We start from the raw sequence: 52488 nt of genomic DNA on the forward strand, positions 1-52488 counted from the left end.
CATTGTTGGCATCTGTATTGAATTCTTCAACTTCAATTGACAAAAAGCCTCCAGTACTGTCAGACACGAGAATTCTTCCTGGGTATCCTTTGCCTCCACCTAAATATAGGTCATCAAAACCGTCACCATTAATATCTGCATTTGCCAGAGCTGGCCCCGTTTGAGACAGCTTGTGTGGCAATAGTTGCTGTAAATTATAATCATTAAAAGAAGATTCAATGTGTTTAAAAGGGCTTTCAATCTTAGTGAAAAGAGTATTATTTTTGGGCTTGGAGTTTTGGAATTGACTAGTTTTTGTTGCATTATCATAATTTAATTCTAGTAATTGATTGGGTTTTATTTTTTTGAATTCCTGGGTTTTCCCATCTGGCCACGAGACATGAAGCGACAAAATGTCTTCCTTCGTTTCCAAACCAAAATGTAGTTTAGACGTTACGCTTGAAAGAAAACCCCGAGTGGTAATGAGTTGACGGGTTTGTACTTCACCATTTCCCACAAAGAGCTTAACGGTAGTTCCTATACCACCAATATTATGTGCAGGGCCATTTATTTTTATTTGCAGAAAATTACCTTTACCCTGCTCTCTAGCATTGTTTTTAAGAATAGTAGCGGGTTCATTGATATTGCTTACTATAATCTCTAAATCACCGTCATTATCAAGGTCTGCATACGTGGCTCCATTAGAAAACGTAGGGCTACTCTTGACCCACTTTTTCGTAACATTTTCAAAAGTCAAATCTTTTTTATTTCGGTAAATGTAGTTATCCAACTTTTGTTGAGGCAATGTCTTTGTAAAACGAAGAAAATCTTCATTAGAAGGTTTTGTGCCATGCCTTTTCAAATCCTGTAGTATATCGTTATTTACATCTCGGTCTATAACATCTCTGAAAACCCCGTTTGAAACATAAATGTCATTATAACCATCCAAATCAAAATCTGCAAATAAACAGGACCAGCTCCAATCCGTATTTGCAACACCAGACATATTCGCAATCTCACTGAAAGTGCCATCGCCGTTGTTGAGCTGCAGCATGTTATGCATATACTGGTAATGGTAATTTTTATCCACCATGAGTTCAAACTGATATTGTGAAGTAACACCCATAGTGGTTTTAGCTCTTACATAATCTTCAGGGTTCATATCCAAAGTGAATAGATCCATAAAGCCATCATTGTTTATATCTCCAATATCTGCACCCATGCTGTTAAACGACATGTGCTGAAGGTTCTCGCTCCGACGATCTTTAAAGGTACCATCCTGTTGATTGATATAAACGAAATCGGGTATTCTGAAATCATTACAAACATAAATATCCGGCCAGCCGTCATTGTTGAGATCTCCTACTTGCGGACTTAGGCCAAAGCCTATATCGGGTGAGATACCAGCCTCCGTAGAAACATCCTTAAAAAAATTTTCACCGTTATTTTGATAGAGCTTATCGCTCCCCATTTGAGCAACGGTTTTAGGATCCACTTTGACTTTTTCTAAATCCAGAATTACGTTCCCTTTATCTTCAAAATCTGGGGTGTTGCTTATATAGACATCCAAGTCCCCATCTTTGTCGTAATCAAAAAAGGAAGCAGCTACCCCTCGGTTTATATCATTCAGGCCATATTCAGCGGCCTTTTCAGTAAAGGTAATTTGCTTCGAGCCAGTTTTTACACCATTATTAATGTACAGCATATTGGCGAAGGCATCATTCTCAGGCTTCCATCCACCCCTGGTGATATAAATATCCAGCCATCCGTCATTGTTAATGTCTACTATGGCCGCACCTACGTCAAATCCGGGTCTTTTTATAATACCAGCTTTTTCTGAAATATCCACAAATTCAAAATTTCCATTATTTAAATAAAGCTTGTTATCATAAGAATTAGATACAAAAAACAAATCTTCAAGACCATCATTATTGAAATCGGCTGCGGCAACTCCACCCCCAATGTAAGTGTACATATATTGAAAGTAATTAGCATCAATGGTTTCATCAATACGGTTTTCAAAGAGTACATGGGTAGTTTCTTGATCCAGTTTTTCGAAAATGTGCTGCGAAGAGTCACATCCATATACTGTAAAAAGAAGAACAACAAGGGTATTCAGGATTCTCTTATTCATAAAATATAGCTATTACCAAGTTTCAGAAGTGAAATAAAACAAAATCAAACGACAGGTTAATGAACCTATCGTTTGATTTAATAAATTTCTGTTGTTAACCCTATTTAAGATTAGGGTTGAGCTCTACTTCATTTTGAGGGAGAGGGGCAAAATAATTATCTGTGCCTAAAGAGCCAATAATGGCATTGGGTTCTTTAAGTAACTCACCATTAGAATTTTTAGATACTCTTGGGTTCCTATTACTTAAGGCCTCTTGTACACGTTCCATTCTTACCAGATCTGGCCACCTTAGGTATTCACCAGCAAATTCCCATTTTCTTTCTAGGTATGCCATTTCAGCAATATCTCCTGAGGTAACATCTACGTCTGAATTTGGTTGACCATAGGGTAAACCTTCAGCTCTTCTTTTTATTTTATTAAGAGCTTCCCATGCCTCAGGAGTCACGTTTCCTGATCTTCCTGATGCTTCAGCATAGATTAGTAAAACTTCCGCATACCTCATTAGATAGTCATTTCTATCCGAATTGAAATCTTGCAACGGGATATCATCTTTAGGCCCAACAATTTTTTTAAATACAGGATTTGCTTGATCTGTAAAGTTTTCCCAGTCATATTCTGTACGATATGTTGCTTCTTTTCTGGCTTGTTCAGGAAAATCTTCATAGTATCTAATTTCAGCAAAAGTTTCCTGCCACCCTAATAAATCTGTCGGATGACCTAATTTTCCAAACTTTCGGTTTGCTAGGCCATTTGCTACTGAGTACGCTATAGTAAAAATACTTTCATCGTTAAACCTTTTGCCAACAGTCCAAAGGCTTTCTAAATCTTGAACTAAAGCAAAACCATAGCTAGAAGCATTATCCATTACCTCTTTTGCGGTTTTTGCTGCTAAAGTATATTTTGATTGATCTTTAACAGGAAAACCTGCCCAATCTAGATATAATCTGGCAAGAAAAGCTTTGGCAGATCCTTTATTAGGTCTTGGAGCCCCCTTTTGCACACCAGGGTAGATTGTAGGTAAAAGAGATTCGGCAGTTTTAAAATCAGATTCAATTTGGCTGTAAACTTCAACTTGAGAGGATTTGGGTAAATCTACTTGCGGATTAATATCTAAATGCAATGGTATTTCTCCGAAAATTCTGGTCAGATGGAAAAAGGCTACAGCTCTGATAAAATAGGCCTCTCCCAGAAGTCGGTCTTGGACGTTTTTAAGAGGTAGAACCAGCCCTTCGGAATTGGCAATTACACTATTGGCTGCTCTAATGGCAGAATAAATATTTTTCCAGTTTGTAGCTGACCTTGCATTTAAAGCAGAGACAGCTCGTTGGTCATATTCTCTGAAGTCGGCCTTATTGCTTACTCTATGCGTGGTAATATCATCACCACCCCAGCCAGAAACCATAAAAGTGGTCATGGAGGCCATATTTGCCATTTGGCTATAAAGACCAGTAACACCCAGCTCCAGCTCTGACTGATTAGAGTAAGAGCCAGGGGCTGGTCTTGAAGTACTCGGGTCTTCGGTTAGGTCTACACAGCTTGTACATGTTAGCAGAATTAACCCAATTGAAAGAGGGTTAGAGTGTTTGAATAAATATTTATATATATTAATGTTTTTCATTATTATCTAATTAGTTGATGTTCTTATAAACCAAATTTAGCCCCAAACGTAATTGATCTAGGATTAGGGTATGCACCTCCATTTACCCCAGCAGCAGAGTCATTTGTACCACCCGAATTACTTTCAGGATCGTATCCAGTGAACTTGGTAAGAAGAAGTACATTCTGCCCGCTGATATATATTTTGACAGATTTAAACCTAGGAAGAGTCGTAATATTATAGCTAATACTCAAATTACTCAATCTAGCAAAGTCGCCCTTCTCAAGGTATCTGGAAGAGGCAACTCTATTTTGTCCTCCGATCGGAATATCTGTTTCGTTCTGAGGAGTCCAGTAGTTTAGTTGAGTAGGAGAAAGCCATGAACGCTGCTCTCCTGTACTTCCTACTAATAATCCATCCAAGGCATTCATTATTTGATAGCCACCTAATCCTGTGAAGAAAACGTTGGCGTCAAAGTTTTTGTACGAGAAAGTGTTATTGAAACCCCAACTAAACTTCGGTGTTCCATTTCCTATGTTTCCAACTACGATATCTCCATTGGCGTCTCTTAGATATCTGGCGTCTCCAGGTTTTAGACCGTATGCTGCTGCCTGATCTGCCTCTGAACTTTTCCATGTTCCTAAAAAGGTTTCGCCGTAAAATTGGCTAAGCGGTTTACCTACTTGGATGATATTTAATGGCCTTCCGCTACCATCAGGAGCATTATAGTTTCCTTGGATTTCTTGAGGACCTCCTAAACTTACCACCCTGTTTTTAAGTAAGGAAGCGGTAATGTTGGCTTCCCATTTAAAATTATTATTATTTGCTATCGCTCCACCAATATTAAAGTCTATACCAGAGTTTTTGACTTCTCCTACATTTCTAGGAACAGAACCGCCCCCTGCAAAATTAGGAACAGGAACAAGCAATAAAAGATCTGTAGTACGCTTTTCATACGCATCTATAGAAAGGTTGAAACGTTGATTAAGCAATCCAAAATCAAAACCCAAGTTAGTCTGAGAAGTAGTTTCCCATGTTAGTTCAGCATTTCCGTAACCAGCCGGCGAAGAGCCAGGAGATAAGGTGGCACCGTCAAAAAGATATTTACTGTTTATATTAATACTAGGAAATGTTGAGTAAGGGGCAATGTTTTGATTACCAACTTGACCCCAACCGGCCCTCAATTTTAAGGTAGAAACGAAGTTGTTATTCTGAATAAAACCCAAATCTGTTAAACTATATGCTAAAGCTAAGGAGGGGAAGATACCTGTATCGTAACCTGGTCTAAACCTAGAAGATCGGTCTCTTCTCACTGTTCCAGTTACAAATAAATTTTCTTTCAAGATATATTCAGCTCTTGCCATTAAAGATTCAATGCCTGACTTATTGTAATCATTGTTAATAGACGATGCTTGATTTAGTTCGGCAACATAGAAGCCGCCAGGTACGGTGATATCGTTTGCATTATAACCATTCCCACGATAGTTGTTTTGCTGGAATTCATAAAGACCAGTTAGTTTAATGTCATGATCACCTGCTTTTTTCTCGTATGATAAAATGTTACTGACTTGTAGACCTTGGCTGAGGTTGCTACTATAACTTGCATCAGGAAACGGAGGCACCGTATAATAGCCTTGGAAAGTACCATTAGTCGTTTTTAAACCTCCTACTATTGTATAATTTAAGCCATCTAGAAGGTCATAAGATAAATTAAGATTGGCATTTATTCTGTCGGTAAAGTTCGTCGCAGAACGGGTATTTAACTCCGCTACTGGATTATAACCAAGGTGAGCTAGTCCTCTGTTGGAATAGTCAATATATTGACCATTGTCATCTCTGATAGGTGTAGTGGGGTCGTAAGTCAGAGCCACTAAAACTTGGCGTCCTTCATTATTAAGTCTGTTTTCGTCTGTCGCGTAGAGATTCATGCCCACAGTAAGTTTATCAGTTATTTCAGATGTTAAATTCACCCTACCACTAATTCTTCTGTATTTAGTATTAATCATAATTCCATCCTGTTCTGCGTAAGCTCCAGACATGAAATATGAGATTTTGCCTGACTTACCACTGGTAGAAAGTAAAATATTCTGTGACAGACCTGTTTTGAAAATTGCCCTTTGATAGTCAGTTCCACCACTCGCTCGAAGACTTTGAATCTCAGAGTCAGGGAAAATAGCACTACCACCTGAACTAACTCTTCTGAAGTTTTCAAGCGTTGCAAAATCGGCAGCATTTAAGGTTTCAATGAATTTGGGAATTTTAGAAGCCGTAGTAAAATATTCCAGATTTAAAGTTGGTTTGCTTGTACCTTTTTTGGTAGTCACCATTATTACACCATTGGAACCTCTGGAGCCATAAATGGCAGTTGCAGAGGCATCCTTAAGTACATCCATCGTTTCGATGTCGTTGGGATTAAGAGAAGTTAAATCTCCTCCAATTATTCCATCAATTACCACTAAAGGGTCATTTGTCCCTGTAATAGAGTTAATTCCACGAACTCTCACCTTAATTGGGCTTCCAGGACTTCCAGATGCTCTAGTCACCGTGACACCTGATGCTCGTCCTTGAAGAGCATCTTCCATTCTGACAACGGGCTGTTCTTTGTAATCTTTGGAGCTAATTTGCGAGATCGAGCCAGTCAGATCAGACTTTTTTCTAGTTCCATAACCAACGACTACAACCTCAGACAATAGGTTCTGGGAGAAACCAAGAGTTACATCTATGATAGATTGCGATCCGACTATAATTTCTTGTGATTCAAATCCTGTGTAGGAAAAGACTAATGTGGAGGTTTTGGATGATACACTGATAGAGTATGCTCCGTTCACGTCTGTAATTATTCCGTTTGTAGAACCTTTTTCCACCACGGAGACACCGATTAGTGGGCTGTTGTCGCTTGCGTCTTTTATAACGCCTTTAATAGTACTTTGAGAAAAGCTGGAGAGCGTTCCAGCAACAAAAAATAATTGTACCAAGTACCATCGATTACAATTGGTAAGGATTTTTCTTTTCATAAGGTTTATTGTTTTTATTTAAGTTTGTTACGCCGATAGAAACACGTTTCCAATTGATGCTTAATCGATTAAGCAGTTCGATAAAAAAATATCAAAAGTATCGGAGAGGTATAGCTCGACGCATTTACTTCTTGCCAAATGTATGCTTAACCGATTAAACAATCCAAACTTATTGTAACTTTTATTATAAAAAATGTAAAAAAAGCAACAAGGGTTTTTGGCGTGTGCTCCGTTTGGAAACTAGAGATTTTAATTGAATTTTAGTAATTGCAAAAGTAAAAGTGGACTAATAATCCGAAAATAGATATACAGATTCTATCTTAAATGAGCATACAGTTATTATGATTTGAGGATCAAACTAAACGCGGTTCTCTTACCAATTAGCACGTCGCAACAGAGGCTTAATTATTAAGAAATGTCATGAACTAGAAAACTTGGGTACGCTATTTCGAAGGCTAATTCTTTATTTTTCAGTTGGATTTCATTGTATAAAATTCCCTCTCTGCACAGTAAAACATAACTATTCTTATTTTATTTGTAAATAAAAGTTAATTTTATTTTGCAAGTTTAATCGATTAAGCATAGTTTTGAATTGTCGTTTAGGAATAGGCTTCCCTTATCATTGTCGTGGAAAGATGAATAAGGGAAGCTATTTATCCACCCATCTTTATAAAAGAAATATTTAATCAAAGGATATTTTTTTGAGCATGTGCTTAATCGATTAAGCATGTGGTTTTGATAAAGGATATCTGTTTGGTTCCGTTTAGTTAAACTATCTAAAATTTCAAACCTATGAAGAAAAAACTATTTTTAAATTTAGCAATTATGTTTCTGCTAACAGGCTCAGTAGCCTTGGCACAAAACATAGCGGTATCTGGGACCGTCTCAGGAGAGACAGGTGCCCTGCCAGGAGTAAGTGTCATTTTAGAAGGCAGTACCCAAGGTACTATGACAGATGTGAATGGGAAATATTCCATTAATGTTCCCTCAAGTGGAACTTTGAAATTTTCCTTTATTGGTTATTTAACTCAGGCTGTAAAAGTTAATAACACCTCCATTATTAATGTAAATCTGGAAGAAGAGCAAACTAGTCTTTCAGAAGTGGTGGTAACTGCGTTGGGAATAAAAAGGGAAGCTAAGACGCTTGGTTATGCTACGGCTACTTTAAATTCAGACCAAATATCCATCAACCGTCAGCCGAATGTTATGTCTGGCTTGCAGGGTAAAATGGCAGGGGTGAATATTACAACTATGGGTACAGGCCCTGGAGGAACTGCAAAAATCAGGATTCGTGGCCAGTCTTCTTTTAGTGGTCAAAATAATCCTCTGATTATTGTCAATGGCGTTCCTATGGACAACTCTAACTATTCTTTAGGCGGAGATTTTGGTTCTAGGTCTTCTAATAGTTCAGATGGAGGTGATGGTCTTTCGAGCATAAACCCAGACGATATAGAAAGTATGACCGTATTAAAAGGAGCGACGGCGGCGGCTTTATATGGTTCACGTGCTAAAGATGGTGTAGTGATGATCACAACGAAATCGGGTGGTAGAAATAAAGGTTTTGGTGTAGATTATAACATCAATTTTACGACAGACACTCCACTTGATTTTACGGACTATCAATATGAATATGGTCAAGGTGAAGGAGGTAAAAGACCTACAACTGCTAACCCTACTTCTGGCGTGTGGAGTTTTGGTGAAAAATTCGAGCCAGGAATGACTCAAACTCTTTTTGATAATAAAACCTACCCATATGAGCCGGTTTACAATCGTATCCGTCAGTTTTATGATGTAGGTACTAATCTTAACAATACAGTAACGGTGTCAAATAGTGGTGCCACTGGTGGTTTTAGCTTATCATTATCTAATGCAGCTAATAAAGGGATAATGCCTAACAATAAATTTGATCGTAAGGTTATTAATTTAGGATTCAATCAAAACATAACCAGTAAACTGGTAGCCAGTGGAAATGTGAACTATTCCTTAGAAAAGAACACCAATCCACCTCAAGTTAATACGCAAGATGTAGCTGTGGCAACTGTCATTGGTACTTTGGCCAATTCAATGCCCTTTGATGCCCTGCGTGATAACCAGACGCTTCCCAATGGGGATGAATTTGTATTTGCCCGTTTCTTGGTGCGTAATAATCCTTATTATTCCATGTCTCATAAATATGAAAATGTAAATAGGAACAGGATATTTGGAAATATTGCTCTTAAATATAATTTCACCGATTGGCTTTATGTACAGGGTAGAATTGCAGAAGACTTTTATGTCCGTAATCAGGAATACAATATACCAAACGGATATGCACCTATAGCCAAAGCTCCAGTTGGATTTGTAAATGGCTCTTATACCCAAGACATTCGCCAAAATTTAGAGCGTAACGTCGATTTAATTATTGGTGCCGATCGCACCTTTGGTAAAATTGGTGTTGATCTTACTTTGGGTGGTAATCAGCGATATGCTAGGAATGATTATAATTCAGTAGCAGTACAGGATTTTGTTTTGCCTGGTCTTTACACGGTTATGAATGGGCGTATAAAAGACCCACTTTATAATCTTTCAGAGAAAAAAATCAATTCAGTTTTTGGTGCAGCAACCATTTCATATAACGAGTTTTTATACCTAAATGTAACGGCACGAAATGATTGGTTTTCTACTTTGGCTCCAGCAAATAGAAGTATTCTTTATCCTTCTGCCACCAGTAGTTTTGTGTTCTCTCAAGCCTTTGATAATATACCTGCTTGGTTAAATTTTGGTAAATTCAGAGCTGCATATGCTCAAGTGGGTTCTGATAACGTAAACCCTTATTCCAATGCCCTATTCTATGCTGTTGAAAACAATCCGTTTCCAAATCCTTCAGGGCTATCTGTACCAGTTGGGGGCATAAATACAGGTGTGGTTCCAAATACTAATCTTCAACCATTACGTATTAAGGAAGCTGAAGTAGGCTTAGAATTAAAGATTTTCAATAAAGTTGGTTTAGATTTTGCCTACTATCACAAGATTACGGAAGACCAAATTCTGGCGGCTCAAATTTCTAATGCAACATCTTATAATAGTAAGCTTATAAATGTTGGACGTAGTAAAAATGAAGGTATTGAGATGGCTTTTACCTTCTCACCGGTAGCTAAGGGAGATTTCCGTTGGGATATAAATGCGAATATGGCCTATAATACCTCGAAAGTTTTAAAACTAGGCTTAACAGATTCGGATACCATTATAACGGTGGCTTCTGGTGGTGGTCGTAACCTAGCTCAAGTAGTGGGTAAACCAATTGGTCAGTTGTATACGTTTATGTATCTCCGTGATGACCAAGGGAACCAAGTTTTTGATTCAAAAAGTGGACTTCCCCTGCGAAACAATGAGTTACAAAACGTAGGTAGTGCATTACCAAAATATGTAGGAGGTATCACGAATACGTTCTCCTATAAAAACGTTTCGTTATCCACCTTAGTCGACTTTAAATTAGGTCACACTATGATTGCCGGTCGTAATACAAACTTCCAAAGGCATGGTCTTTCAAAACGTACCTTGCCTGGTCGTGATGTAGGATATGTGATAGGAGAGGGTGTAAACCAAAATGGAGAAGTAAATAAAACGCAAGTGGCTGTACAACCTTACTATGAGGCTATCAACCCACTTGGGATCAATGAGGACTGGGTTTCAAATGCCGGATTCTGGAAGCTTCGTCAGCTTACTTTAAGCTATGATGCCACCAAACTTTTCAGCGAAAGCGGTTTTGTGAAAGGTTTACGTTTAAGTGCCATTGCTAACAATGTTTTGGTAATCAAAAAATGGACAGAGAATATGGATCCTGAAGAAGCTTTAGTTTCATCAGATAATGCTGTAGGGCTTGATTTTTGGCCAGGATTGCCGCCTACTCGTAGCATTGGATTCAATTTAAATTTCAAATTCTAAATATTATTACAATGAAAATATACATTAAATACATTTTAGGCACCTTGCTAGCCATGTCTGCAGTATCCTGCGACAAAGGTTTCGACGAGGTAAATACAAATAGAATAAACCCAACGTCGCTTACCTCTTCAGCTATATTAAATAAAGCTATAATTTCAACTACTTACCTCGATGGCTTTAGTACGTTGGGTATGCTAAGCTATAATTTTGGTATAGTTCAGCAAATTATTACGCCTTACGGTAGCTCATTATCTGGTGCCAACTATAATCAGCTAAATAATGGAAATGCGACTGCCGTATGGAATAACTTCTATCAAAATGTTTTGAAACAAGTGGTGGCCGCTGTAGAGCAAACCAAGGACAAACCATTAGAAGTAAATACCTACCAATCAGCAAGGATTTGGAAAGCATACTCTTTTATGATTTTGACCGATAACTATGGAGATATTCCATATTTTGAAGCTGGGAAAGGATATATTGACCAAGTGGTCGCTCCTAAATATGATGCCCAGCAGGTGATTTACAAGGACATCCTCAAAGAATTAGAGGAAGCAACGGCAGGCCTTAAAGTTAGTGAACCAGCGGTTATTACCGATATTTTGTATGGCGGGAATGTACCTAGATGGAAAAAGTTGGGTTACTCATTAATGCTTCGAGCTGCTATGCGTTTGAGTAAAGTAGATCCAGCCACAGCTCAAGCTTATGTAAAAAAGGCCGTAGCGGGTGGATTGATTGAGTCTAACGCTGACAACTCAATTATCAGACATACCTCTAATTGGAACAATTATATTGCAAATCATTTGGCTGCACGTGAAAAAACAAATTATTACCTAGCCGAACCTTTTGTAGATTATTTAAAGAAGAATAATGATCCAAGATTAGGTGTTTTTGCAGTGAGACATGTAGGAGCCAAGGGTGGTCAAGAGCAAAACGCTTCTAAGGCTAATTATTCCCCAGAAGTTCAAATTGGCATGCCAATGGGCTATAATGATGTTTCTATTTCGTCCACATTTGCTGCCAAAGGAGTGGCAAGTTTATGGGATTATAGTCAGCCAAACCTAACAACAGTACTCAAACTGGATGCACCAGAGTTTCATGTTACCTATTCTCAAACGCAACTACTGTTGGCAGAAGCGGCATTGAGAGGCTGGGTTTCTGGAGATGCAGGCACCTATTATAACAATGGAATTAGAGCTAACTTGGAGCAGATGGCCTTATATGATACTAAAGCCGCCATACCTGAGGCAGCTATAAAAGCATATATCGATTCGCAAGCTTTTGACCCTGCTAAAGGTTATGAGCAGATAAATAATCAGTATTGGGTTGCCACATTTCTAGATGGAAATGAGAGTGTAGCCAATTTCAAAAGAAGTGGGTTTCCAACATTGAAAAGTAATCCTTATCCGGGTTCTGAGTTAAAAACTGAAGGTTTTATCAGAAGACTTCCTTATCCTGATGGTGAAATTGTGGTAAACTCTGCAAACATGAATGAAGCCATAGCACGCCAAGGACCTAATAATCTTGAAACTCGCATTTGGTGGGATAAAAAATAGATTTTAATCAAATTGAAAGACCAAGTGCTTAAACAATAAAGATTTGTAACCTATTAACTAAAAGACGAATGAAGGATTTGAATGTAAATGAAAGTAGAAGAGATACGATAAAGAAACTAGGGTTGAGTTCGGCAGGAATCTTGGGGCTCTTTGGTGGAGCCTCAAGAGCCGAAGCTAGAGAAACCACACCAAGCTACGCAAAGGGAATGGGCAAAGTGACTATTACCAAAGTGAGGGCAATAGCCACGGCACCCCAAGGGTCCAACCTGATAGTAGTTAAAGTGGAAACATCTGAACCTGGTCTTTATGGTTTAGGATGTGCCACGTTTACCCAGCGAGCAGTGGCTGTTGTGGCAGCTATTGATAGCTATCTAGATGATTTCTGTAGAGGCAAAGACGTAGATAATATAGAAGACATGTGGCAGTCTGCCTATGTTAGTTCTTACTGGAGAAACGGCCCTGTTTTAAATAATGCCTTGAGTGGTTTAGATCAAGCTCTTTGGGATATTAAGGGTAAAAGGGCTGGTATGCCAGTTTATCAATTATTGGGTGGTAAATCTAGGTTTGCGATTCCTTGTTATACCCATGCTAATGGAAGAACTCCAGAGGAGATGGTGGAAAGCGTTAAAAAATATCAAGAACAAGGTTTTAAGCATATAAGAATTCAGCAAGGTGGTTATGGGGCAGTAGGTGCTATACAGCAAACACCGGATTTTAAGGCGGCAGGTTTTGGTGGTGAGGGAGATAATTACATGAATACCCAGTATTACTTAAAATCTGTGCCTAAGATGTTTGAGGCTGTTAGGAAAGGCTGCGGCGAAGAAGTAGAATTGCTGCATGACATACATGAGCGTGTGCAGCCTATGGATGCCATAAACATGATAAAGAAGCTGGAAGAGTTTAGGCCTTTCTTTATTGAAGATCCTTTTTCTCCAGAAAATATGAAATGGTTTAAGCAGCTTAGGGCCAGCACATCTGTACCGCTAGCGATGGGTGAGCTTTTTAATAATATCAATGAATTTGTGGAACCAATGGTAAATCAATGGTTTGATTTTATCAGGATTCACGTATCACAGATTGGTGGGATTACACCCGCCATGAAAGTGGCAAGGTTAGGTGAATGGTTTAATATAAGAACAGCGTGGCATGGACCGGGGGATGTTTCCCCGGTTGGCCATTCTGCTCATGCACACATTGATATGGCCGTTTGGAATTTTGGAATACAGGAGGCGGTATCGTTTAGCGACAAAATGCAAGATGTTTTCACCGGTTGTCCTACCATGAAAAATGGCTACATGTCTGTAAATGATGTGCCAGGGCTAGGGGTAGATCTCAATGAGAAAGAAGCCGCCAAATATCCTATTGGGACGAAGTCAAACTGGCAGGTTCGTAAAGATGACGGAACTATCTTAAGACCATAATTGGACTTAAATGTGGGGTATTTAATCGATTAAATTAACTTTTCGTGATTTATAGTTTTTTTACTTAAGATCAATTTTTAAGTTTACTCCATGAGTGGAAAAAAGGTTTCAATGAAAGATATCGCAAAAGAAGCTGGGGTTTCAACAGCCTTAGTTTCTTATGTGATAAATGGAAATGAGAAAGAGAAAAGGGTTGGAAAGGAGATTGCAATAAAGATTAGGGAGATAGCTAAGAAACTTAACTATCAACCTAATCAAGTTGCAAAAAGTCTTAGGAGTGGAAAAACGTTTACCATAGGCTTAGTGATAGCAGATATTTCCAATCCCTTCTTTGCCAATATTGCTAGAGTGGTAGAAGATGAAGCAAGACGAAAAGGTTATACGGTAATCATAGGAAGCTGCGATGAAAATGCAGAAAAGGCTTGGGATTTAATAAAGGTATTAATGAACAGACAGGTGGATGGTTTTATCATAGTAGCTTCTGAACACTCAGAAGATCAAATAAGGCATTTGCGGGAAAAGAAGATTCCATTTGTTCTCTTGGACAGACATTTTCCTGAGCTTAATACAGATTTTGTTGCTACAGATAACTTTACGGCTTCTTATGATGGGTGTGAGCATTTGATAAAAATGGGTTATGACAAGATAGGTTTGATAGCCTATAAACTAGATATGCATCATATGCATGAAAGGATAAAAGGTTATCAGTCTGCCTTGATGGAGAATAATATTGAAAGGAAAGATGAATGGTTGGTTGAGGTGGAGTTTGAAACCTTGGAAGATGAGGTTAAACGTGCCATCGACGGTTTTTTAAAGATGGAAAACAGACCAGAGGCTTTGATGTTTGCCACTTATGGCTTAGCCATTAACGGATTGAGATACATCAATGAATTGAAACTAAAAGTCCCAGATGATTTCGGGATTGTAAGTTTTGGACAGGCAGAGATTTTTGAGCTGTATTACTGCCCCATTACCTATTTATTACAGCCTTTGGAAGACTTGGGAGTTAAGGCAGTAGATGTGTTAATGGGAAAAATTAATGATAAAGAAATGCCACTGACTCAGGTTTTAATGAAAGCTAAATTAATACAGCAAGAGTCTTCTAAGAAGAAAATTAAACAGTTATAAGATACAAAGTCAACCCTAAAAGAAATGGAAAGAAGATCGTTTTTGAAAAACACAATTTTGGGAACAGGTGTACTGCTAGGTGGTTTGAAATTTACCAGCGGTTTTGCGGCCACGTCGTCACTTAAAATCACTAAAATCAGATATTACTCGGCACCCGGCTATAACAAACCTTTATTTAATCAAGCAAGAGGAATAGTAGAGATAGAAACCGATGGAGGGATAGTAGGAATAGGAGAGGGTGGAAGTAAAGATATGATAGAGCAATGTGCTCAAATGATCATAGGTGAAGATCCTTTTAGAATTGAGCATCTTTGGCAGTTCATGTATAGAACCATGTTTTATCCCCCAGGAAGAGAGAAATTGCATGCTTTGGGTGCCATAGAAATGGCACTTTGGGACATCAAAGGTAAGGCATTAAATGTACCAGTTTATGAACTCATGGGTGGAGCCACCAGAGATTATATAGAATGTTACGCCACAGGATTTAGAGCTTCTAAAGCTACTACCCCAGAGGGTCAAGCTGAAGACTGTTTGAAGGCTGGATTACGTTGTTTCAGAATAGGGCCAACTGGCGGAAGTGACTTTAATGTGCCTTATGATTTTTACCAGAACGTTCAAAAAACCATTGACTTCTGTAAGAGCATTGATAATGCGGTTGGCGGTCAAGGAAACTGGGCTATTGACCTACATACTAGATTTGACTTAATAGATGGCATAAAGGTTTGCACAGCCTTGGAAGATTTGCAACCATATTTCGTAGAAGATATTGTTAGGAGTGAAAACCAAGCTGTTTATAAGCAAGTGAGGGCCATGACTAAAGTGCCAATTGCCGTAGGCGAACAGTATGGCGACAAATGGGATGTTAACGAACTGATAGAAGGGAGGTTGTTGGACTATGCTCGAGTTACACTTCCAAATACAGGAGGTTTAACAGAACTAAAGAAGATAGCAGCACTTTCCGAAACACATTATACAGGTATGATTCCCCACTTTACAGGGCCATTATCTACCGCTTCTTTGGTACATGTATTAGGTTCTAGTAGTCCATCCAGATGTATGATGGAGTTGGGTGGCGGTGCCCCAGAAAGACCAGCTTATTTTAATGAGGATTACATCCTTTTCAAAGACGGTAAACTTTATCTGAATCCTGCACCGGGTTTAGGAGTGAAATTTAACCCTAAGAAGGCAGATTTTGTGATGGAGGTTTCTGAAAGAACAAAATTTCCTCACCCATATCTGAAAAGCCCAGATGGAGCTATTCATGGCTGGTAAGTTAAAACAGTTTTGATTTAATAGATAAACCCTATTTGAAATTTAGTATGAGAATATTTTTCGCAATAATGTTTGTTGCCGTGAATTGCTTTGGCCAAAAATATCCAAAGGCAGAAATATCCAATGGTCTAATCACCGCTAAAATACTCTTACCTAAAGAAGGAAAAGGGTATTATCAAGGGACGAGATTTGACTGGGCGGGTGTGGTTTCCGAATTAGAATATGGTGGTCATAGTTTCTTTGGCGTTTGGAATCCCAAATTTGAAGCGGGTCTGCATGATGCCATTATGGGGCCTGTAGAAGAGTTTACAGTAATTGGGTATGATGAAGCTCAAGAGGGCGAAACTTTTTTGAAAATAGGCGTAGGTGAGTTGGAGAAACCAAAAGAGGAAGCTTACTCTAGGTTTAAGACTTATCAAATTAAAAATCAGGGAAAAAGAAAAGTTGTGGTAGGCGAAGACGAAATTCAGTTTACTCAAAATCTTAAAATGAAAAATGGCTATGCTTATCATTATTCCAAAAAAATGGAATTGGAGAATGCCCATTTGATTTTAAGCCATAGTTTGAAAAATACGGGGGACAAAACCATTCAAACCAGCGTTTACAATCACAACTTTTTCATGATTGACAATGAACCTTCTAATGCTAATATAAAGACGTCTTTTGTTTTTAATGTGAAGCCAGAAGGCGTGGTTAAAGGTTTTGGTACTACCGCTAAAATAGAAGATAAATCCATTGTTTTTAATAGAGCAGTTGCGACAAGCGAAAGCGTTTTTTCAAGTGAGATGACAGGTTTTGGAAGTACGTCAAAAGATTACGATATCCTTATTGAAAACCTAAGAACGAAGGCAGGAGTACGTATCACCAGCGATCGACCTATTAATAATATGGTCTATTGGGCGTGTGCTACCACATCTTGTCCAGAGCCTTATACTAAAGTAGAAGTATTGCCAGGGGAGACTTTCACATGGACTATTAATTATGAATTTTTAATTGATAAGCCATGAAGAAGACTATAATAATCATTTATTGCCAGAGCTTATTGTTTCTATTGGCTTCATGTGGCTCTTCAGGTGAATCTAAAAATGTAGACTGGAGATATTACGGAGGAGATAGTGGAGGAACACGGTATTCTGAGTTGACTCAAATTAACACCGAAAGCGTAAAGTCATTAAAGGTGGCTTGGGAGTATGATACCGGAGAAGAGGTGAATTCAGAAAAGCCTTTGGCCAATCAATGTCAACCTATTGTGGTAAAAGGAGTGCTTTACGGAACCACCTCAAAACAAAAGCTTTTTGCAATTAACGCTGCAACGGGTCAGGAGTTATGGAAGTTTGATCCTTATAATTTACCAGAATTCAAAAAGAGTTTTCATGCCATACGAGGAGTGGTTTATTGGGAAGAAAACGAAGATAAGCGTATACTTTACACGGTAGGTTCTTTTTTGTTGGCTGTAAATGCTACTACAGGAGAGCTGGTAGAAAGTTTTGGTGAAAAAGGTCTGGTGGATTTGCATCAAGGTTTGGGAGACGAGTCTGTAAGGGGTTTTGATGTGAATGAATATAGCATTCGCTCTACTTCTCCCGGTGTAATTTATATGAATACATTTATAATTGGTTCTACGGTTTCAGAAGGAGGCAGTGCATTGCCAGGAAATATTAGAGCCTTTGATGTTAAGACAGGAAAACTGACATGGGTTTTCAATACCATACCGCTTCCTGGCGAATATGGTTATGAAACCTGGGCTAAAGAATCATACAAAAAAATAGGCGGGGCTAACAGCTGGGCAGGAATGGTGGTAGACGAAAAGAGAGGAATGGTGTTTTTGGGCACCGGTTCGCCTTCGGTAGATTTTTATGGAGCAGAACGGCCAGGTCAAAATCTCTTTGCCAACTGCGTGATTGCTCTTGATGCTAAAACGGGAAAACGCGTATGGCATTTTCAAACGGTGCATCATGATTTATGGGACAAAGACATCCCATGTCCACCTACACTTATTACCGTAAAGCATCAAGGAAAAAAAATAGAGGCTGTGGCTCAGGTTACCAAAGACGGCTTTGTCTTCATTTTTGATAGAGATACTGGTAAACCACTTTTTGATGTCGAAGAAATAGAAGTTCCTGTGTCTCCGGCATTGCCAGGAGAAAAACCATGGTCTACACAACCTATTCCCACCAAGCCAAAACCTTTCGTTAATCAGGTTCTGAAAGAAGATGATATCACAGATAGGACACCAGAGTCTCATGCTTTTGTACTGGATAGATTTAGAAATAGTGTATCTGGAAACAAGTATATGCCGCCAAGTGAAAAAGGTTCTTTAATCTATCATATAGGCGGTGGAGCAGAATGGGGTGGTGCAGCGGCAGACCCGAAGGGTGTGATGTATGTCAATGGCAATAACATGCTGTGGTGGATTCAAATGCGGAAAATGTCTGAAGGATCAGATACCAATAAGCGATCTAGAGGAGAGCACCTTTTCAATCAAAACTGTAGTGCCTGCCATGGAATGGATAAAAGTGGTCCTGTAAGTCAGGCATTTCCAAATCTGGATAACATTGGTGCACGTTTAAAGGAGTCTGAAATTTTAAACATACTGGAATCTGGAAGGAGTAGGATGCCCTCTTTTCAACACTTAAAAAAGGAGGACAGGCAGGCTATCGTCGATTTCCTTTTGGCCAAGGAAAATCCAAGTTTTGATGTACATAAAGTAGAACGCATTAAAACGGAAGAAGGGAAGGTATTCCCTTATAATCCGCTCTATTTAAGTAATGGTAATAATCAGTTTTTAGACTTGGATGGCTATCCCGCTATCAAGCCACTTTGGGGCAACTTGAATGCCATTGATATGAATTCAGGTGAGTTTTTATGGCAGGTTCCTTTAGGTGAGTTTCCTGAATTGATGAAAAAAGGTTTGCCTGCTACCGGTACAGAAAATCATGGAGGACCTGTAGTAACGGCAGGAGGTCTCTTATTTATAGGAGCTACATATGATGAGAAATTAAGAGCAATAGATACTAAAACAGGAAAGACTGTTTGGGAATATCAGCTACCGGCTGGCGGCTATTCTACTCCCGCTACATATATGGTTAATGGTAAACAATATGTTGTAATAGCCGCCGGTGGAGCTAGATATGGATTAAAAGGAGGGTCAAAATTTATGGCCTTTGCAATAGAGTAAGACGACTACAAATAGGGTTGGGAAAACACTAAAGGAGCACATTATAAAATGGAACATATAAAAAACTTAATTATTGGTTGTGATTGGGGAACGAGTTTTTTCCGATTAAGGCTTATTGACAGCTCTACAAACTCTGTTTTGACTGAGATAACAAGTGCAGATGGGATAGCTAAAACCAATAGAATGATAGAGAAGGAGTCTGATCGTTTCGGCTTATTCTGCGAAGTGGTATCCGAGAATCTGGCTTTATTGAAAAGTAAGGTCGCTTTCGATATTGATAGTCTGAGTATTGTGGTGTCAGGAATGGCGTCATCATCTATAGGAATGAAAGAGCTTCCTTATGGCTTTTTGCCATTTGCTATACAAGACGCTTCTGGTTTAGATGTTGAAATATTTGAGGGAAATACATCCTTTGTAAACCCGCTTATTTTAATTTCTGGCTTGCGAGATAAATATGATGTCATGCGTGGAGAGGAGGTTCAGCTTTTGGGTTTGGCTCATTTAATGGAATTCAATAAAGAGGAAGAAACCATCATTATACTTCCTGGAACACATTCTAAACACTGCTTTGTCAAAAACGGTATATTAAACCATTTTCAAACTTACCTCACTGGGGAGCTATATGAAATACTTTCGGAATACAGCATTTTAAGTAATTCAGTTATGAAAGAGACCCTTAAAGCGTGGACGCCAAAGGCAATGGAGGCTTTCTCAAAAGGGGTATTGGATGCTAAAGAAAGCAATATGCTGGTCAATTTATTTAAGGTCAGAACCAACTTCCTTTTTAAAGAAATGGATAAGTCGGAAAATGCCTTGTATTTGAGTGGTTTGCTGATTGGTGAGGAGCTTGGTAATATCAGTGGGTCGTCCGATACCAGACCTATTATTCTTTGTGGTGGAGAAAACATGAATGTGCTGTATAAGAAAGCAGTGGAAGTCTTAGGAATAGAAAAAAGAACGCAGTTTGTAGCGGATGACATTCTTATAAAATCAACGATTGCTGGTCAGTCCGAAGTATTCAAAATTCATAACAAAATTCTACATGACTAATAAAACGTTTTCTTGGGAATTATTTGAGAAAGTACCTATCGTAGGCATTCTTAGAAACATAGCTTTCGATGACTTTAAAGAGGTTTTTGAGGTTTGTAAGCAAGTAGGTCTTACTAATCTAGAAATAACCATGAACACACCAAGGGTAGAAGAAATGATTTCTTATGCTTTTGAAAACAGTGATGGTCTAATGAATGTTGGGGCAGGAACGGTCTGTTCGGAGTCAGACCTAGAAAGAGCTCTGAAGGCAGGTTCACAGTTTGTTGTGACACCAATAATCTCGAAGGCGGTTATTGAAAAATGTGTGTCACTAGGCGTGCCTATTTTTCCTGGAGCTTACACCCCCACAGAAATTTACACCGCATGGACTTGGGGAGCAAAAGTCGTCAAGGTTTTTCCGGCCACTGCTCTAGGGCCGTCATTTATTAAAGACTTGAAAGGCCCTTTAGACCAAATCAAACTTTTGCCTACAGGTGGAGTGAGTTTAGATAATATCCAAGATTTTAAGGCGGCAGGTGCAGCAGGATATGGCATAGGAAGTCAGCTTTTTAATAAGAAATTAATTGACGATAAAAACTGGAAAGGATTACAAGAACATATTGAACAATACATTCTGAAAACTCAAAATTAATACCCTAATGAAAATTAAAAATTATAGATGGATAATAGTAGCATTGCTGTTTTTTGCAACCACTATTAACTATTTGGATCGACAAATTATAGGTTTATTAAAACCCGTTTTAGAGCTAGAGTTTGAGTGGACAGAAACAGACTTTGCTCGGATAGTGATGGCGTTTACGGCAGCCTATGCTATAGGTTTGTTGTTTTTCGGGTGGCTAATTGACAAAGTAGGTACAAGAAAGGGATATTCCTTTACCGTAGTATTTTGGAGTATAGCAGGGATGTTACATGCTGTAGCCCGAAGTGCATTTGGTTTTGGTGTAGCACGTGTGGGACTGGGTCTAGGAGAAGCAGGAAATTATCCTGCGGCAGCTAAAACGGTGGCAGAGTGGTTTCCTAAGAAAGAAAGAGCATTGGCTACAGGGATATTTAACGCTGGTACTAGTGTAGGAGTAGTGATAGCCTTGGTTTTAGTACCACCTATTCTAGCAAATTATGGCTGGCATGAGGTTTTCTGGTTTACAGGTGCCTTGGGTTTTGTCTGGTTAATTTTTTGGCTCTGGTTATATCAGGTTCCGTCAAAGCAAGAGAAACTAACCGCAGAAGAGTATGAGTACATTGTGTCTGGGCAAGAAGAAACGGAGACTGAAGAAGGTAAAAACCCCGTAAAATGGTCTAAACTGTTTTCTTATCCGCAAACATGGGCATACATAACGGGTAAAGGATTAATTGACCCCATATACTGGTTCTTTCTGTTTTGGTTGCCTTCTTATTTTGCATCCACTTTTGATTTAGATCTTAAGAAGTTTAGTGTTGAGTTAATGATAATTTATACGGCCACCACAGTAGGAAGTATTGGTGGAGGTTACTTGTCCTCTTATTTGATAAAAAGAGGGATGGAAACCATAAAGGCTCGTAAGACAGTATTGTTTGTCTTTGCCGTTTTGGAGCTTTCCGTCATCTTTATCCAGTTTGCAGGAAATGTATGGGTGGCTGTAGGTTTAATCAGTTTTGCAGTAGCTCTTCATCAGGCATGGGCTACCAATGTTTTCACACTGCCTTCTGACATGTTTCCCAAGCAAGCCGTAAGCTCCGTTGTGGGTATTGGTGGAATGGCTGGAGCATTCGGAGGTATTCTTTTTCCCATGCTTATCGGTGGACTTTTAGATAAGTATAAAGCTTTGGGAAACATAGAAGCGGGCTATAATATTTTATTCACTATCTGCGGATTTACCTACTTAGTGGCATGGTTAATCATCCATTTATTGACCAAAAGGGGCCGCAAAGTGTCTTTAGAAGAATTGAGTTGAAATTAAATTTTAATATATAAATACACCCTACAAAAATGACGAACGACGATTTGAACGAAAAGAAAAACGGAATGTCAAGAAGAAAGGTTTTGTCTTCATTAGGATTGGCCGGAGCAATGGCTATTCCAGGAACAAGCTTTGCCAGACCAGAACCTAAGGTTTACAAAGAAGACAGAACTATGGTTAAAATAACCAAGCTGGAGACTTTTTTGATAAAGCCAAGATGGGTCTTTTTAAAGATTCATACAGATGCTGGTGTAGTAGGTTTAGGAGAGCCTTTATTAGAGGGCAGAGCCCAAACTATTCAGGCAGCCATTAAAGAGATAGAGCCTTACCTTATAGGAAAAGACCCAAGAGCTGTAACGCACCATTGGCAAGCTATTTATAGACATAGTTTTTATAAAGGCGGACCTATTCTTACCAGTGCTTTGAGTGGGATTGACCATGCCTTATGGGATATAAAAGGTAAACTTTTGAATGTTCCTGTATATGAATTATTAGGTGGACCTACGAGAGATAGAGTACGTATTTACGGAAGAGCAAGTACTCCGGAGCAAATGAAGCAAAGAAAGGCAGAAGGATATACGATTATCAAAACTGGCGTAGCGAAAGATCGCCCTGCCAGAGCCGTCGAGAACCCTGCATTTATCAAACACGCCATCGAAAACTTTGCAGCCTTAAGAGAGGCTGGAGGTGATGGAATGGATATAGGGATTGACTTTCATGGTAGCATTCCTCCGCAAACGTCCAAAATACTAATCAAGGAATTAGAGCAGTATCAGCCTATGTTCATTGAAGAGCCATGTCAACCACAAAACATAGATGTATTGGCAGACATTGCTAGGAGTACGTATTTGCCGATAGCTACAGGTGAGAGAATATTTACCAAATGGGGCTTTAGAGAGATTTTGGAAAAAGGTGCTGCCAGTATTCTTCAGCCAGATATGTGCCATGCAGGTGGAATTTCGGAGGTTAAGATTATTGCAGGTATGGCAGAAGCCTATTATGCCCAAATAGCTCCTCATAATCCAATGGGGCCTATCTCTTTAGCTACAGGTCTTCAGTTAGCAGCTAGTATTCCTAATTTCTTGGTGCAAGAGCAAGTTTCTTTAGGAGAGGGATATTTGAAAACACCATTTAAGTTAGAAAAAGATGGTCATGTGATGATTCCAACTGGCCCTGGCTTAGGCGTAGAATTAGATGAAGATAAAATTTCTGATAAATTAGATCATGATTGGAAAAATCCAGAAACTTATGATTCATTTGATGGCTCTGTAGTAGATTGGTGAGAAATGAGTATCTTAACAAATTGAAATAATAAATTGAGAATGTTAAAAAATGTATGGATTTTCGCTCTTGTCGGAGTCATAATGGCCTGCGGCGAGGGAAACAGTAATACAGATAAAAGTATGACGGAAGCAGAAGAGGTAGATGCCATAGTAGATTCACTGCTCTACTTTAGGAACAATAAAATCAAGACAGATTTTTTGTCGCGTAAATTTCCTGACCTTGAAAGAGAAAAGGCTGTGGAGCTTCAGCTAGCATCACTAAAGAAAGAACTATCTGGCGGCGGACAGTTGGCTGGATGGAAAATGGGAGGAACCGTTGGTGATAGTGCTAGCTTTGACCCTATAATGGGTTATATGCTTAAAGCCAATCAGAATTTTTCTGGAGATAAAATATCCATTAAAAAGTTTCCCGCTAGCGAAGTGATGATAGAAGGAGAAGTTGGTTTTGTTTTCAAACAAGATTTTCCTAACGGCGTAAAGTCTATTGAAGAATTGAAAAATGGTATTGACTATGCAGTAGCAGCGGTAGAGTTTGCTCAGTCAAACGCCATCGGAATCAACAATAACCCTGAGACGGTAAAGACTAATCATGTGCTGGCTTTTGATACCGGACAGTGTGGTTTTATGCTAGGAAATAAGAAAATTGACTTTGCAGATTTTAATGTATCAGACGAGTCAGTGGAATGCTTTGTTGATGGAAAAGTGGCAGCCTCTGGCGTTTCTAGCAGAATATATGGCGGCCATTTAAATGCCCTCAATGCCTTGGCTAATCTGCTTCCTAAATTTGGATTGATGATTAAAAAAGGAGATGTGGTTATTACCGGATCCATGTATGTGAACCCAACAGTAACAGGTTCTGCTAAAGTGAACCTTCAGTTCAGCAGCTTAGGTGAAATAGAAATGGAAATTACGGAATAGGAATATTCATAAATACCTGGTTCTAGTAGGCTTTGTTGATAGAAATACAACAAAGCCTACTTTTTTTATGATTTTTTGACCAGTACTTTACCACTTCAAAGATTTATTCAGGCATCAAAATCGAAATGATGTAATTTGCATATATACTAAGTTTATAAAAAAATCAGTACGTGACATTGGGTTTAGTGAACCTAAAGGTTAATATCACGATACTGTTTCATAGGATTTTTTAAAGATGATGGAGGGTAGAGGAAATTATATAGGCTGCGATTGGGGTACCAGTTCTTTCAGATTAAGGCTTATTGATTCGGAGTATAATTCTGTTTTAGCAGAGGTAGAAAGCAAAGAAGGGATTGCTTTTGTCAATAGTCAATTGACAGATAGCGAAAGTAGATTTGATTTTTTCAGTAATTTTTTAGGTCTGAAAATGGCCTTGCTTCAACAGAAAGTAAGCTTTGATATTTCCGATCTCACTTTGGTTTTATCAGGAATGGCTTCTTCTTCTATTGGAATGGAAGAATTAGAGTATGGTAGTTTACCTTTTCATTTAGGAAAACCGAAAAGTCTTTTTTCTAAATCCATTGTTCCCAACTCAAAATGGTCTAATCCAGTGATATTGGTTTCTGGTTTAAGAGACACGCACGATGTTATGCGTGGCGAGGAAATTCAGTTGTTGGGATTAGCAGAATTAATGAATTTTGGGGAAAATGATGATTCTATTGTCATACTACCAGGAACGCATTCCAAACATTGTTTTATAGAGAATGGAGCCTTAACCCATTTTCAAACCTATTTAACAGGTGAGCTCTTTCAGATTTTGTCGGAACATAGTATTTTAAGTAATTCGGTACACTCTGAAAAAGTGTTAGCATTGAATGCTGAGGCTGCTACAGCATTTGAAAAAGGTGTGTTAGATGCTAAGGAGACCAACTTGCTAACAAACCTCTTTAGAGTCAGGTCCAATGTACTCTTCGAAACTTTCGATAAAAAATCGAATGCTTTTTATTTAAGTGGGCTTCTTCTAGGCGAAGAGTTGTCTAATATAGCAAAACCGTCAGACGAGAGACCCATTGTTTTATGCGGAGCCGAAGGATTAAATATACTTTATCAAAAAGCCATAAAGGTTTTAAAATTAGAGCATAGGACAGAGCTAGTTGCGAATGATATTTTATTAAAAGCCACCTTGACAGGTCAATCAATGGTTTTTAAGGAACATGCCTTAATAGCAGCAGAAGCTTAAGCTAATGGTTTTGTTCCCTTAGTTCTTTTTCGAGTTTATCTATCGTTATAGTGGCATGCTCACGCATTAATAGCTCCGCTTTTTCTGCATTCCCAGCTCTGATGGCCTCTATAATACTGATATGCTCAGGTAAAGTTTCTTGCGGTGTTCTTACTAAACCATAAGTGAAAGTCATTTGTAAGTAATTGGCTAAGGCGTCCATTTTTTGTAAGACGGCATTATTGCTTAATTCGCAAATGGCATTATGAAAGTCTTGGTCAGCCTTGCGGTATTTTTCGTCATCAATATCGGTTTCATTAAGGTAAGGTTTGAAGTATGAGGCTAGCTTTTCTGCTATTTTTTCGTGGTTTACGTTTTTCGCTAGCTTCCTAGCCGCTAATCCTTCTAATACTTCTCGGCATTCAAAAGCATCTATCTTGTCTTTTATATGATGTTCTTTCACGATGTAACCTTTTCTAGGAACAGATTCAATCAAGAACTCACTTTCTAGCATTTGAAAAGCTTTATGCAAGGGCATCCGACTAATGCCCAATTCTACTGCAATTTTTTCCTGAACCAATTTTTGACCCTTTTCCAGTTGACCTTTTAGGATTCTGGTTTTTAGCTCATGGTAGGCTAGCTTGCTTAAGTCGGAATGCTTTATCATGTATACTGTATTTTGTATACAAAAGTATTAGAAAATCACTAGATTTGTTAGGATTGATAAAATTCTAGTTCAATTTATGAATCTATGATTTTATTAAATATCGATCTATGAGCGACTTATGCATTATTTAAGTCTCTTATTTTTATGAATTCTAATCTGGAGCGAACAACAAATAACGAACAATTTTTAATGAGGGAATTTCAACCATTCAGTCGTATTATTTACATTTTAGGTATTTTTTTTCTTGTGGGTTGTATTAAACCTAAAACGGAAAACTGGCAATGGAGTACATTAGCTGTGGAGGGAGAACCGGTGGCTCGTCATGAAGCAGGCTTAGTGGCTCATGATTCAAAAATATATTTATTGGGTGGCAGAAGAATAAATGAAACTTCTCAATTTGACCCATCAACAAACTCATGGGCTTCGAAGTCTGAAACGCCCATAGAATTACATCATTTTCAGCCAGTAAGTTATGGTGATGCCATTTATATAGTAGGTGCCATGACCGGAAAGTGGCCAACCGAACAGCCATTGGATAAAGTGATTATTTATCACCCAGATGAAGACCGATACGAATTTGGACATTCTATTCCAAAAGATAGGAGGAGAGGAGGTGCCGGAGCCGTGGTTTATAACGATAAAATTTATATTGTAGGAGGAATTACCAATGGCCATATGGATGGCTCAAAGTCTTGGTTAGATGTTTACGATCCTAAAGCAGGAGAATGGGAAGTTTTAGAAGATGCCCCTAGTGCTAGAGACCATTTTCAGGCAGTAGCTGTTAACGACAAGTTATATGCATTTGGTGGACGAAATAGCTCTAGGAGAACAGGAGAAGACATGTCTAGAACTATTCAGCATGGAAATATTTATAATTTCAAAACTCAGAAATGGCAGCCGGTAACTAATAATTTAGCCATACCTACCCAAAGGGCAGGAAGTTTTGCTTTTGCCCATAACAATTTGGTGATAATAGGAGGAGGAGAACAGGCAGGAATGGCCCTTGCTCAGAATGAAGCGGAAGCCTTTAACACCGCGACAGAAACTTGGGAGAAATGGCCTTCTTTTAATACAGGAAGACATGGTACTGGCTTTGCCGTGGTTGGAGATTATGTCTATATCGCCTCAGGTTGTGGGAAGCCTGGTGGAGAGCCTGAACTTAAATCGGTAGAGCGTTTACGTTTGCCTAAGGAATCTTCTTTTGCGTCAAGTAAAGGAGTTATAAAGACCCCGGTTTATACCAAGTTTAACACAGTTACGCTTTCTTTCGAAGGACCAGAAACTTCTGAGAATGCTACTGATAATCCATTTTTAAATTATAGGCTTTTAGTGGAGTTTAAGCATAAAGAAAGTAATCAAACCATTAGAGGTTTTTACGCTGCCGATGGAAATGCGGGAGAGACCAGTGCAGCTGCAGGAGCCATTTGGAATGTTAGGTTTTCACCAGATAAAGTGGGTGATTGGAGCTATGCGGCAACCTTGCAAAAAGGAGAAAATATTGCTCTAAATAATGAGGCTAGTGCAGAAAAGGCTATTCCTATCACCAATGCTAAAGGCCATTTTATAGTAGTTCCTTCTGATAAAGATGAGGCAGACTTTCGTGGCAAAGGCCGTTTAGTGGCTAGTGAAGGTTATTTCAAATTTCAGGATACGGATAAGCACTGGATAAAAATGGGGACCAATAGCCCTGAGAACCTTTTAGCATATGGCGATTTTGACGGGACATTTAGGATTTCTTCTGAAGCCAGCGAAGGAGAGGCTACAGCTTCTGATGAGCTGCATAAATATGCAAACCATGAAAAAGATTGGAAATTAGGAGATCCTACTTGGCAAAATGGAAAAGGGAAGTCTATCATTGGTTCCATGAATTACCTGTCTTCCAAAGGGATGAACACGGTATATTTCTTAACCATGAATATTCTGGGAGATGGGAAAGATGTGTGGCCTTATATTAATGAAAGTGATTTTACGAGATTTGATGTGAGCAAGCTGGATCAATGGCAAATTCTATTCGATCATATGCAGTCCAAGGGACTTCTTCTGCATTTGGTTATTCAGGAGACAGAAAACGAAACCATGCTTGATGGCGGTGACACAGGCCCTATGAGGAAGCTTTACTTCAATGAACTCATAGCAAGATTTGGTCATAACTTAGGATTAGTTTGGAATTTAGGAGAAGAAAATGGTCCCGCCAGTTGGTCGCCGTTGGGTCAAAACGATGCTCAAAGAAAAGCTATGGCGAAATATTTGAAAGAAAACGATCCTTATAATCACCCAGTTTTATTACATACGCATTCCGAAGACCCTTTAAGATCTGATATTTTAAAAGATATAGTGGGTTATAAATATGTGGATGGACTATCTCTTCAGCAGGCAGAACGTACAGAAACAAGTGAAGTGATAGAACATTGGCGAGCAAAAGCTAAGGAAAAGAATCATGAGTGGTTAATTACCATGGATGAGATAGGGAAATGGCACACAGGAGCTGTAATGGATGAAGAAAATCCAGGTCATGATTCGCTTCGTCATTTTGTGCTTTGGGGTTCGTTGATGTCTGGTGCGGCAGGTGTGGAGTGGTATTTTGGAGCGAAGCATCCTCAAAACGACCTTACCTCTGAAGACTGGAGAAAAAGAGATCAATTATGGGAGCTTTCTAACCACGCCAGAGTCTTTTTCGAAAACTATATTCCGTACTGGGATATGACTCCAAACCATCATTTAATAAATCAGGAAGATGGTTATTGTTTCAGCAAGAAAAATGAAGTTTATGCTTTTTATCTACCTAAAAAAGGCAACGCCAAAATTGACCTGAGGGAAGCTGAAGGAGATTTCAGCATACAGTGGTATAACCCTATAAAAGGAGGAGAATTACTAGAGGGCAGTTTAAAGGCTGTGAAAGGTGGTTTACTTCAAAGTTTAGGTACCCCACCTAATAATACAGAGCAAGATTGGGTTGTATTAATTAAGAAGGCAAATAATTAATATTTTCATCTACGGATAATGCTGCATTCTGATGCTTTATAAGACACTTGTGGAAATTCACTTGTTTAAATCGTCAGAATGCAGTTTCTTGTTGAATCCATTAATATTCCCTTTAAATGAAAAAACTCGTAGTCTTCCTTTTTTGTCTTGTTCAAATGAGTTGTGTAGCTCAAAAAGCAAATTCTTCTAAAGAAAATTGGCTGCAATTATTTAATGGTAAGAACCTAGACGGCTGGGATATTAAAATCCGAGGGTACGAGTTAAATGATAATTATAACGAGACATTCCAGGTTAAGAATGGGAACATTGTGGTTAATTATGATGCATACGACGATTTTAACAAACAGTATGGTCACCTATTTTATAATGGTGATTTTAGTTATTACAAAATAGCTACGGAGTATAGGTTTATTGGCGATCAAGCTCCTGAAGGAGAGGGTTGGGCTTTTAGAAACAGTGGTATAATGGTTCACGGTCAGCCAGCAGAAAGCATGGGTCTGGAACAAGATTTTCCGATATCTATAGAGGTACAGCTTTTAGGAGGTTATGATGATAAAAAGCCGAGAACAAATTGTAATTTATGTACGCCAGGCACAACGGTGTGGTATGAAGGTAAATTTGACGAGCGGCACTGCATAAGCTCAAGTATACAGGCTGCCCCATTAAACGAATGGGTAAAAGTGGAGGTTGAGGTATATGGAGATTCATTGATTCGTCATTGGGTAAATGGTGAGGTGGCCATGGAATATACAAAACCAGCTTTTGGCGGAGGTGTGGTAAGTGGTTTTGACCCAAAGTTTAAACCAGACGGAAGCCGTCTAAGTCATGGTTCTATTTCTTTACAAAGTGAAAGTCACCCAATTGAATTTAGAAAAGTAGAGCTACTAAACTTAAAAGGGTGTATGAACCCTAAAGCAAAGAACTACAAGTCGTATTACGTTAAAGACGATACGGCATCTTGTAAGTTTTAAGGTCGGAGTTTTTATAGGGTAATACTTTTTAGATCTCCCTCCCTGTTGCCAATAAATCACGTTGGCCTAAACAGTTCTTACCATTTCATGATAGGTATTACTAGAGCTGCTATGGTTTAGGTGGATGATGCCAATCTTGGATAATGGGATAAAAAGAATCTTGTTGTTCATCCATACTCGGGTTTAAAAAGTTAAATACTGATAACTCTATTTAGGCTTAATATAGGCAGAACCAAAGAATGTATCACTGCTAGCGTATATGCTTCCAAGTTTTTTTCTCTCAGCTCAAAAAGATGGAATTGTTATCTAGACTTGATGAATCATTGTCTTATCAGGTTATGCTGTATTTGCTTATTAGGAATGATGGAGCTGTTTTAAGCCTTTTTTTTGACAGAAAAAACGACCGACTTAGGTCTCACAGGCAGCTTATTTACAGCAATCTTTTATAGAGAGATTTCTGTTACAATTACTTAATTGTGAAATTTGACAAAAAAAATGGATTTTATTTAGGGGTTTCTAGACTTAGTGGTACTATTAGGCAAAAGAATCTCAACCCTTACAAACCATGACTCAGAATGAATTGGAAGATATAGAACTCGTTGCTCTCTTAAAAAGTGGGAGTAAAAAGGCTTTTGAATCTATTTACAACAAATACTGGGAGCATTTATATGGATTTATTTATCGGAATTTGGGTTCAAACGAAGAAACTGAAGAGGTGCTTCATGAAATAATGCTCGCTCTTTGGAAAAACAGAAATTCGGCAAACATTGAGAGCTTAGGCGTTTACCTTTTTATTGCTGCTAGAAACCAGATTAATAAATTTATTAGAAGAGAAATTAACCTTCGCAAGTATAGAGAATTTCAAATTATGCATCAGATGGGTGAGATAACCCATATTGAAGAAAAAATGGACGAGTCTCTATTAAAACTTAAATTGGAAACGGTGTTGTCTAGGATGCCTGAAAAAACAGCTTTGATTTTTAAGATGAGCAAGTTGGAAGAAATGCCTGTTAAGAAAATTGCTCATAAGTTAGACCTCTCAGAAAAGGCTATTGAATATCACATTACAAAATCGATGAAAATTATAAGAGAGAATTTTAAAGGCTCTTTTTCAGAGAATTAAGAAAGGAAAAATGAAAGAAAAAGAAATAGATAATTTAATAAATAGGTATGAAAAAGGGCTTTGTACTTCAGAAGAAGAGAGTTTTCTGAAACAATTGGCAAAGCATAATCTTTCAGGCGATGGGTCTTTGGGGATATTCCAAGATGAAAAGGATAAAAATGAGGCTCAGGAACGGGGAATTCGGGCACTGAGAAGGGAAATTAATCCATTTCTATTTTGGTTGTTTCCTGTCAAAAAAACACTCAAATCAAAGCCAGTCTTATGGGCAGCAGCGGCTTTATTTCTTGTCGCTTTGTCTTTCTTGCCATTTTTCGTTGGAAATGATTCTGTCGCTAGTGATTATCGTCTTTTTGCTAAGAATGAAATTATAAATTCAGAAAAGAAAATTCAATTACCAGACGGAAGTGTGGTCACTTTAAAAGGAGAGTCTGAGCTGTTTATACATGAGGAATTCAATGAGAATTTACGTGAAATCAAATTTGAAGGGAAAGCCTTTTTTGATATTGCCAGAAATGAGCATAAACCTTTTATTATTAAATCTGGGGGATTGGTAACGAGTGTATTAGGCACCAGTTTTGAAATTAATGCTAAGAAAGATAATAGAGAGGTGGAAGTGGAGGTGTTTACAGGAAAGGTTTCTGTTCATCTTGAAAAAAACTTAGTCAAAACCAAAAAGGAGGAATTGATACTTACGCCAAATTTAAAGGCTGTTTTTGACAAGAAAACCAAGTTGATTCGCGAAACTATTGTGGACAATCCCGCGGAAATTAAAGGGAATTCTAGGAATAGAGCAGGTATATTTAAATACGAGGGACAGAAAATATCACAGATAATAAAAGACATCAGAGAGGTCTATGGCGTAGAAGTCATTTTGTTAAATGAAGCTTGCGAAAATCAATTGTTCACTGGAGACTTGATAAGTTTAACACTGTACCAAAAGCTAAACCTAATCTGTAGTGTAATTGGCTCTGATTTTGAAACCAAAGGTGCCAAGATAATTATAAAAGGAAAAGAGTGTAATTAACCCTAAAACAGATATAAAATATGATTTGAAAATACTTAAAAAAGTTAGAGATGCTGTAACATCTCCAACTAATTTTTACCCTTCTTGAAAAGGGATGTTTAAACGATTCTGACAACCATCAAACCTTGCGAAAATATGAAAAAATACCAATGCAAAACCCATTTGCTGAGGATTATTATGAGGACAACCTTATTTTATCTCTTAATTTCTTACACTTTTTGTACACTGTCACTTGCTCTACCAGGATATAGTCAGGTAGATTTAAAACAACGTGTTACACTGGTAAAGAACAATGTACCCCTTGAAAATGTATTAAAGGACATTGAAAACCAGGTCAATATTAAATTTATATACAGCCCAAGCGGTATCAACATCAATCAAAGAATAAATGTCAATGCCAAGAATAAAAGGGTTGATGCTTTGCTGAAGGAAATTCTAACACCTGTCCGATTAAAATACATAGTGGCTGAAGATAGAATTGTGTTGAAAATAAACGATGATATGAGTTCTCGGGTGATATTTTCAACGCCTACGCCTGTTGTCGATGAAATTATCAATAGGAAAATTCAAGGACAAATTACAGACGAACATAATGAAGTTGTTCCTGGAGCAACGGTCCTTGTAAAGGGCACCCAAATGGCCACACAGTCTGACGGGGATGGTAATTTTCAGCTTGAAATTCCTGATGAAGACGTGATTTTAGTTATTTCTTTTGTGGGTTATATCCACCGTGAAATAAACATAGCTAAAAATCAGCAGCAGATAACGGTACAACTAAGACCAGATGCTACCAACTTAAGCGAAATCGTGGTGGTAGGATATGGTAGCAGCCAAAAGGAGAATTTGACAGGGGCGATATCTACCATACAGTTCGATGAAAAATTAGAAAACAGACCGATAACCAATGCGTCACAAGCTTTGGGTGGAACGGCGTCTGGAGTTTGGGTGAGTCAAAATTCTGGAAAACCAGGCGGAGATGATGCCCAAATTAGAATTCGTGGATGGGGAACTTTGAATAATTCCAATCCTTTGATTCTAATTGATGGTGTGGAGGGTTCTTTTGATCAGATAAACCCATCGGATATCCAATCTATTTCAGTACTTAAAGATGCTGCGAGTGCCGCCATTTATGGTTCAAAGGCTGCAAATGGTGTGGTATTGGTAACCACTAAAATTGGAGTGAATAGAGAGAAGATGAGGGTCTCGGTAAACTCTTATGTGGGCGTGCAATCCTTAGGAAGGCACTATAATACCATTAATAATAGTGTTGAAAACATGGATTTGACCAATGCCGCCTTGGTTAATGGCGGCTCTAGTGAGCTTTATCCTCAAGATTTAATAAATCAATATCGCACAGGTACGGATAAATTTAAATACCCAAACACAGACTGGTTTAAGGAATTGTTTGACAATGCTTTGATTCAGCAAAATAACGTGTCTATCACAGGTGGCTCGGAGCAAACATCCACCTTTTTGTCCTTTAATCATCTTAATCAGAAAGGTCTGGTGCCCAATACGGAGTCTCAACGTTACGGGATTCGAGCAAATGTGGAATCACGAATTAACGACTGGTTTAAATTAGGTGGTCGATTAGGCTACATTAATAGAAATTCAAAAGAACCATATGCGGATATTACTTATGGCTCATTAGGGCGTGTTTTTGATATGCTTTCTGGTGCGGCACCCTTTATTGCACCGTATAATCGTGATGGAGATTATGGCTCTGTAGAGGTTTATAATCAAAATGGGGCTTTGCTTTATGATAATAGAAACCCACTAATTGATGCAGCCAATGGTCGAACTACTACGCAAAATAACTTGCTTACTGCCAATGCCACAGCGGAACTAACTTTAGCCAAAGATCTGGTTTTAAAAACGACATACGCACTAAACGGAACCTGGAACCTTATAGACAGATACAATTCTAGCGTGTTTGGTTATACAGATTCAGGGCAAGAGACCATTACAAAGAACTATAACAGAGAGGGTTTAGAAATGAACCGCGGAGTAGAGTATGGTGTAAGAACCAATCTTTATTCTACTTTAAACTATGTCAAAAGCTTTAATAATCGTCATGATTTTAAAGTTTTGGCTGGTTTCCAGAATGAGAATAATAAGATTCAGTCGGTATATGCTCGAAGAAACAACCCACCAAAAGAGGGTTTAACGCAGGTGGATGCGGGTACCTCGGGTATTCAAGGGACAGGAAATATGGATCGTTTGAAAATTCTTTCCTATTTCGGACGATTGAACTATGTTCTGGAGGACAAATACCTCTTTGAAGCCAACTTTAGAGCAGATGGCTCTTCTCGTTTTAAAAGTGGAAGCAGATGGGGGTATTTCCCAGGGTTTTCAGCGGGTTGGAGATTGTCTGAAGAACCTTTTTTAGCACAATCAGATCTTATTTCGAATATGAAACTAAGGGCATCGTGGGGTAGGCTGGGTAACCAGAATATTAATAGCTACTCGCCCTATCTGACTATCATAAGTCAAAGCAACTCTTTGAGCTATAATTATGGTGGCAGCTTTGCTCCAGGTGCCGCGGTGACTAACTTGGTAGATGAGAATATTACTTGGGAGCAAACCTCCACTTTAGACATTGGACTTGAAGTAGGAATATTGAAAAACAAGTTTACCCTAGAGGCGGATTACTTTAGAAAGAACACCACCGATATTTTAGTACAATTACCGATTCCCTTAACACTTGGTGGACTCACCTCACCTTTCGAAAACAAAGGGGCGATGTTGAATGAAGGGGTTGAGCTGATCTTAAACTACTATAGCCAGGTTTACGACCCTAATAAATTGAAATTCAATGTGGGTTTAAATGCTACTTATATCAAGAATTTGGTGACAGACTTCGGTACGGAACGCTCTCCAGATCAGTTATTCTTGATAAGACAAGGTTTCTCATTTAATGAACTTTACGGTTATAAAGTAGAGGGGATTTATCAGTCTAACGAAGAGGCTAAAACGCATATGTTTGCCAATGGTTTTGTGCCACAAGCAGGTAATTTAAAATTTCAAGATCTAAATAATGACGGAAGACTAGATTATCAAGATAAGCAATCTTTAGGAAACACTATTCCGAAAGTTACTTTTGGAGTATCGCCCTCTTTTAAATACAAAGGTTTTGACCTGAATATTTTACTTCAAGGTGTAGCAGGGGTAAAGCTTTTCAATCGTAATAATTTCACAAACTTGTCTTTTGAGAATAGAGTAATTGCTAAAAGTTGGTTGGATTCATGGACGCCTGAAAATACAGATACGGATATTCCAATGGCTAGATTTGATAATTCTTGGGATAATTCTGACTCTGATTTTTGGATAGTAAACGGAAGCTTTCTAAAAGTAAAAAATGCTCAGTTGGGATACACACTTCCTGAAAGTTTCATTTCAAAATATGGCTTAGAGAAAGCTTATCTGTATCTGAATGCACAAAACATATGGACTATCGCCAGTAGAGCCTATGATGGTTACGATCCAGAAAAGAGCACTTTCAGTTCGTCATCAAACCTGTACCCTGTGCCTAGAATACTTTCACTTGGCGTAAACTTAAACTTTTAATACAATGAGACTTAAAACTATATATATACTTTTAATTACCGTTTGCCTAGGTTGTAGTGACAGTTATTTAGACGTTTTTCCGGAAGATAAAATTACTTCAGCAAACTTTCCAGAAAATGAAAAGGACATCAAATTTGACTTAAATGGAGTTTACTCTTTGCTGAAAGAAAACGCTATTTATAATGAAGGCTTGTTTGGTTTTGGTGTTTTAGACGGGGCTACACCCAATGCTTATAATTGGGGAAATACAGCAATTGCTAAAATTGGTTCTGGCCAATTATCTTCTTCCGATGGTGAAATTCTAACATTTAGATGGACAAGATGTTACGCTATAATTTTTCGAGCAAACAGCTTGTTAAAGGATTTGGATAAAGTAGAACTTTCAGCAGAAGCCCGTAAAACTTACGAAGGAGAAGCTCATTTCTTAAGAGGTTTGGCCTATTCTCTTTTAGCAGATTCTTATGGTGGAGTCCCTCTTATTACCTCAGTAATATCGGCAGATGGTGCGAAAAATTTAAAGCGGGCAACTTTATCTGAGACATGGAATCAAGTCGTTTCTGATTACGATGTAGCCATTGCCAACTTGGCGGTTAAAGCACCTGAAGCAGGAAGGGCTGATAAAGGAGCAGCATTAGCCATGAAAATGAGAGCCTATTTGTATCAAAATAAATATGATAAAGTGCTGGAAGTAACGGAACAAATAGAAGCTCTAAATAAATACTCACTCTTCCCAAGTTACGAGGGCTTATTTAAAAGAGAGAATGAGAATAATGAAGAAGTGATTTTCGATATTCAATACATCAGAGGTGAGAATTCTCAAGGCTCATTTCATGATCAATATTGTGGTACGGGTACCGGAAGCTTTACAAGAGGAACTCGTTATGTACCTACGGATAATTTGGTGAATGCTTATGAAACGATAGATGGTTCTCCTGTAAATGCGTCCAAACCATATGAGAATAGGGACCCAAGATTAGGATTTACAGTCGTTGTTCCAGGCTCTTTTATTCTTGGTTACCAATTCCCAAATTACACTTATCCTGGCGGAGCGTATAATCATCCAGGTAATAGGTTGAAGCACCTTAGTTGTAGAAAATACAGAGAGAATGATATGGCCAATTTACCAACCTCTGGACAGTCTGAAATTAATGATATAGTGATACGCTATGCTGATGTGCTTTTGGCGAAAGCGGAAGCTCTCATTGAATTAAATAAGGATATTCCGCTAGCATTAGCATTAATTAATAAAGTAAGGACGGAGCGAGATGACGTGAAGATTACTAGAATCTCAATCAGTCTTTCACAAAGTGAAGCAAGAGAAAAATTAAGGCATGAGCGTAGAATAGAGTTTGCTCTTGAAGGGCTTTACTGGTCAGACATCAAAAGATGGGATTTAGCTAAGGAAATTTATCCATTAGTAATTAAAGATCATTTAGGAGGGGTTATTGAAACGAGATTCCCAAATGGGTATTTAGAGTATTATGATTTATTACCTATTCCAGCTAGTGAAATTTCTCTTAATCCAGGATTAGAACAAAACCCAAATTGGTAAAAACATACTTTAAGCATGCAAAAAACAAATCTCATTTTAATTATTGGGCTCTTTTTTAGCCAACTTACTTTCGCTCAAAGTGAAAAGCCGAATGTGCTTTTGATTCTGGTGGATGATTTAGGCTATAACGATGTGTCTTACTACGGTAATAAGGATGTAAAAACGCCAAATCTCGATGCACTATGTAAGGCAGGAATGAGGTTTGACAATTTCTATGCTAACTCTCCCGTATGCTCACCTACGAGAGCATCATTAATGACGGGGAAATATCCTGATGCTGTGGGTGTACCTGGCCTAATTAGATATCCTAAAGCGGATAACTGGGGTTACCTAAAACCCGATGTTCAGCTTCTACCCGCTGCATTAAAAGAAAATGGATATGCTACTGCTATGGTTGGAAAATGGAATCTAGGGTTAGAGTCACCAAATTTACCGAATCAAAAAGGCTTCGATTATTTTCATGGCTGGCTAGAAGATATGATGGAAGACTATTACGACCATAAACGCCATGGAATTAATTTTATGCGTGAGGACGATAAAGTGGTTACTCCTGTGGGACACGCCACCGATGTTTTTACGGACTGGTCTATAGACATTATAGAAAAAGCGGCCAATAAGGAAAAACCTTTCTTTTTGTATTTGGCATATAATGCACCACATTTTCCGGTACAGCCTCCAAAGGAATGGTATAACAAGGTGATGGCTAGGGAGCCTTCGATGGATCCTAAAAGAGGAAAGTTAGTGGCTTTAATTGAGCACCTAGATGATGGGATTGGACGCGTTGTGAAAAGTTTGAAAGAAACAGGGCAATACGAAAATACACTTATCTTTTTTGTAAGTGACAATGGCGGAAATCTGGATGACTTAGCTAATAATTTACCTTATCGAGATGGAAAACAAAGTATGTTTGAAGGTGGTTTAAGGGTGCCAGCCTTTGCCACATGGCCTGCAAAAATTAAGAACGGAACCGTTTCTAATGAGCAATTATTGACCATGGATATCTTTCCAACACTAGTTGATTTAGCGAATGGTTCAAACAAAGGGAATTGGGACGGCGAAAGTTTTAAGCAGGTTTTATTGGAAACTATCGCACCGTTTTCGGAAAGACCCGTATACTTTGTTAGGCGTGAAGGCGGAATAAAGTATGGAGGAAATGATTACCATGCCTTGATTTATCAAGGTTGGAAAATTTTACAAAATACGCCGTATTCACCTTTAGAACTGTATCACATAAATCAGGACCCTTACGAGAAGAGAAACTTGGCTAGTGAAGAACCTAAAAAGCTTGGGGAATTGAATAAATTATTATTGACTTATATACAAAAAGGTGGTCAAACACCTTGGCAAAAACCCAATTAAAATGAATAAATTGAAATGGATACTATTCGCTATAATAGGCTTGAGTACTCAAGAGAGCCACGCTCAAAAAAAAAGTCAGCCTAATTTTATTGTCATATTTACTGACGATCAGGGTTATGGAGACTTGAGCAGCTTTGGACATCCCACTATTAAGACACCCAATATTGATAGAATGGCATACGAAGGACAAAAATGGACTAACTTTTATGTGGCTTCTAATGTTTGTACACCTTCACGTTTTGGTCTTATGAGCGGTCGTTTGCCCGTAAGAGCAGGTATGGAAGGTCCGGATAGTAGACGTGTGTTTTTCCCAGATTCGGAAGGTGGAATACCCGCGGATGAGCTAACTATTGCAGAAATGCTGAAGAAGAAAAACTATAGCACAGCCTGTGTTGGTAAATGGCATTTAGGACATTTACCAGAATATTTGCCTACTTCAAATGGCTTTGATTACTATTTCGGTATTCCATATTCAAATGACATGGACCGAAATCCAGCCTTTAAGTATGACAGAAATCAAAAGACAAATCCAGATAGTCATGGGTTTAATGTGCCAATTCTAAGAAATGAAACAGAAATAGAAAGACCTGCAAATCAAAGTACATTGACGCAGCGTTACACAGAAGAATCGATCAAGTTTATTAAAGAGCATAAGAAGAAGCCTTTTTTCTTATATATGGCTCATAATATGCCGCATATCCCATTATTCAGTAATACTAATTTTACTGGCACAAGTGAAAGAGGACTATACGGAGATGTTATACAAGAAATAGATTGGAGCGTAGGGCAGATTTTTGAAACCTTAAAATCAGAGGGTCTAGATGATAATACCTATGTTATTTTTACGACGGATAATGGTCCTTGGCTTGTTTTCGGAGAAAATGGTGGTTCTGCGGGTTTATTGTATGGCGGAAAGGGTACGAGCTATGAAGGTGGCCAAAGAGTACCTTGTGTCATTTGGGGTAAAGATGTAAAATCGGGAATAGTCTCAAAAATGGGAAGCACCTTAGATGTATTGCCTACCATATGCAGTTTAGCCGGAATTGACGTACCCAAAGACCGTATTTTAGATGGATATGATCTCTCTCCAGTGCTACGTGGAGAAGACAAAACCCCACGCGATGAGATGTTTTATTATCATGGAACACGACTTTTTGCAGTAAGGAAAGGGGCTCATAAACTTTACTTTTTATCAAATAATCCCGTAGGATATCCGCCTAAAATAGAAGAATTGGATAAACCTACTTTGTTTAATGTACTTACAGACCCGTCGGAGAAGATAGATATTGCATCAGAGAATCAAGATATTGTAAATAGATTAAAGAAAATAGCGGAGGTTCATTTGGCCACGGTAAAGGAAGTTCCGAACCAATTAACAAGAATTGCTAAAAAGCAGTAAGCTTTATATTTAAAACCTAGGAATGGATAAGTCTTGGGTTAAGAAATTGATGTTATTTATTTCGTATTACAAATTCCTAAATTAAAGGAGTAGGCTGTGTTATAGTTGGTATATGAATTACAGTAGAGTTATTAAGACTCTACTGTTTTTTTGTTTTAACCGAAATGGAATAATGGAACTCTTAAGTCTTTTTGAGTTAAAGCTTTGTTTCGCATTATAGAATCCATAAAATCAAGAATTCATCCTGTTTTAATAGGCATAAATGTATAAAGCAGCGTTCACGGCAGAAAATGGTGCAAGAGCTCCAATCCGTTTATTCTAAATGGCTGTACTAAATCTCACTAATTATAGCTTATCACCCTTTCTGAAAAGTTTTGGGGGTATTCCTGTATATTTTTTGAACCATTTATTGCAATTACTTTGGCTTGAAAAGGAAAGTTGATTGGATATTTCCTTCATGCTATGGTTAGTGGTTGTCAGTAGTTCTTTTGCTAAATTTAACTTTAAATCATTGTAATAACAGAGGATAGCTTTTCCATAGAAATTTTTAAATTCCAAGCACATTTTCGTTTTAGATATTCCAAATTCTTCTGATAGGTTTTTTAAAGAAGGGGAGCTTGAATTTAGAGTTTGGTTAAGCTTTCGTTCTATAAGTATTAATTTATTGAAGTCTTTGTCGTGAATTGTTGAAGCTTTTTGGCAAGGAGATTCTTTAAGGTATTTAATCACGAAGAAATAATCTCCAAGCATCTTTAGGAAGTCTCCGAGTTTGTCAAATTTATTGCAGTGGGATTGGTCATGAAAAGTATTAAGGGTTTCAAACAGTTTATCAATGCATACAACCTTATTAAGGCCAATTATTTCAGATGGTCTCCGTTTATTAAACAAAGGCTCCTGAAAGTTAAGATTGGCATTGTCAGGTAGCATTTTGTCTAGCACATTTTGGTTTAAAAATAATAAGTGGAATATGCAGGGTTCATCTTTTTGGATAATAAAATTAGGTATGTCACTAAACTGTGATAGTAGGTGACATGAAATCGTGGTTTTATCATTTTCACCCCCAGGGTTTAGCATAGATTCATTTACAGAATTCTCCTGCTCTTTAGCGTTTAGAAATCTAACAGAATTTGATGACCCTTTTTGGAATAATAATAATTTATAATTCTTGGCATGTTCTGTCTGATAGAAGTTGAACTTGATAGCTTTATTTAGCTTAATATCAAACTGTAAATATTGAATGTTAGCGTCTATTTTTTTAAAACGATAACTTCCTAATCCAGTTTTTTCGTCTAATTCAAATTCATTCGAAGTTGAAGAGACTTCATTGTATTGCAAAATATCTTTCCAGAATGTCGAAGGGTCTTTCGCATTAATATTATAATGTGTCATGTAAGTTTAAACGGCGTATTATGGTTTTCATGGTTCTAGCTAAAACAAAGCTAGGGCGTATATCTAATGCCTAATGAAGTGAAAATAAGGCAATATACAAAGGCAAATTGTCTATATTATTTGTGATTCAATAGACCTTATAAGTTACATAATGACCTAAAAGTACATGCATATACCATTCTTGTAATTTGAAGGGAAAGATTTAGGTTTTCTATTTTGTTTACGATGAATAGATTAGCTTGAGGTAGGTCAGTCTTTTCCTAATTAAGGTAATTAAATTGTCCTATTGTTCTTTTAAATATTCCGTTAGTTCTTCTTTTAGTGTATGGCACTTAAAAGGCATGTGAATTGTGATTCCTGTCTTCACAATAAAACTTTAAATGCCATGATAAGAAACCTCAAATTTGGTTATCTTTTTTTAATTTTTCTTTCAGCTTCCGTCTATGGTCAGATATCTGAAACCAATGGAATATGTACAGATCCAATAGTAGGAGCTGGAGTATTTATCAATCAAGCAAGAACTGCCGGAATTAATCTCTTAGGTGGGGTGCCATCAGCGAATAATTCTGTGGATGGGAACTTGAGTAATTATGCCGAAATGCAAACGGGAGTGGCATTATTAGGTGACGGCACTGCTTTGTCTATCAAAGACTCTGTTCATCTCTACCCGTCTGGAAATAAAGCTGGTTTTGTAATCCAAACTACTGGGGGAATCCTGAGTGCTGATGTTTTGTCTGCACTAAGTATTAAACTCTATAAAAACAATGTACTGGTTCAAACGGGAACCACGGGCAGCGGATTAGTTTCATTGGGTTTGTTAAGTGGTTCGTCTGGTCTTCAAAGAGTTGGAATAATAGCTACTTCTGATTTTGATGAGATTCAGATTACGGTGGATGGGACTTTATCATTATTAACTAACCTCCGGGTTTATTATGCCTATGAAGAACCTGTTAGCTGCCCAAGCAACTGTATTGTGGCTGCAAAAGCATCATCTGGAGCGAGTATTGTTAGTGGTAGAACAGGAATTAGTGGTATTTGTCTGCTATGCTCTGTCGACAATCAATCTAATGTCATAAACAATGATACCACACTTTTTGCCACTATTAATCAGACGGTTGGCTTAGGTGTTAGTGGCTCTATATCTGTTAAAACTGGAGCTGCAAAACCAGCAGGAACCGAAGCCGGTTTCGCCATTTCACCATCTTCTGGGATTTTGGACTTGAATGCTCTTGGAAGTATTCAAATCACAACGTATTTAGGAGGCGTTTTAAAACAGTCGTATACTGCAAACAACGCTTTGGTAACTGCGAGTGTATTGAGCAATTCATCCATACAAACCGTATCATTTAAAACGGCACAAAGCTTTGATGAAATTAGACTTACCGTAAATGCTGCCGCTAGCTTATTGGCGACTATGAAGGTATATTATGCTTACACCGCTTTAGACTCAGATGGAGATGGCGTTTATGATTGTTTAGATAAATGTGCTGGAAATGATTTGCAAGACAATGATGGAGACGGTATTCCAGACGATTGCGACTTAGATGACGATAATGACTTAATCCCAGATACGGATGAAATCACTGTATATTTAACCGATCCATTTGATGGTGACACGGATGATGACGGACTTTCTGATTATGCAGAGATCTTTGCAAGTTCTCCTTTGTCTGCGGCCACTAATCCTTTATTGGCTGATTCTGATAATGATGGTATCCAAGACGGTACTGAGGTAGGCATTACCTTACCGAATAAATATACAAATATTGCTGTTTTCATACCAGATAGCGACCCCACTTCCACTACAGATCCCCTTAATGCTGATACAGATAACGATGGATACACTGATGGTGCTGAAGACAAAAACTTTAATGGACGGGTAGATGCAACAGAGAGTGACCCTAACAACCCATGTGACCCCGTTGCTTGTAGCATAGATCTGAATCTGAAAAAAACAGTAAATAAATCAATAGCCGCTATGGGTGATACCCTTATATACTCGCTTATTTTAGTGAATGAAAACCTTGGTGTTGCGGCCACAGGAGTTCAGGTTTTAGACCAATTACCTTTAGAAACGCAATACGTTAGTCATATAGGATACGCAGGAACCACTTTTGACCCGATAAGTGGCATCTGGGATATTGGAAATGTGATGGCAACTATTGATACGGTAACCTTAAGTATATCCGTAAAAGTGGTGGGTTCTGGCGTGATTTCTAATGCTGCAGAAGTAATAGCTGCAGACCAAACAGATATAGATTCTACACCAGGTAACAACAAGCTTAATGAAGATGATTTTGGGCTAGCTTGTTCAAGTGTTCCATTTGATATATGTGGGGGAGATGCTATAACTTTAAGTGTGGCAGCCGGATATACTTCATACCAATGGAATCTGAATGGTCTTCCTATTGTTGGTGCTACATCAAATACGCTTAACGTTTCAACCCAAGGTTCCTATACGGTAGATATAGATAATGAAACTGGCTGTGTTACAGGCCTATGTTGTCCTTTTATTGTAGTTGGTGGTATTGCTACAGACGTAACCATTGCAGGAACCGATAGCTTATGTTCTGGAAGTCCTATCAACCTTACAGCCTCTGGTTCAGGAACTATTACGAGCTATTTATGGACGCTACCAAACGGTTCATTACTGTCTAACAGTACAGTAAGTATAAATTCAGCCACTGCATTAAATAGTGGTAATTATATATTGGTTGCAACTTTTGAAAGCGGTTGTACCGCAATTGACACTTTCAATGTTGTAGTGAATCAAAGTCTGGCAGTACATAGCATTGTAACGCTTTGTGATAATAATGGGACAGAAAATGATGGAGCAGATGATACGTTCAACTTTAACATAAACCCTACTGGGAAATTAGGGAACTCCTATTCAATTATAGGAAATGGCTTAAGCTTTACGGGATTAAATGTGGGTCAACCTAGTGGTCCAGTCGGAAATTTTAGTATTGCTAGTGGTTCATTTAGTGTCACAATTAAGGATGAAAATAGTAAATGTGCAACAGATATTTCCATAATACCACCTTACAATTGTTCCAGCTGTAATGTTTCTTTATGTGTTCCAATTTCAATAGTAAAAACCAAGTAAAATAACCAAATAGAAGTATTTGAAAGAAAAGAGGTCGCTCCATAATAAAATGGACGACCTCTTTTTTGTTAATTATATTTTTTTAAAAGCTTTGGAGTAGTGCTAAACTACACTTCTGTATTTAGCTATAGCTTCAAAGTAGACCGAACCTGTTGATATATTTGAACGAAGTTTTTTGATTTGAAGTCTGGGATTTCAAGTGCCTCATTTTATGAGCCTTAAATTGGATTTTGACCCTCAATCAAATGAGATTTTAGAAATAAGAATGACCGGCTGGATTTATACCTAGCCACCAACTACCGCTATATGGAAGAATCATAGATACACATTACCCGTTTTACCTAACGTGTGAATTATATAACTTTGACACTCAAATATGTAATACTTCTGATGACTAATATCGGAGCTTTGTCTGAAGCAAAATTCCTTCACGCGATGAAGTAGTAACAAGACAAAATCAACAGAAAATAATACACCGACGTTCAGAATCCATTTATAATGGAGAATTTTTGAAGGTTATAAGTCCAACTAACGACCTATCGTTTTTTTGTAAAGATGTTGCTAATATGCAATAAGGGCTTCTTAGATAAAGCGTGGATTTTAGCGGATGCGTATACCAAATGTAATGTTTAAAAAAAAATGATAAATGACAGCTAAATTAGAATTAGAACAAAATATCATAAACATTACCACTACTATTCTTCAGAAATTTCCGGAGTTATTGAAGTACATTATGGAGATGCCAGAAAACAGATCAAAAGAAGGTGAAATTAACATCGAAAACCTTGAAAATCACTATCAGTTTTTACAAGAATTAGTAATGGAATATACGAAATCGCATTAGGCTGCGACCTCTCCTCAGAATATCGAGAAACAGGAATTTCCAGGATCGGAGTTGGATGACGATCAGGAACGCATTGGGAGCAAAGATGAGGAAAATAATTATTACAGTAATGGCGGAATAACCATAACGATTTAGAGGAAGATAGAGGTTAATTAATGCCGTTTTAAACTTAAGTAGGCTTTTGAAAAAGTATCACATCTTCTAAGTAAATTTGAAGCAGACATTAAATAAAAAAAAACAAATGAATCTTAAAAGAATCTTCGGAGCATTGCTTACAGTTTTGGGAATCGCAGGGCTTATCTATGCCTCAATTTTGTTTGTAAATTCCTCTTCGTCCAGCGTAAATGCTATAAAAGGACCAATCATTTATGGCGTAATTGGCTTTCTGTTTTTCCTGTCAGGTATCAGTTTGATTCGTACAACAAAGGATGAGGCGTAGACGTAAATGAATATGGTAATGGAAGTTTATTAGTTGGTATCAGAGCGTAACGTTTAGATACTGGCGTTGGTTAATTCGCCATTTTTTAAATGGTCTGTAATCAAATCTTGAAAAAGACTTTATCGAGATATAAGTTTTAGGGCTTCACACGTCAAAAGATAAATAGTCTTATCCGCAATGTATACTAGGTTATTGTTGTTACAATTAAAACGCTTCCATTAAGATTATGTTTATCGGCATTCAATTACTTTATTTTCTTCTTAATTTTTCTTCTTTTAAAGCAACAGAAAATCCAGCTGTTGTAGCTATTGAGACATCAGAATCAATCTATGCGGATTGTCAGCTCACAGGCATTGTTAATTATGATGCATTTAAAGAAGCAATGCTTGGTTATGAAAAGTTTCATCCAACAAAATCAATCATAACGATAGTTGATTTTTCACTGCCTTCAAGCGTAGAAAGATTTTTTGTAATCAATATTGAAGAGAAAAAATTACTTTTTTCGTCGTTGGTTGCTCACGGTAAAAATTCAGGCGAAAATATGGCTCATTCGTTTTCTAACATTATGGAATCTCACCAAAGTAGCTTAGGGTTTTACATGGTGGGTAACGAAATACAGAGTCCAAAACACGGTTCAGCCCTATTACTCTTTGGCTTAGAAAAGGGCATTAACGATAATGCCCGTCGCCGAGAAATTATTATTCACGGGGCTACTTATGTTAGTAGCTCTTTTGTTCAACAACACGGACGCTGTGGTCGCAGTTTTGGCTGCCCAGCTTTGCCACAAGAACTTATTCCGCAGGTAGTACCTGTACTTGCCAATGGAAGCTTACTTTATATCCATAGTTAAAAAAAGACCGGTTCAATTAGGCATCCTTGCTTTTGTTATTTGTGCCCTCATTGCTACTTTTTTTATTGTCAAATCTGTTAAAAAGAAAAGGAAGGCAATTTTGGCTGACCAAAGTGTCTATTCAGATCAAAATTTTACTGATTTAAAAACGGATAGTTTGGAGATTGATTCATTCTTTAAGAATTTTTCTGCTAACGACTCCATTCAAAATGAAGTAAGGGCGTTTTATAACCGCAGAAACTATCAATTGGCATGGTTCAACGAAAAAGGGATGACCAATGCAGCTCCTAACTTTTTTAGCCAACTACTAAGTCATATTCAAGAGTTTGAAGATAAGGTATTGGTAAATGGTACTTTGGATAGCTTAATGATGCTTTCGCAAACTGACGAGAAACTATTCCTCTCACAAGAGAAAAATATTTATCAGTTAGAATTGATGCTTACGACCACATTTTTCAACTATGCCTATAAAACATTTAGTGGTACGATAGCGGACCCATTCGACCTCGAATGGTTTATTCCTAGCAAAAAGAAAAACTACCAAACTTTACTCGATTCACTGGTATCATTTACTAGAGGTGAGAAAGTGCAAGAGCCTGTCAATCAGTATTATATTTTACTCAAAGCTAAGTTAATAAATTACCGAGAAATTCAGAAAAAGGGGGGCTTGCCAATGGTTGAAACTGACGCAAAATTATTGGCAATCGGCGACAGTAATGCTTGTATATCTAGTGCTAAAAAGCACTTGTTTTTGACGGGTGATTTAGCAGAAAAAGAGAACTCAAATATTTTCACCGATTCATTGGAAACCGCCCTGAAACGTTTTCAACATCGTATGGGTTTAGTGGAAAACGGAAAAATAAATGCTGCAACTTTAGTTGAGTTTAACGTACCCATAGAACAGCGAATAAAACAAATAATGGTCAATATGGAACGCCTTCGTTGGGTACCTGTTGAAATTGAAAATGAATATTTGCTAGTGAATATACCAGAATTTAGGCTACACATTTTTGAAAATCAAAAGCAAGTTTGGCAAATGAATGTAGTGGTTGGAAAGGACATACATAAAACGAATATTTTCAAGGGTAACATTTCTCGAATTGTATTAAACCCTTACTGGGGGGTGCCTACTAGCATTGTTCGGAATGAAATTTTGCCAAAGCTTAAGAAGAACGCTGGATATTTAGTTAGGAATAATATGGAGGTTTTATCAGGAAATACAGTGGTAGATGCAAACAATATTAATTGGAATAAATACAGTGGAAATGTTCCGTATAATTTTCGTCAAAAGCCTGGTGAGAACAATGCCTTAGGTAAAATCAAGTTTTTGTTTCCCAATAACTTCAGCATTTATTTACATGATACACCCTCTAAAAGTTTATTTAATGAGTCCAGCAGGGCTTTTAGCCATGGTTGTATTAGGGTTGCAGAGCCGCATAAGTTAGCCCTTTATTTGCTTAGAAATGAAACAGAATGGAGTGAATCAAAAGTTGATAATATACTCAAAACCAATAACGAAACGAGTATAAAAGTAAGCCCAACTGTGCCAGTTTATATTGCCTATTTTACTTCATGGGTTGATAACACCGGAGCATTGAATTTCAGAAAAGACATTTATGATTTGGACGAAAAATTGGCTGACGAAATTTTTGGAGAAACAGTAAAGCAATGATAGTCACGACAAATTCCGCCATAAAAAAAATAGTACTTATCTTTTTGGTTGTGGCGGGTTTATACTATGCGAAAACGTTCTTGATGCCACTCTTAATAGGAGGTATTTTAGCAACAGTGTTTTTGCCTTTTTGCAATTGGTTAGAAAAGAGAGGGTTTTCAAGAGGCGTTTCTTCTTTTTTTGCTTTTTTGCTACTTGTTTTAATTGTCGCCATTTTGGTTTCACTGCTTGGCTGGCAGATTTCGGGACTAATCAAGGACGTTGGTATTATCAAACAAAAGGCCATTGAAGTCGGTACCAGTATACAACAATACATTTTCAGTAATTTAGGAATTTCTTTAGCAAAGCAGTCAAAAATGCTCGAAGGAGAGCAGCCTTCGCTGGCTAGTATCATGCAGTTGACAATCGGCTCTTTGAGCTCAATGATCTCCTTTTTTGTATTGATAATTACATATTTTTTGTTTCTGCTCTATTCACGAAAACACATCAAGCAATTTTTTATACGTCTGGTTTCGCCTTCACAACAAGCTGAAATGGCACAAATCCTTACGAGTGCCACCAATGTTTCACAGCAATATTTGCTCGGCCTTTCAAAAATGATAGTTTGTTTATGGTTCATGTATGGCATTGGATTTAGTTTTCTGGGTATAAAAAATGCTATTTTCTTCGCAATTCTATGCGGATTATTAGAAATTATTCCCTACGTAGGTAACCTTACAGGCAGTGCACTTACACTTTTGGTAGCGGCTTTGCACGGAGCTAGCCCATCAACTTTGGGTGGAATCGTAATTATTTACGCTAGTGTGCAGTTATTTCAAGGTTGGGTTTTGGAGCCATTAATATTAGGACGTCAAGTGAAAATAAATCCTTTATTTACTATTATAGCTCTGGTTTTAGGTGAATTGGTTTGGGGTATTCCAGGTATTTTATTGGCAATTCCGCTCTTAGCAATTTTCAAAATCGTTGGCGACCACATTGAGCAACTAAAACCATATAGTTTTTTGGTTGGGGAGCTAGAATTCGAAGTGTCTGATACTAGTTTTGTTAAGAAGTTAAAACGTAAGTTTAGGAGTCTTTGGGAGAAATAATCAAGTAATCAATCCAATTCCTTTTGCATGTAATATAGCCTCGTCGGTATGTTTAAACAGGTATGTATGAATGGACTTTTCTTTTATTGAGTCTATTAAGTTTAAAGTCGAGCGTTCCTTTTTGAGGCTGATATTTCTAAAATAGATACATGCAATCTGTTTGGGATATTTGTTTGCTATGGACGAATAGATTTCTGGGTCACTTTGCGAATTATCGCCCAAAAGAACAAATCTCTGTTTTGGAAATGAATCTAATATTCGAGTTACCTGAAGCAGTTTTCTCTGGTGTTTACCAGTTCCTGTTTTGAACAATTGATACCATTTTTTGATTTTGTTTAATAGAAATGCCCCTTTGGGGAGTTCATTATGCTTGAAAAACGCATTCAAATCATCATATAAATTCCATTCACTGCTTGAAACATAAAAAAAAGGATTGGGGTTTTTGACTTCAGTGTGTGCCAATGAAAGCAATTGATAAAATTTCACGACATCGGCAAATGTTTTTCGGCTACGTGGATTCTTGGTAAACATCACACTAAGCTTTTTGCCAGTAGTAGCCGAATGTGATACAAGAACGGTGTCGTCAATGTCTGAAATGAAACCGTATTGGGTAGAATTTGGTACGAAAATTTTACCTTGTCCCGTTTCAATGATTTGGTTTTGAGGATTTAATAAATGCACTTTTATCAAATGCCAACCTGCAGCTACTTCTTTAGAGGATTGCCATTCAAATTTAAAAAAACCATCATTTTCAGTAAGGCTAAAAAAGTGTTCGTTTTGCCAGTCTAATTGTACTTTTACATAAGGAAGTGGCTTTACAAGAAACAACTTCACTAAATGGGAAATATTAGAAAATACATTATTAGAAAACTTACTTTTGCTAAGACCTTTTCCAGCTAAAATATGACCATAAACAATCAAATTATGGGTATGTCCATAGCCATGATAGACTTTTACTGTGGCTGTAAAATTTTCGTTTTCCCATTCCATTTAAGCAATTTACTAAACTCTGAGTGCTTATTAGAATTTATTATATGAATGAAAATCTGGTTCTCAAACTACTTTTTATTGTCAATCCTTTTTCAGGAAATAAGAACACCGACTGGTCATTGGAGATAAAGACATATTTTAAAAAGTCACCTCATTTTTATGCAATACATTACCTCACTAAAGACTGTACAGTAACGTCAATCAAAGAATTAATATACACTTTTTCGCCACAGCGAATCATTGCTGTAGGAGGAGATGGCACAATAAAATTAGTAGCAGAATGTCTGATATATTCAAACATACCATTGGGGATTATTCCCGCTGGTTCGGCCAATGGCATGGCAAGTGAATTAGGTATTTCAGAAAACCCAAAATTGAATTTAGATGTAATATTGCAAGGGATTACCCGTAAAATACACTTGACCAATATCAATAATCAAATATGTATTCACCTAAGTGATATTGGCCTAAATGCCTATGCCATGAAGAAATTCAATTTTCGTAATAAACGAGGTAAGTGGGGTTATTTTATGGTTAGTTTAAACGTTTTATTCCAAAACCCTAAGATGGAAGTTGTTATGGAAATTGATAAGAAGACCATTAAACTACATGCCGAAATGATAGTAATAGCCAATGCTACGCAATATGGTAGTGGTGCAATAATAAACCCAGTGGGGAAGTTAGATGATGCGTTGTTTGAAGTTATAGTGGTGAAAAAAGTTTCGATTCTAGAAGTACTAAAAATGGTTTTTACGCATAGAGCGTTTGATTCTTCAAAAACAGAGGTCTTCCAAACGCATGATTTATGGATACGGTCAGTCAAAAAAGTGCATTTCCAAGTCGATGGAGAATATATTGGAAAAGTAAATGAAATTAAAGCAATGTTGATTCCCGATGCCATAGAGGTGATTATTCCTGCGTAATAAATGCCCTTGGATCTTTCAAAAGAATGAACGGGTTTGTTAAAGAAGATAGGTTTTAAATACAATATGTCCTTGGATGATTTGGGTAGCATTATCAAAAAACCAAAGCGTTGAATGGTACACTTGTATGTAATAAATAGCTGTTTTTATATCCGTTAGCTTATTCCTTTCGTCCCAAAGGTCAGTGAAGAAGACAGGTTTTCTTTATTAAAATTAATAGGTATCAACCATTTTTACTCTCCTAATGGAGCATACTGAACAAATCATCTTGATGAGTCTTGCCTGAGTTGTCGTGACATGACGACAGATTTTGCCTTATTCTGTATGGATTTCGCGACAATGTAAAATTTGAATGAACTTCATTGTTTTCTCTGGCATAGTGCTTCACATGGATGAAAATTTTGTTTCAATGGGATTCTAAATGAAACACGGCCTTTCTAAGAAGGGTGGAGTTTTACGCAAGGTTAATCATTGCAATGCTCGCCAACAATTTGATGATAGCTATTCAATAGAAAAAGAAGACAATGCTAAGCCCTAATTATAAAGAAACCAGTCAATGGGTTTCATGCAGAGATGGGTTTTAATTGGATTTGGTGTACTCATCGAGACACCATTATTGAGTTTGTAAATGCGTTCTAGTTGATAATGCTTGATTTTGTAGTGGCTCCGGAGCGAATCGAACGCTCATCAAGGGTACCGGAAACCCTCATTCTATCCATTGAACTACGGAGCCATTTTATTTTAAATCCTTCACCGAGTAAACCGTATACCGAACGGGCGGTGAACCCTTTCTATCTCCCGATAGCTATCGGGAGAACTACGGAGCCATTTTATTTTAAATCCTTCACCGAGTAAACCGTATACCGAACGGGCGGTGAACCCTTTCTATCTCCCGATAGCTATCGGGAGAACTACGGAGCCATTTTATTTTAAATC

34 protein-coding genes and 1 tRNA gene are annotated in these 52488 nt (G+C 37.8%); 28 read left to right on the plus strand and 7 right to left on the minus strand.

Features of this window, described 5'->3' with window-relative positions; all coding sequences use genetic code 11:
- The 3 genes from ACTBZY_RS00890 to ACTBZY_RS00900 form a co-directional block, all read right to left on the minus strand.
- A partial coding sequence (locus ACTBZY_RS00890) for an FG-GAP-like repeat-containing protein (protein WP_463044431.1) occupies positions 1–2113 on the minus strand: 2113 nt, incomplete at its 3' end.
- 100 nt (positions 2114–2213) lie between these two features.
- The gene (locus ACTBZY_RS00895; protein WP_463044432.1) at positions 2214–3731 is read right to left on the minus strand and encodes a RagB/SusD family nutrient uptake outer membrane protein; all 1518 of its coding nucleotides are present in this window, start codon (positions 3729–3731) and stop codon (positions 2214–2216) included.
- A gap of 23 nt (positions 3732–3754) precedes the next feature.
- Positions 3755–6724 carry a SusC/RagA family TonB-linked outer membrane protein gene (locus ACTBZY_RS00900; RefSeq protein WP_463044433.1) on the minus strand — a complete coding sequence of 990 codons (2970 nt, stop codon included), beginning with the start codon at positions 6722–6724 and terminating at the stop codon, positions 3755–3757.
- 792 nt (positions 6725–7516) lie between these two features.
- On the opposite strand from ACTBZY_RS00900, the gene ACTBZY_RS00905 reads away from it, so the two are divergent.
- From ACTBZY_RS00905 to ACTBZY_RS00965, 13 genes are all read left to right on the plus strand, one after another.
- Positions 7517–10648, plus strand: coding sequence for a SusC/RagA family TonB-linked outer membrane protein (locus ACTBZY_RS00905; protein WP_463044434.1), 3132 nt, complete (start codon positions 7517–7519; stop codon positions 10646–10648).
- 11 nt (positions 10649–10659) lie between these two features.
- Entirely contained in the window at positions 10660–12201 is a 1542-nt protein-coding gene (locus ACTBZY_RS00910) for a SusD/RagB family nutrient-binding outer membrane lipoprotein (protein ID WP_463044435.1), read from the plus strand.
- 68 nt (positions 12202–12269) lie between these two features.
- Positions 12270–13622, plus strand: coding sequence for an enolase C-terminal domain-like protein (locus tag ACTBZY_RS00915; protein WP_463044436.1), 1353 nt, complete (start codon positions 12270–12272; stop codon positions 13620–13622).
- Positions 13623–13733: 111 nt separating this feature from the next.
- Positions 13734–14750 (plus strand): LacI family DNA-binding transcriptional regulator, encoded by a 1017-nt coding sequence (locus ACTBZY_RS00920; RefSeq protein WP_463044437.1) that lies wholly within the window; start codon positions 13734–13736, stop codon positions 14748–14750.
- A gap of 24 nt (positions 14751–14774) precedes the next feature.
- Positions 14775–16022, plus strand: a complete 1248-nt coding sequence (locus tag ACTBZY_RS00925) for a mandelate racemase/muconate lactonizing enzyme family protein (RefSeq protein WP_463044438.1) — start codon at positions 14775–14777, stop codon at positions 16020–16022.
- Positions 16023–16069: 47 nt separating this feature from the next.
- Positions 16070–17029 carry a hypothetical protein gene (locus tag ACTBZY_RS00930; protein ID WP_463044439.1) on the plus strand — a complete coding sequence of 320 codons (960 nt, stop codon included), beginning with the start codon at positions 16070–16072 and terminating at the stop codon, positions 17027–17029.
- Positions 17026–19200, plus strand: a complete 2175-nt coding sequence (locus ACTBZY_RS00935) for an outer membrane protein assembly factor BamB family protein (RefSeq protein ID WP_463044440.1) — start codon at positions 17026–17028, stop codon at positions 19198–19200. Before ACTBZY_RS00930 ends, ACTBZY_RS00935 begins: the two co-directional genes overlap by 4 nt.
- A 48-nt stretch (positions 19201–19248) precedes the next feature.
- Positions 19249–20250, plus strand: a complete 1002-nt coding sequence (locus ACTBZY_RS00940) for a 2-dehydro-3-deoxygalactonokinase (protein ID WP_463044441.1) — start codon at positions 19249–19251, stop codon at positions 20248–20250.
- Positions 20243–20881: a bifunctional 4-hydroxy-2-oxoglutarate aldolase/2-dehydro-3-deoxy-phosphogluconate aldolase gene (locus tag ACTBZY_RS00945; protein ID WP_463044442.1), complete on the plus strand. Its 639-nt coding sequence runs from the start codon at positions 20243–20245 to the stop codon at positions 20879–20881. The genes ACTBZY_RS00940 and ACTBZY_RS00945 overlap by 8 nt, the downstream gene beginning before the upstream one ends.
- A gap of 7 nt (positions 20882–20888) precedes the next feature.
- Complete coding sequence (locus tag ACTBZY_RS00950; RefSeq protein WP_463044443.1) at positions 20889–22181, plus strand: MFS transporter; 1293 nt, start codon at positions 20889–20891, stop codon at positions 22179–22181.
- Between the two features lie 35 nt (positions 22182–22216).
- On the plus strand, positions 22217–23470 hold the full coding sequence (gene dgoD, locus ACTBZY_RS00955) for a galactonate dehydratase (protein WP_463044444.1): 1254 nt from the start codon (positions 22217–22219) through the stop codon (positions 23468–23470).
- Between the two features lie 39 nt (positions 23471–23509).
- Entirely contained in the window at positions 23510–24388 is an 879-nt protein-coding gene (locus ACTBZY_RS00960) for a hypothetical protein (protein ID WP_463044445.1), read from the plus strand.
- Positions 24389–24623: 235 nt separating this feature from the next.
- A complete protein-coding gene (locus ACTBZY_RS00965) occupies positions 24624–25628 on the plus strand; it encodes a 2-dehydro-3-deoxygalactonokinase (RefSeq protein WP_463044446.1) in 1005 nt (334 codons plus the stop codon).
- A 1-nt stretch (position 25629) separates the two neighbouring features.
- Here the strand turns inward: ACTBZY_RS00965 and ACTBZY_RS00970 are convergent, their stop codons facing one another.
- Positions 25630–26274, minus strand: a complete 645-nt coding sequence (locus ACTBZY_RS00970) for a GntR family transcriptional regulator (RefSeq protein WP_463044447.1) — start codon at positions 26272–26274, stop codon at positions 25630–25632.
- Between the two features lie 189 nt (positions 26275–26463).
- On the opposite strand from ACTBZY_RS00970, the gene ACTBZY_RS00975 reads away from it, so the two are divergent.
- The 8 genes from ACTBZY_RS00975 (at position 26464) to ACTBZY_RS01010 (ending at position 40251) form a co-directional block, all read left to right on the plus strand.
- Complete coding sequence (locus tag ACTBZY_RS00975; protein WP_463044448.1) at positions 26464–29256, plus strand: Kelch repeat-containing protein; 2793 nt, start codon at positions 26464–26466, stop codon at positions 29254–29256.
- Between the two features lie 116 nt (positions 29257–29372).
- Positions 29373–30227 carry a 3-keto-disaccharide hydrolase gene (locus ACTBZY_RS00980; RefSeq protein WP_463044449.1) on the plus strand — a complete coding sequence of 285 codons (855 nt, stop codon included), beginning with the start codon at positions 29373–29375 and terminating at the stop codon, positions 30225–30227.
- Positions 30228–30792: 565 nt separating this feature from the next.
- Positions 30793–31350: an RNA polymerase sigma factor gene (locus tag ACTBZY_RS00985; protein ID WP_463044450.1), complete on the plus strand. Its 558-nt coding sequence runs from the start codon at positions 30793–30795 to the stop codon at positions 31348–31350.
- Between the two features lie 10 nt (positions 31351–31360).
- Positions 31361–32374, plus strand: a complete 1014-nt coding sequence (locus ACTBZY_RS00990; protein ID WP_463044451.1) for a FecR family protein — start codon at positions 31361–31363, stop codon at positions 32372–32374.
- A gap of 135 nt (positions 32375–32509) precedes the next feature.
- On the plus strand, positions 32510–35941 hold the full coding sequence (locus ACTBZY_RS00995) for a TonB-dependent receptor (protein ID WP_463044452.1): 3432 nt from the start codon (positions 32510–32512) through the stop codon (positions 35939–35941).
- Positions 35942–35945: 4 nt separating this feature from the next.
- Entirely contained in the window at positions 35946–37493 is a 1548-nt protein-coding gene (locus tag ACTBZY_RS01000; RefSeq protein ID WP_463044453.1) for a RagB/SusD family nutrient uptake outer membrane protein, read from the plus strand.
- A gap of 15 nt (positions 37494–37508) precedes the next feature.
- Complete coding sequence (locus tag ACTBZY_RS01005) at positions 37509–38852, plus strand: sulfatase family protein (protein WP_463044454.1); 1344 nt, start codon at positions 37509–37511, stop codon at positions 38850–38852.
- Between the two features lies 1 nt (position 38853).
- On the plus strand, positions 38854–40251 hold the full coding sequence (locus ACTBZY_RS01010) for a sulfatase family protein (protein ID WP_463044455.1): 1398 nt from the start codon (positions 38854–38856) through the stop codon (positions 40249–40251).
- Positions 40252–40596: 345 nt separating this feature from the next.
- Here the strand turns inward: ACTBZY_RS01010 and ACTBZY_RS01015 are convergent, their stop codons facing one another.
- Complete coding sequence (locus ACTBZY_RS01015) at positions 40597–41640, minus strand: helix-turn-helix transcriptional regulator (RefSeq protein WP_463044456.1); 1044 nt, start codon at positions 41638–41640, stop codon at positions 40597–40599.
- Between the two features lie 385 nt (positions 41641–42025).
- On the opposite strand from ACTBZY_RS01015, the gene ACTBZY_RS01020 reads away from it, so the two are divergent.
- From ACTBZY_RS01020 to ACTBZY_RS01045, 6 genes are all read left to right on the plus strand, one after another.
- Positions 42026–44746 (plus strand): DUF11 domain-containing protein, encoded by a 2721-nt coding sequence (locus tag ACTBZY_RS01020; RefSeq protein WP_463044457.1) that lies wholly within the window; start codon positions 42026–42028, stop codon positions 44744–44746.
- A 646-nt stretch (positions 44747–45392) separates the two neighbouring features.
- Positions 45393–45590, plus strand: a complete 198-nt coding sequence (locus ACTBZY_RS01025; RefSeq protein ID WP_463044458.1) for a hypothetical protein — start codon at positions 45393–45395, stop codon at positions 45588–45590.
- A 241-nt stretch (positions 45591–45831) separates the two neighbouring features.
- The gene (locus tag ACTBZY_RS01030; RefSeq protein ID WP_463044459.1) at positions 45832–46029 is read left to right on the plus strand and encodes a hypothetical protein; all 198 of its coding nucleotides are present in this window, start codon (positions 45832–45834) and stop codon (positions 46027–46029) included.
- A 226-nt stretch (positions 46030–46255) separates the two neighbouring features.
- Positions 46256–46879 (plus strand): murein L,D-transpeptidase catalytic domain family protein, encoded by a 624-nt coding sequence (locus ACTBZY_RS01035; protein ID WP_463044460.1) that lies wholly within the window; start codon positions 46256–46258, stop codon positions 46877–46879.
- The gene (locus ACTBZY_RS01040) at positions 46851–48551 is read left to right on the plus strand and encodes a L,D-transpeptidase family protein (protein WP_463044461.1); all 1701 of its coding nucleotides are present in this window, start codon (positions 46851–46853) and stop codon (positions 48549–48551) included. Before ACTBZY_RS01035 ends, ACTBZY_RS01040 begins: the two co-directional genes overlap by 29 nt.
- Positions 48548–49639, plus strand: coding sequence for an AI-2E family transporter (locus tag ACTBZY_RS01045; RefSeq protein WP_463044462.1), 1092 nt, complete (start codon positions 48548–48550; stop codon positions 49637–49639). The genes ACTBZY_RS01040 and ACTBZY_RS01045 overlap by 4 nt, the downstream gene beginning before the upstream one ends.
- Here ACTBZY_RS01045 and ACTBZY_RS01050 read toward each other — a convergent pair whose 3' ends face one another.
- Positions 49640–50629 (minus strand): App1 family protein, encoded by a 990-nt coding sequence (locus ACTBZY_RS01050; protein ID WP_463044463.1) that lies wholly within the window; start codon positions 50627–50629, stop codon positions 49640–49642. It lies immediately after the preceding gene.
- A gap of 44 nt (positions 50630–50673) precedes the next feature.
- On the opposite strand from ACTBZY_RS01050, the gene ACTBZY_RS01055 reads away from it, so the two are divergent.
- Positions 50674–51552, plus strand: a complete 879-nt coding sequence (locus ACTBZY_RS01055; RefSeq protein WP_463044464.1) for a diacylglycerol/lipid kinase family protein — start codon at positions 50674–50676, stop codon at positions 51550–51552.
- Positions 51553–52213: 661 nt separating this feature from the next.
- Here ACTBZY_RS01055 and ACTBZY_RS01060 read toward each other — a convergent pair.
- Positions 52214–52285, minus strand: a tRNA-Arg gene (locus ACTBZY_RS01060).
- Positions 52286–52488 lie beyond the last annotated feature (203 nt).

The organism is Arcticibacterium sp. (assembly GCF_055134445.1).

Coding starts and splice junctions, on each gene's coding strand:
- ACTBZY_RS00895 (WP_463044432.1), bottom strand. CDS start 3,731: ATGAAAAACATTAATATATATAAATATTTATTCAAACACTCTAACCCT.
- ACTBZY_RS00900 (WP_463044433.1), bottom strand. CDS start 6,724: ATGAAAAGAAAAATCCTTACCAATTGTAATCGATGGTACTTGGTACAA.
- ACTBZY_RS00905 (WP_463044434.1), top strand. CDS start 7,517: ATGAAGAAAAAACTATTTTTAAATTTAGCAATTATGTTTCTGCTAACA.
- ACTBZY_RS00910 (WP_463044435.1), top strand. CDS start 10,660: ATGAAAATATACATTAAATACATTTTAGGCACCTTGCTAGCCATGTCT.
- ACTBZY_RS00915 (WP_463044436.1), top strand. CDS start 12,270: ATGAAGGATTTGAATGTAAATGAAAGTAGAAGAGATACGATAAAGAAA.
- ACTBZY_RS00920 (WP_463044437.1), top strand. CDS start 13,734: ATGAAAGATATCGCAAAAGAAGCTGGGGTTTCAACAGCCTTAGTTTCT.
- ACTBZY_RS00925 (WP_463044438.1), top strand. CDS start 14,775: ATGGAAAGAAGATCGTTTTTGAAAAACACAATTTTGGGAACAGGTGTA.
- ACTBZY_RS00930 (WP_463044439.1), top strand. CDS start 16,070: ATGAGAATATTTTTCGCAATAATGTTTGTTGCCGTGAATTGCTTTGGC.
- ACTBZY_RS00935 (WP_463044440.1), top strand. CDS start 17,026: ATGAAGAAGACTATAATAATCATTTATTGCCAGAGCTTATTGTTTCTA.
- ACTBZY_RS00940 (WP_463044441.1), top strand. CDS start 19,249: ATGGAACATATAAAAAACTTAATTATTGGTTGTGATTGGGGAACGAGT.
- ACTBZY_RS00945 (WP_463044442.1), top strand. CDS start 20,243: ATGACTAATAAAACGTTTTCTTGGGAATTATTTGAGAAAGTACCTATC.
- ACTBZY_RS00950 (WP_463044443.1), top strand. CDS start 20,889: ATGAAAATTAAAAATTATAGATGGATAATAGTAGCATTGCTGTTTTTT.
- dgoD (WP_463044444.1), top strand. CDS start 22,217: ATGACGAACGACGATTTGAACGAAAAGAAAAACGGAATGTCAAGAAGA.
- ACTBZY_RS00960 (WP_463044445.1), top strand. CDS start 23,510: ATGTTAAAAAATGTATGGATTTTCGCTCTTGTCGGAGTCATAATGGCC.
- ACTBZY_RS00965 (WP_463044446.1), top strand. CDS start 24,624: ATGATGGAGGGTAGAGGAAATTATATAGGCTGCGATTGGGGTACCAGT.
- ACTBZY_RS00970 (WP_463044447.1), bottom strand. CDS start 26,274: ATGATAAAGCATTCCGACTTAAGCAAGCTAGCCTACCATGAGCTAAAA.
- ACTBZY_RS00975 (WP_463044448.1), top strand. CDS start 26,464: ATGAGGGAATTTCAACCATTCAGTCGTATTATTTACATTTTAGGTATT.
- ACTBZY_RS00980 (WP_463044449.1), top strand. CDS start 29,373: ATGAAAAAACTCGTAGTCTTCCTTTTTTGTCTTGTTCAAATGAGTTGT.
- ACTBZY_RS00985 (WP_463044450.1), top strand. CDS start 30,793: ATGACTCAGAATGAATTGGAAGATATAGAACTCGTTGCTCTCTTAAAA.
- ACTBZY_RS00990 (WP_463044451.1), top strand. CDS start 31,361: ATGAAAGAAAAAGAAATAGATAATTTAATAAATAGGTATGAAAAAGGG.
- ACTBZY_RS00995 (WP_463044452.1), top strand. CDS start 32,510: ATGAAAAAATACCAATGCAAAACCCATTTGCTGAGGATTATTATGAGG.
- ACTBZY_RS01000 (WP_463044453.1), top strand. CDS start 35,946: ATGAGACTTAAAACTATATATATACTTTTAATTACCGTTTGCCTAGGT.
- ACTBZY_RS01005 (WP_463044454.1), top strand. CDS start 37,509: ATGCAAAAAACAAATCTCATTTTAATTATTGGGCTCTTTTTTAGCCAA.
- ACTBZY_RS01010 (WP_463044455.1), top strand. CDS start 38,854: ATGAATAAATTGAAATGGATACTATTCGCTATAATAGGCTTGAGTACT.
- ACTBZY_RS01015 (WP_463044456.1), bottom strand. CDS start 41,640: ATGACACATTATAATATTAATGCGAAAGACCCTTCGACATTCTGGAAA.
- ACTBZY_RS01020 (WP_463044457.1), top strand. CDS start 42,026: ATGATAAGAAACCTCAAATTTGGTTATCTTTTTTTAATTTTTCTTTCA.
- ACTBZY_RS01025 (WP_463044458.1), top strand. CDS start 45,393: ATGACAGCTAAATTAGAATTAGAACAAAATATCATAAACATTACCACT.
- ACTBZY_RS01030 (WP_463044459.1), top strand. CDS start 45,832: ATGAATCTTAAAAGAATCTTCGGAGCATTGCTTACAGTTTTGGGAATC.
- ACTBZY_RS01035 (WP_463044460.1), top strand. CDS start 46,256: ATGTTTATCGGCATTCAATTACTTTATTTTCTTCTTAATTTTTCTTCT.
- ACTBZY_RS01040 (WP_463044461.1), top strand. CDS start 46,851: ATGGAAGCTTACTTTATATCCATAGTTAAAAAAAGACCGGTTCAATTA.
- ACTBZY_RS01045 (WP_463044462.1), top strand. CDS start 48,548: ATGATAGTCACGACAAATTCCGCCATAAAAAAAATAGTACTTATCTTT.
- ACTBZY_RS01050 (WP_463044463.1), bottom strand. CDS start 50,629: ATGGAATGGGAAAACGAAAATTTTACAGCCACAGTAAAAGTCTATCAT.
- ACTBZY_RS01055 (WP_463044464.1), top strand. CDS start 50,674: ATGAATGAAAATCTGGTTCTCAAACTACTTTTTATTGTCAATCCTTTT.